The 55,902-nt window shown below is 72.1% G+C and carries 53 protein-coding genes (1 of these 53 only partly in view); 28 read left to right on the top strand and 25 right to left on the bottom strand.

Annotated features, from left to right (window positions below):
• Both WFK95_RS00265 and WFK95_RS00260 read left to right on the top strand, forming a co-directional pair.
• Nucleotides 1-40, top strand: the final stretch of a protein-coding gene (locus WFK95_RS00265; protein ID WP_336669538.1) for an MBL fold metallo-hydrolase. 761 nt of this gene lie to the left of the window's left edge; 40 of the gene's 801 nt are visible here — the last part of the coding sequence; its start codon lies off the left edge, out of view; its stop codon occupies nucleotides 38-40.
• A complete protein-coding gene (locus WFK95_RS00260; protein ID WP_336669537.1) occupies nucleotides 37-666 on the top strand; it encodes a TetR/AcrR family transcriptional regulator in 630 nt (209 codons plus the stop codon). Before WFK95_RS00265 ends, WFK95_RS00260 begins: the two co-directional genes overlap by 4 nt.
• Here WFK95_RS00260 and WFK95_RS00255 read toward each other — a convergent pair.
• From WFK95_RS00255 to WFK95_RS00245, 3 genes are read right to left on the bottom strand one after another with little or no spacing between them, the layout of a single operon-like run.
• On the bottom strand, nucleotides 663-1,406 hold the full coding sequence (locus WFK95_RS00255; RefSeq protein ID WP_336669536.1) for a sulfite exporter TauE/SafE family protein: 744 nt from the start codon (nucleotides 1,404-1,406) through the stop codon (nucleotides 663-665). The genes WFK95_RS00260 and WFK95_RS00255 overlap by 4 nt on opposite strands.
• A gap of 43 nt (nucleotides 1,407-1,449) precedes the next feature.
• The gene (locus WFK95_RS00250; protein WP_224644858.1) at nucleotides 1,450-2,469 is read right to left on the bottom strand and encodes an agmatine deiminase family protein; all 1,020 of its coding nucleotides are present in this window, start codon (nucleotides 2,467-2,469) and stop codon (nucleotides 1,450-1,452) included.
• Nucleotides 2,466-3,443: a nitrilase-related carbon-nitrogen hydrolase gene (locus tag WFK95_RS00245; protein ID WP_336669535.1), complete on the bottom strand. Its 978-nt coding sequence runs from the start codon at nucleotides 3,441-3,443 to the stop codon at nucleotides 2,466-2,468. Before WFK95_RS00245 ends, WFK95_RS00250 begins: the two co-directional genes overlap by 4 nt.
• A 120-nt stretch (nucleotides 3,444-3,563) precedes the next feature.
• Here WFK95_RS00245 and WFK95_RS00240 point away from each other — a divergent pair, with 120 nt between their 5' ends.
• Nucleotides 3,564-4,205, top strand: coding sequence for a TetR/AcrR family transcriptional regulator C-terminal domain-containing protein (locus WFK95_RS00240; protein ID WP_336669534.1), 642 nt, complete (start codon nucleotides 3,564-3,566; stop codon nucleotides 4,203-4,205).
• On the opposite strand, the gene WFK95_RS00235 is transcribed toward WFK95_RS00240, so the two are convergent.
• On the bottom strand, nucleotides 4,176-5,702 hold the full coding sequence (locus WFK95_RS00235; RefSeq protein ID WP_336669533.1) for a PucR family transcriptional regulator: 1,527 nt from the start codon (nucleotides 5,700-5,702) through the stop codon (nucleotides 4,176-4,178). The two genes, WFK95_RS00240 and WFK95_RS00235, sit on opposite strands and share 30 nt — an antisense overlap.
• A gap of 114 nt (nucleotides 5,703-5,816) precedes the next feature.
• Here WFK95_RS00235 and WFK95_RS00230 point away from each other — a divergent pair, with 114 nt between their 5' ends.
• From WFK95_RS00230 to WFK95_RS00185, 10 genes are all read left to right on the top strand, one after another.
• Nucleotides 5,817-7,244 carry an aminobutyraldehyde dehydrogenase gene (locus tag WFK95_RS00230; protein WP_336669532.1) on the top strand — a complete coding sequence of 476 codons (1,428 nt, stop codon included), beginning with the start codon at nucleotides 5,817-5,819 and terminating at the stop codon, nucleotides 7,242-7,244.
• Nucleotides 7,245-7,301: 57 nt separating this feature from the next.
• Nucleotides 7,302-9,290, top strand: a complete 1,989-nt coding sequence (locus WFK95_RS00225) for a primary-amine oxidase (RefSeq protein WP_336669531.1) — start codon at nucleotides 7,302-7,304, stop codon at nucleotides 9,288-9,290.
• The gene (locus WFK95_RS00220; protein ID WP_336669530.1) at nucleotides 9,287-10,153 is read left to right on the top strand and encodes a universal stress protein; all 867 of its coding nucleotides are present in this window, start codon (nucleotides 9,287-9,289) and stop codon (nucleotides 10,151-10,153) included. Before WFK95_RS00225 ends, WFK95_RS00220 begins: the two co-directional genes overlap by 4 nt.
• Entirely contained in the window at nucleotides 10,150-11,724 is a 1,575-nt protein-coding gene (locus WFK95_RS00215) for an APC family permease (RefSeq protein ID WP_336669529.1), read from the top strand. The genes WFK95_RS00220 and WFK95_RS00215 overlap by 4 nt, the downstream gene beginning before the upstream one ends.
• Nucleotides 11,721-13,085 (top strand): 4-aminobutyrate--2-oxoglutarate transaminase, encoded by a 1,365-nt coding sequence (gene gabT / locus WFK95_RS00210; RefSeq protein ID WP_336669528.1) that lies wholly within the window; start codon nucleotides 11,721-11,723, stop codon nucleotides 13,083-13,085. Before WFK95_RS00215 ends, gabT begins: the two co-directional genes overlap by 4 nt.
• 176 nt (nucleotides 13,086-13,261) lie before the next feature.
• Nucleotides 13,262-14,719: an NAD-dependent succinate-semialdehyde dehydrogenase gene (locus WFK95_RS00205; RefSeq protein ID WP_336669527.1), complete on the top strand. Its 1,458-nt coding sequence runs from the start codon at nucleotides 13,262-13,264 to the stop codon at nucleotides 14,717-14,719.
• A 52-nt stretch (nucleotides 14,720-14,771) separates the two neighbouring features.
• Entirely contained in the window at nucleotides 14,772-15,329 is a 558-nt protein-coding gene (locus WFK95_RS00200) for a YdcF family protein (RefSeq protein ID WP_336669526.1), read from the top strand.
• A 106-nt stretch (nucleotides 15,330-15,435) separates the two neighbouring features.
• Nucleotides 15,436-17,544: a DUF6421 family protein gene (locus tag WFK95_RS00195; RefSeq protein WP_336669525.1), complete on the top strand. Its 2,109-nt coding sequence runs from the start codon at nucleotides 15,436-15,438 to the stop codon at nucleotides 17,542-17,544.
• Nucleotides 17,541-18,245 carry an SDR family NAD(P)-dependent oxidoreductase gene (locus WFK95_RS00190; protein ID WP_336669524.1) on the top strand — a complete coding sequence of 235 codons (705 nt, stop codon included), beginning with the start codon at nucleotides 17,541-17,543 and terminating at the stop codon, nucleotides 18,243-18,245. The genes WFK95_RS00195 and WFK95_RS00190 overlap by 4 nt, the downstream gene beginning before the upstream one ends.
• Nucleotides 18,242-19,306, top strand: coding sequence for a threonine aldolase family protein (locus WFK95_RS00185; RefSeq protein ID WP_336669523.1), 1,065 nt, complete (start codon nucleotides 18,242-18,244; stop codon nucleotides 19,304-19,306). Before WFK95_RS00190 ends, WFK95_RS00185 begins: the two co-directional genes overlap by 4 nt.
• Here the strand turns inward: WFK95_RS00185 and WFK95_RS00180 are convergent.
• Genes WFK95_RS00180 through WFK95_RS00170 form a run of 3 tightly spaced genes read right to left on the bottom strand, consistent with a single transcriptional unit; the run spans nucleotide 19,284 to nucleotide 21,627 of the window.
• The gene (locus WFK95_RS00180; RefSeq protein ID WP_336669522.1) at nucleotides 19,284-19,643 is read right to left on the bottom strand and encodes a hypothetical protein; all 360 of its coding nucleotides are present in this window, start codon (nucleotides 19,641-19,643) and stop codon (nucleotides 19,284-19,286) included. The two genes, WFK95_RS00185 and WFK95_RS00180, sit on opposite strands and share 23 nt — an antisense overlap.
• Nucleotides 19,640-20,053 carry a hypothetical protein gene (locus WFK95_RS00175; protein ID WP_336669521.1) on the bottom strand — a complete coding sequence of 138 codons (414 nt, stop codon included), beginning with the start codon at nucleotides 20,051-20,053 and terminating at the stop codon, nucleotides 19,640-19,642. Before WFK95_RS00175 ends, WFK95_RS00180 begins: the two co-directional genes overlap by 4 nt.
• A 20-nt stretch (nucleotides 20,054-20,073) precedes the next feature.
• A complete protein-coding gene (locus WFK95_RS00170; protein WP_224644843.1) occupies nucleotides 20,074-21,627 on the bottom strand; it encodes a sugar transferase in 1,554 nt (517 codons plus the stop codon).
• 441 nt (nucleotides 21,628-22,068) lie between these two features.
• On the opposite strand from WFK95_RS00170, the gene WFK95_RS00165 reads away from it, so the two are divergent.
• The 4 genes from WFK95_RS00165 to WFK95_RS00150 are packed head-to-tail and all read left to right on the top strand — an operon-like array spanning nucleotide 22,069 to nucleotide 25,765.
• A complete protein-coding gene (locus WFK95_RS00165) occupies nucleotides 22,069-23,316 on the top strand; it encodes a class I SAM-dependent methyltransferase (RefSeq protein WP_224644842.1) in 1,248 nt (415 codons plus the stop codon).
• 3 nt (nucleotides 23,317-23,319) lie between these two features.
• Nucleotides 23,320-24,102 carry a glucose-1-phosphate cytidylyltransferase gene (locus WFK95_RS00160; RefSeq protein WP_336669520.1) on the top strand — a complete coding sequence of 261 codons (783 nt, stop codon included), beginning with the start codon at nucleotides 23,320-23,322 and terminating at the stop codon, nucleotides 24,100-24,102.
• Nucleotides 24,099-24,752 (top strand): PIG-L deacetylase family protein, encoded by a 654-nt coding sequence (locus WFK95_RS00155; protein ID WP_224644840.1) that lies wholly within the window; start codon nucleotides 24,099-24,101, stop codon nucleotides 24,750-24,752. The genes WFK95_RS00160 and WFK95_RS00155 overlap by 4 nt, the downstream gene beginning before the upstream one ends.
• Nucleotides 24,749-25,765, top strand: coding sequence for an NAD-dependent epimerase/dehydratase family protein (locus WFK95_RS00150; protein ID WP_224644839.1), 1,017 nt, complete (start codon nucleotides 24,749-24,751; stop codon nucleotides 25,763-25,765). The genes WFK95_RS00155 and WFK95_RS00150 overlap by 4 nt, the downstream gene beginning before the upstream one ends.
• Nucleotides 25,766-25,770: 5 nt before the next feature.
• Here the strand turns inward: WFK95_RS00150 and rfbC are convergent, their stop codons facing one another.
• A complete protein-coding gene (gene rfbC / locus WFK95_RS00145) occupies nucleotides 25,771-26,325 on the bottom strand; it encodes a dTDP-4-dehydrorhamnose 3,5-epimerase (protein ID WP_224644838.1) in 555 nt (184 codons plus the stop codon).
• A 14-nt stretch (nucleotides 26,326-26,339) separates the two neighbouring features.
• On the opposite strand from rfbC, the gene WFK95_RS00140 reads away from it, so the two are divergent.
• Nucleotides 26,340-27,443, top strand: coding sequence for a class I SAM-dependent methyltransferase (locus WFK95_RS00140; RefSeq protein ID WP_224644837.1), 1,104 nt, complete (start codon nucleotides 26,340-26,342; stop codon nucleotides 27,441-27,443).
• On the top strand, nucleotides 27,440-28,783 hold the full coding sequence (locus WFK95_RS00135; protein ID WP_224644836.1) for a glutamate-1-semialdehyde 2,1-aminomutase: 1,344 nt from the start codon (nucleotides 27,440-27,442) through the stop codon (nucleotides 28,781-28,783). Before WFK95_RS00140 ends, WFK95_RS00135 begins: the two co-directional genes overlap by 4 nt.
• 4 nt (nucleotides 28,784-28,787) lie before the next feature.
• On the opposite strand, the gene WFK95_RS00130 is transcribed toward WFK95_RS00135, so the two are convergent.
• Nucleotides 28,788-29,348 (bottom strand): hypothetical protein, encoded by a 561-nt coding sequence (locus WFK95_RS00130; RefSeq protein ID WP_224644835.1) that lies wholly within the window; start codon nucleotides 29,346-29,348, stop codon nucleotides 28,788-28,790.
• A gap of 11 nt (nucleotides 29,349-29,359) precedes the next feature.
• Between WFK95_RS00130 and WFK95_RS00125 the strand changes: the two genes are divergently transcribed.
• Nucleotides 29,360-30,457 (top strand): glycosyltransferase family 4 protein, encoded by a 1,098-nt coding sequence (locus WFK95_RS00125; RefSeq protein ID WP_374201257.1) that lies wholly within the window; start codon nucleotides 29,360-29,362, stop codon nucleotides 30,455-30,457.
• Between the two features lie 25 nt (nucleotides 30,458-30,482).
• Here the strand turns inward: WFK95_RS00125 and WFK95_RS00120 are convergent, their stop codons facing one another.
• Nucleotides 30,483-31,682, bottom strand: coding sequence for a glycoside hydrolase family 5 protein (locus tag WFK95_RS00120; protein ID WP_224644833.1), 1,200 nt, complete (start codon nucleotides 31,680-31,682; stop codon nucleotides 30,483-30,485).
• A 104-nt stretch (nucleotides 31,683-31,786) separates the two neighbouring features.
• Between WFK95_RS00120 and WFK95_RS00115 the strand changes: the two genes are divergently transcribed.
• Nucleotides 31,787-32,521: a WecB/TagA/CpsF family glycosyltransferase gene (locus tag WFK95_RS00115; protein ID WP_224644832.1), complete on the top strand. Its 735-nt coding sequence runs from the start codon at nucleotides 31,787-31,789 to the stop codon at nucleotides 32,519-32,521.
• A gap of 24 nt (nucleotides 32,522-32,545) precedes the next feature.
• Here the strand turns inward: WFK95_RS00115 and WFK95_RS00110 are convergent, their stop codons facing one another.
• The 4 genes from WFK95_RS00110 to WFK95_RS00095 form a co-directional block, all read right to left on the bottom strand.
• The gene (locus WFK95_RS00110) at nucleotides 32,546-33,199 is read right to left on the bottom strand and encodes a class I SAM-dependent methyltransferase (protein WP_224644831.1); all 654 of its coding nucleotides are present in this window, start codon (nucleotides 33,197-33,199) and stop codon (nucleotides 32,546-32,548) included.
• Nucleotides 33,180-34,274 carry a glycosyltransferase family 4 protein gene (locus WFK95_RS00105; protein ID WP_224644948.1) on the bottom strand — a complete coding sequence of 365 codons (1,095 nt, stop codon included), beginning with the start codon at nucleotides 34,272-34,274 and terminating at the stop codon, nucleotides 33,180-33,182. Before WFK95_RS00105 ends, WFK95_RS00110 begins: the two co-directional genes overlap by 20 nt.
• Before the next feature lie 8 nt (nucleotides 34,275-34,282).
• Complete coding sequence (locus WFK95_RS00100) at nucleotides 34,283-36,268, bottom strand: glycosyltransferase (RefSeq protein ID WP_224644830.1); 1,986 nt, start codon at nucleotides 36,266-36,268, stop codon at nucleotides 34,283-34,285.
• Nucleotides 36,269-36,408: 140 nt separating this feature from the next.
• A complete protein-coding gene (locus WFK95_RS00095; RefSeq protein WP_224644829.1) occupies nucleotides 36,409-37,347 on the bottom strand; it encodes a glycosyltransferase family 4 protein in 939 nt (312 codons plus the stop codon).
• 263 nt (nucleotides 37,348-37,610) lie between these two features.
• Between WFK95_RS00095 and WFK95_RS00090 the strand changes: the two genes are divergently transcribed.
• The 3 genes from WFK95_RS00090 (at nucleotide 37,611) to WFK95_RS00080 (ending at nucleotide 41,481) form a co-directional block, all read left to right on the top strand.
• Nucleotides 37,611-39,008 carry an oligosaccharide flippase family protein gene (locus WFK95_RS00090; protein ID WP_224644828.1) on the top strand — a complete coding sequence of 466 codons (1,398 nt, stop codon included), beginning with the start codon at nucleotides 37,611-37,613 and terminating at the stop codon, nucleotides 39,006-39,008.
• Nucleotides 39,009-39,100: 92 nt separating this feature from the next.
• The gene (locus WFK95_RS00085) at nucleotides 39,101-40,060 is read left to right on the top strand and encodes a hypothetical protein (RefSeq protein WP_224644827.1); all 960 of its coding nucleotides are present in this window, start codon (nucleotides 39,101-39,103) and stop codon (nucleotides 40,058-40,060) included.
• Nucleotides 40,060-41,481, top strand: coding sequence for an O-antigen ligase family protein (locus tag WFK95_RS00080; RefSeq protein WP_336669519.1), 1,422 nt, complete (start codon nucleotides 40,060-40,062; stop codon nucleotides 41,479-41,481). The genes WFK95_RS00085 and WFK95_RS00080 overlap by 1 nt, the downstream gene beginning before the upstream one ends.
• Before the next feature lie 46 nt (nucleotides 41,482-41,527).
• Here the strand turns inward: WFK95_RS00080 and WFK95_RS00075 are convergent, their stop codons facing one another.
• Nucleotides 41,528-42,178, bottom strand: coding sequence for a GNAT family N-acetyltransferase (locus WFK95_RS00075; RefSeq protein WP_336669518.1), 651 nt, complete (start codon nucleotides 42,176-42,178; stop codon nucleotides 41,528-41,530).
• A gap of 119 nt (nucleotides 42,179-42,297) precedes the next feature.
• On the opposite strand from WFK95_RS00075, the gene WFK95_RS00070 reads away from it, so the two are divergent.
• Nucleotides 42,298-43,386: a GGDEF domain-containing protein gene (locus tag WFK95_RS00070; RefSeq protein ID WP_336669517.1), complete on the top strand. Its 1,089-nt coding sequence runs from the start codon at nucleotides 42,298-42,300 to the stop codon at nucleotides 43,384-43,386.
• Nucleotides 43,387-43,421: 35 nt separating this feature from the next.
• Here the strand turns inward: WFK95_RS00070 and WFK95_RS00065 are convergent, their stop codons facing one another.
• The 3 genes from WFK95_RS00065 to WFK95_RS00055 all read right to left on the bottom strand — a co-directional run bounded on the left by WFK95_RS00065 (nucleotide 43,422) and on the right by WFK95_RS00055 (nucleotide 45,862).
• Entirely contained in the window at nucleotides 43,422-44,402 is a 981-nt protein-coding gene (locus WFK95_RS00065; protein ID WP_336669516.1) for an NAD(P)H-dependent flavin oxidoreductase, read from the bottom strand.
• Between the two features lie 146 nt (nucleotides 44,403-44,548).
• Nucleotides 44,549-45,460: a metal-dependent hydrolase gene (locus WFK95_RS00060; protein WP_224644822.1), complete on the bottom strand. Its 912-nt coding sequence runs from the start codon at nucleotides 45,458-45,460 to the stop codon at nucleotides 44,549-44,551.
• Nucleotides 45,461-45,556: 96 nt separating this feature from the next.
• A complete protein-coding gene (locus WFK95_RS00055) occupies nucleotides 45,557-45,862 on the bottom strand; it encodes a hypothetical protein (RefSeq protein WP_336669515.1) in 306 nt (101 codons plus the stop codon).
• A 403-nt stretch (nucleotides 45,863-46,265) separates the two neighbouring features.
• Here WFK95_RS00055 and WFK95_RS00050 point away from each other — a divergent pair, with 403 nt between their 5' ends.
• Nucleotides 46,266-47,492: a hypothetical protein gene (locus tag WFK95_RS00050; protein WP_336669514.1), complete on the top strand. Its 1,227-nt coding sequence runs from the start codon at nucleotides 46,266-46,268 to the stop codon at nucleotides 47,490-47,492.
• 83 nt (nucleotides 47,493-47,575) lie between these two features.
• Nucleotides 47,576-48,565, top strand: a complete 990-nt coding sequence (locus WFK95_RS00045; RefSeq protein WP_336669513.1) for an alpha/beta hydrolase — start codon at nucleotides 47,576-47,578, stop codon at nucleotides 48,563-48,565.
• Nucleotides 48,566-48,575: 10 nt separating this feature from the next.
• On the opposite strand, the gene WFK95_RS00040 is transcribed toward WFK95_RS00045, so the two are convergent.
• Nucleotides 48,576-49,871 (bottom strand): alcohol dehydrogenase catalytic domain-containing protein, encoded by a 1,296-nt coding sequence (locus WFK95_RS00040; RefSeq protein WP_336669512.1) that lies wholly within the window; start codon nucleotides 49,869-49,871, stop codon nucleotides 48,576-48,578.
• Nucleotides 49,868-50,344 (bottom strand): DUF2867 domain-containing protein, encoded by a 477-nt coding sequence (locus WFK95_RS00035; protein WP_224644817.1) that lies wholly within the window; start codon nucleotides 50,342-50,344, stop codon nucleotides 49,868-49,870. Before WFK95_RS00035 ends, WFK95_RS00040 begins: the two co-directional genes overlap by 4 nt.
• Before the next feature lie 118 nt (nucleotides 50,345-50,462).
• Here WFK95_RS00035 and WFK95_RS00030 point away from each other — a divergent pair, with 118 nt between their 5' ends.
• On the top strand, nucleotides 50,463-51,083 hold the full coding sequence (locus tag WFK95_RS00030; RefSeq protein WP_224644816.1) for a TetR/AcrR family transcriptional regulator: 621 nt from the start codon (nucleotides 50,463-50,465) through the stop codon (nucleotides 51,081-51,083).
• Between the two features lie 19 nt (nucleotides 51,084-51,102).
• On the opposite strand, the gene WFK95_RS00025 is transcribed toward WFK95_RS00030, so the two are convergent.
• From WFK95_RS00025 to WFK95_RS00005, 5 genes are all read right to left on the bottom strand, one after another.
• Complete coding sequence (locus WFK95_RS00025) at nucleotides 51,103-51,645, bottom strand: FAS1-like dehydratase domain-containing protein (protein ID WP_224644815.1); 543 nt, start codon at nucleotides 51,643-51,645, stop codon at nucleotides 51,103-51,105.
• Entirely contained in the window at nucleotides 51,642-52,208 is a 567-nt protein-coding gene (locus tag WFK95_RS00020) for a TetR/AcrR family transcriptional regulator (RefSeq protein WP_336669511.1), read from the bottom strand. Before WFK95_RS00020 ends, WFK95_RS00025 begins: the two co-directional genes overlap by 4 nt.
• Before the next feature lie 132 nt (nucleotides 52,209-52,340).
• Complete coding sequence (locus tag WFK95_RS00015) at nucleotides 52,341-52,787, bottom strand: DUF4253 domain-containing protein (protein ID WP_336669510.1); 447 nt, start codon at nucleotides 52,785-52,787, stop codon at nucleotides 52,341-52,343.
• 411 nt (nucleotides 52,788-53,198) lie between these two features.
• Nucleotides 53,199-55,031, bottom strand: coding sequence for a hypothetical protein (locus WFK95_RS00010; RefSeq protein WP_336669509.1), 1,833 nt, complete (start codon nucleotides 55,029-55,031; stop codon nucleotides 53,199-53,201).
• On the bottom strand, nucleotides 55,028-55,804 hold the full coding sequence (locus WFK95_RS00005; RefSeq protein ID WP_336669508.1) for a hypothetical protein: 777 nt from the start codon (nucleotides 55,802-55,804) through the stop codon (nucleotides 55,028-55,030). The genes WFK95_RS00010 and WFK95_RS00005 overlap by 4 nt, the downstream gene beginning before the upstream one ends.
• Between the last annotated feature and the right edge of the window lie 98 nt (nucleotides 55,805-55,902).

The following is a 55,902-nucleotide window of genomic DNA, read 5'->3' as shown; positions in this document are numbered from 1 at the left end:
GATGTACGCCGAGGCGGCGCGAGGCAGTATCGAGGGGTGAACAGGAGCAGGCCCGCCACGCAGTGGGGCGACCGCGACCAGCGCCGGATCGACATCCTCCGCGCCGGCGAGGAGCTCCTGCGCAGCGGCGGATACGCCGCCCTCCGCATGCGGGACGTCGCGGACGGCGCCGGGATCTCGCTCGGCACCGTCTACACCTATTTCGCGACCAAGGAGAACCTCTTCATCGGGGTCTTCGCCGAGCACGTGCTGCGGATGACGGAGCGGCTGCGCCCTCGGCTCGAGGAGGCGTCCGACTTCGTCGCGGTGTTCACGGCGGCGGCGAACGAGTACCGCGACGGCTATCCCGTCTTCGGCAGGCAGTTCGACGCGCTCGCGCTGGTCGAGACCGCGGACGCATTGCAGCCCGCCGTGGAGCAGGGCCTCCGGGACGCGACGGCCGGCCTCATCGGTGCGCTGGGCGAGGCCCTCGTCCGCGCGGGGTACGAGGGCGACCTGCGCCCCGCGATGGCCGTCCTGTGGTCGGAGGTCACCGGCCTCGCGAACCACTACACGACGGAGCGCCGGGAGTTCCTGGACGTGGGCTGGGACGAGGCCGTGGCGTTCGCCGCCCGGACCCTCGGGCGCGGCCTCGGCATCGTCGACCCCGCTGAGGGCCGCACCTAGAACCACACGCGGGCGAGCCAGGCCGCGAGGCCGAGGCCGCAGATCGCGACCGCGACGCGCAGCTTCCCGGCGTCGATCCGCGCCACGACGGGCGGGCCGCACCAGCCGCCGGCGAAGCCGCCGATCGCCATCGCGATCGCCGCGGGCCAGTGCACGGGCCCGAACACCGCGAAGCCGAGGGCCGCCGCGAGGTTCGCGAGACCGAGGGCGTAGCTCTTGAGCATCGCTGCGCGCCACAGGGGTTCGGACGTGGCCAGCAGCGTGAGCGCCAGGATCATCACGCCGGCGCCCGCGCCGAAGTAGCCGCCGTACACGGCGACCAGGAAGACGCCGACCGGGTAGAACCGCGCGAGCCGCTGCACCGCGGGGCGCTCGTGCAGGTGCGGCTGCAGCAGGATCGCGATCGCCGCGATCGCGATGAGCACCGGAACCACCCGCTCGAAGGTGCTCCCCGGCGCCAGAAGGAGCAGCGCGGATCCGGCGGTCCCGCCCGCGATCGCGAGCACGGCCAGCGTGCGCATCTGCAAGCGGTCCTTGGCGAGCTCCGAGGCCGAGGAGGCGATCGATCCGCCGCCCACCGCCACCATCGCGACGGTGTTGGTCACGTTGGCCGCGACCGGGGAGAGGCCGAAGGCGAGCAGCGCGGGGTAGGAGACGATCGAGGCGAGCCCGGTGATGTAGCCGATGAGCCCGGCCCCGAACCCGGCGACCACCAGCGCGGCCACCGTCAGCGCCGTCATCGGCTCCCCATCGTCCGCACTGTACTGCGCGAACGGCGTCGGTTCAGACCGCGGGCTGCTGCTGCGTAATGCAGTGGATGCCGCCGCCGCGTGCGAACAGGGGCCGCGCATCGACGGTGACGATCTCGCGGCCGGGGTAGGCGGCCGCCAGGACCTCCACCGCCACGGCGTCGTTCGGGTCGTCGAACGAACAGGCCACCACCGCGCCGTTGACCACGACGTGGTTGATGTAGCTGTAGTCGACGAAGCCATCGTCGTCGCGGAGCACCGTCGGGGCGGGGACCGAGAGCACCTCCCAGGCCCGGCCCGCGGCGTCGGTCGACCCCGCGAACGTCTCCCGCAGGGCGGCGCACCGCGCGTGGTCGGGGTGCGACGGGTCGCGCTGGTCGTGCAGCAGGACGGTGCCCGGCGACGGGATGGTCGCGACGATGTCGACGTGGCCGCGGGTGCCGAAGGTGTCGGAGTCGCGGGCGAGCCCGAAGGGCAGCCAGACGGCGTGCGTGGCGCCGATCGTGCGCACCATCTCGGTCTCGACCTGCGCCTTCGTCAGGCCCGGATTGCGGCCCGGATCCAGTTGGACGGTCTCGGTCAGCAGGACGGTCCCGGCACCGTCGACGTTGAGGCCCCCGCCCTCGTTCACCAGCTCCGACCCGAGGTACTCGGCGCCGGCGAGGTCGGCGACGAACCGCCCGATCCGGCTGTCCCGGTCCCAGGTCGCCCAGGACTGGCCGCCCCAGCCGTTGAAGATCCAGTCGACGGCGCCGAGCCGGCCGGCCTCGTCGACGACGAAGGTCGGGCCGATGTCGCGCATCCAGGCGTCGTTGAGCGGCGCCTCGACCACGTCGACGCGGCTCGACAGGTACCGGGCCGCGGCCGCGCGCTCGGCGGGATCGACCACGACGGTGACGGGCTGGAAGTCGACGACCGCGTTCGCGACCGCGGCCCACGTGGTGCGGGCGGAATGCTGCTCCTCGGCGGTGTCGCCGAGCGAGTAGCCGGCCGAGGGGTAGGCCATCCAGGTGCGGACCTGGGGCGCCGTCTCCGACGGCATGCGCCACGTCACTTCGCACCTCCCAGCGGGCCGTTCGCCTCGACGGGCTCGACGAGCGGGCCGTAGGTGTCGGGCCGGCGCGTGGCGAGGAAGGGGAACAGGGTCAGCCAGTCGCGCCGCTGGTCCAGGTCGAGGTCGGCCACGAGTACGGCCGAGGCGTCGCGGGGCGCCTCGACGAGGATGCGGCCGTACGGGTCGGAGATGAAGGAGCTGCCGTAGAACGTGATCGCGCCCTCGTTCCCCCACCGGTTGGGCACCACCATGAAGGTGCCGCTCGATATGCCGTTGCCGACGATCACCTGCCGCCACAGCGGGGCGGTGTCGAACGCGGGGTGATCGGGCTCGGAACCGATCGCCGTGGGGTAGGCGATGACCTCGGCGCCGCCCAGGGAGTACGCCCGCGCGACCTCCGGGAACCACTCGTCCCAGCAGGTGGGGAGGCCGAAGCGGGCGCCGCCGAGCTCGGCGGGCGCGTGCACGGGGTACGGGTCGGCACCGTCGGCCTGCGCCGGGCCGCGGAGGAAGTAGGTGTCCTCGTAGTAGCCGGCGGTGACCGGGATGTGCAGCTTGCGGGTGCGGGCCAGCAGCTCGCCGGACGGCGAGACCATGATCGCGGTGTTGTAGCCCAGCGGCTCCGCGTCCGGGTGCCGCTCGTAGAGGGAGGCGTGGACGACGACACCGTGCTCCTTCGCCGCGGCGGCCGCGAGGGCGAAGGTGGGACCGGTCAGCAGGTCCTCGGCGAGCACGCTCGGCCGGGCGCCGCCACGCTCGAAGGCCGGGTAGCGCAGCAGGGTGATCTCGGAGAGGAAGACGACCTTCGCCCCCGCCCCGGCCGCCTGCCCGATGGCATCGGTGAGCTCGGCCGCCAGCAGCGCGGCGTCGTCGTGCCAGCGGTGCTGCACGAGCGCGACGCGCAGCGGCTCCCGCTCGGGGGCGTCCACGCGGGCGGGCGACGCCGGGATCCCCGGCGCGACGATGAGCTCCATCTCGGTTCCTCCAGAATTTATCGATAGGCTTTCGATAAACGATAGCCCCGGGTGACCGCTGCCACAAGAGGCAAATCGAAAGCCTGTCGATTAATCGTCCCGTCGGGTAGGTTCGTGCAGGTGAGCAGACGCGTCGGCCGGCCGAGCACCCCGCAACTCGACCGGGCCTCGATCGGCGCGGCGGCCCTGGAGCTCGTCGACCGGGAGGGTGCGCTGAGCATGCCGGCGCTGGCCCGCCGGCTCGGCGTCCAGGTCTCGTCGATCTACCACCACGTCGACGGCCGCGCCGGCGTCATCGGCCTGGTCCGCGACCTCGTGACCGCCGACATCGACGCCGCCTGCTTCGCCGTGGAGCCCTGGGACCGCGCCCTCGACACGTGGGCCCGCACCTACCGCAACGCCTTCGCCGCGCACCCCGCCGCGGTCCGCCTGCTCGCCACCGAGACCATCGGGGGGCGGCAGAACCTCGCGATGTACGCGGCCGCGACCACCGGCCTGCTCCGCGCCGGATTCCCGGTCGAGCAGGTCATGGGCATCGTCGTCGGCGTCGAGAACTTCCTGCTGGGAGCGGCGCTCGACGTCTCGGCGCCCGAGGTCCCCATCGCGGTGGACGACGACGAGGCCGCGACCGACGACCTGCGCCGGGCCCTCGCCGCGGCACCGTCGGGCCCGGAGCGCTCGCTGCAGGCCTTCGACCTGGGGCTCGCGGCGCTGATCGAGGGCCTGCGGGCGCTACTCGTCGCCGAGCAACAGCGCCAGTAGCAGCTCGGCGCGCACCCGCGCCGACTTGAGGTCCACCCCGAGCAGCTCCTCCGCCCGCTCCACCCGCGCCCGCGCCGTGTGCCGGTGCACCCCCAGCGCCGCGGCCGTCCCCTCCCACTGGCCGTGGTGCTCGAGGTACGCCCGGAGCGCCTCGGCGAGGCCGTCGTGCGCGCGCAGCGGGTCCAGCAGCGCGCGGTCGAGCCGCGCGAGGGCATCGCGGGTGCCGGGGTCCGTGAACAGGGTCCGCCCGGCCAGCGCCGCGGCGTCGACGGTGCCGCCCCCCGGCCGCGCCGCGCGGGCCGCGAGTTCCGCCGCCGCGACCGCCTCGGCCACCGCGCCCGGCGCGTGCGGCGCCCCGAGCCCGAGCTGCAGCCGGCCGCGCTCGCCCGGCGCGAGGCCCGCGACCAGGGCGTCGGCGAAGGCGGGGCCGTCGTCGCCGCCGAGGAGCGCCACCACGCCGCCCGGGCCGGCCGCCTCGGAGACGAACACCGGGCGGCCCGCATCGTGCAGCGCCGCCCGGACCGCGGCGATCACCGCCTCCGGGTCGGCACCCCCGCGGATCATCAGCGCGCGGACCCCGGACGGATCCGCCGCCTCCGCGACCAAGGGCGCCGCCTCGTCGAGGTCCCCACCCGCGGACAGGACCAGGCGCAGGGCCGCGGCGTTCATCCGCCACTGCGCGAGCCGCAGCCGCAGCGGTCGCTCGAAGTCCAGTGCGAGCAGGGAGTTGGCGTGGCCGATGAGCACGTGGTCCGTCGCCGAGGGTTCGCGCGGCAGCACCACCCCGAGGTGGCCGTGGCCGCGGTCGCCCACGCGGATGGGCTGGGTGACGATGGTGCCGTGCCGGGCGGCCGGGTCGGTCGACGGCGCCGTCACGGGCCCGACCGCGGACGCCGCGACGTGCGCGCGCGCCTGCTCACCCACCTCGCGCGCGACCGCCGGATCGAGCTCGGCCGGATGCGCCTGGACGACCCGGCCGCCGCGGTCCAAGAGGAGCGCCGCGCCACCGGATCCCACCGACAGCTCGCGCAGCGTCGCCGAGGGCCCGCCCGCGACCGCCGCGCGAGTCATGCGCTGCTGGGCCCGGCCCGCCGCCGCCTGCGCCGCGTTCGCGCGTCGCGCGATCTCGTCGATGACGGTGCGCGCGACGGCCACGAAGGGCGTCGGCAGGGGCACGTCGACGAGTGCGAGCCCGAACTCGTCGGCCGCGTCGACCAGGGCCGACGGTGCGCTGGCGCGGGAGACGCCGACGCCGAAGCCCAGCCCGGAGACGCCGCGGTCGGTGAGGCGCCGCACGTACTCCCGACAGCCCTCATCGCCGGGCGGGATGCCGATGCCCGTGGTCAGGAGCATCTCGCCGCCGGTGAGCCAGGGTGTGGGGTCGGCGAGCTCGGTGGTGATGACGAAGGTGATCGGGACGTCCGTCGCCGCCGCGCCCGCGCGCAGCCCGAGGCCGAGGTCGCGCTGCCCCAGCAGCCAGCGCACCGTGACCGCCATGCCGCTCCAATCCGTCGAGTCGACGTCGTCGATTTCGCCATTCTGGCAGATGCGCGGCCCAGTGACCCAGCGCACAGTGAGAGGACTTCCCCGTCCCCCACCGAAAGGGCCGCGATGTCCGACCGCCTCCAGAACTTCATCGACGGAGCGTTCGTCGACTCGACGTCGTCCGCGTCGATCGACATCGTCGACCCGGCGACCGAGACCGTGGTCGCGGTCTCGCCGGTCTCGACCGACGAGGAGGTGGCCGCCGCGGTCGCCGCGGCCGAGCGCGCGTTCCTCACCTGGGGCCGCACCACGCCGAGCGCCCGCCAGGCGGCGCTGCTGAAGCTCGCGGACGCGATCGAGGAGCACGCCGACGAGATCGTCGCCGCCCAGGTCCGCAACACCGGCCAGCTCGCGGCCATGGTGAAGTCCGAGGAGGTCCTGGTCTGCGCCGACCAGGTGCGCTTCTTCGCCGGCGCCGCCCGCCTGCTCGAGGGCCGCGCGGCCGGCGAGTACATGGAGGGCTTCACCTCGTACGTGCGGCGCGAGCCGATCGGCGTCGTCGGCCAGGTGACGCCGTGGAACTACCCGTTCATGATGGCGATCTGGAAGATCGCGCCCGCCCTCGCCGCGGGGAACACCCTGGTGCTCAAGCCCTCCGACACCACGCCCGAGTCGACGCTGGTGCTGGCGCGGATCGCGCAGGACATCCTCCCCGACGGCGTCCTCAACGTCGTGCTCGGCGACGGTGCCGTCGGCGCCCGGCTGGTCGGCGACCCCGCGCTCGGGCTGGTCGCGATCACCGGCTCCGTCCGCGCCGGCATCGCCGTGGCCACCGCCGCCGCGACGGACCTCAAGCGCGCCCACCTGGAACTCGGCGGCAAGGCGCCCGCCGTGGTCTTCGGCGACGCCGACGTCGCCCGCGCCGCCGAGGGCATCGCGCAGGCCGCGTTCTTCAACGCCGGCCAGGACTGCACCGCCGCGACCCGCGCGCTGGTGCACGAGTCCGTGTACGACGCCTTCGTCGCGGCCCTGGTCGCCCAGGCGCAGACCCTGCGGCCCGGCGCCCCCGACGATCCGGACGCCTTCTACGGCGCCCTCAACAACGTGCACCACTTCGGCCGCGTCATGGAGAAGCTGGCCGCGCTGCCCGCGCACGCGACGGTGGCGACCGGCGGGAAGCGCGCGGGCGAGACGGGCTTCTACGTCGAGCCGACGGTGATCACGGGCGTGCGGCAGGACGATCCGATCGTGCAGGAGGAGACCTTCGGCCCGATCATCACGGTGCAGCCCTTCGCGACCGAGGACGAGGCCGTCGCGCTCGCGAACGGCGTGCAGTACGGCCTCGCGTCCAGCGTGTGGACCACCGATCACGCCACCGCGAACCGGATGAGCATCCGGATCGACGCGGGCGCGGTGTGGATCAACTGCCACATCCCGCTCGTCGCGGAGATGCCGCACGGCGGATTCAAGCACTCGGGTTACGGCAAAGACCTCTCGGCGTACGGCCTGGAGGACTACACCCGAATCAAGCACGTCATGAGCAGCAACGACTGACCCCGACCGCACCGCCGATCACCGCCCGCCGAAGCCGCCGAGAAAGGCACCCCCGCGATGCAGAACGCCTCCCCCGCCGCCCACCCGCTCGATCCCCTCTCCGCCGACGAGATCCGCGCCGTCACGGCGCTGCTCGCCCGCGAGCACGGCGTGAACGCCGACTGGCGCTACGCCTCGATCGAGATGTTCGAGCCGAGCAAGGCCGAGATCACCGCCTTCGACACCGACGGGACGCCCGCTGAGCGCGTCGCCGTCGCGGTGCTCTTCGACCGCACCGCGAACCGCACCTTCAAGGCCCGCGTCTCGCTGACCTCCGACACCGTGACCGCGTTCGACCACATCCCGGACGTGCAGGCGAACGTCACCGTCGACGAGTGGGACGAGGCCGATCAGGCCCTGCGCGCGCACCCCGACGTCATCGCGGCACTGGCCGCGCGGGGGCACACCGACATGTCGCTGGTCTTCATGGACACCTGGACCTACGGCGCGGTGCTGATCCCGGAGGAGTTCGCGGGGCGCCGGATCGGCTGGTCCGACACCTGGGTCCGGGCGTCCGACGGTGCCAACCCCTACGCCGGTCCCGTCAACGGCTTCCACTGCGTGATCGACCTGAACACCATGGAGCTGCTCCGCATCGAGGACACCTTCCGCGTGGACACCCCGGAGATCATGGGCGAGTACGTGCCGCGGATGCTGCCCAAGGAGCTCCGCGAGGCGAGCACCCGCCCCGAGCGCAAGCCCCTCGAGATCACCCAGCCCGAGGGCCCCGGCTTCACCCTCGAGGGCAACAAGCTGACCTGGCAGAACTGGTCGCTGCGAGTGGGCTTCAACTACCGCGAGGGCATGACCCTGCACGCGATCACCTACAACGACAACGGGAACGTGCGCAAGATCGCGCACCGGCTCTCCTTCGCCGAGATGATGGTCCCCTACCGCGACCACTGCGAGGACCACTACCGCCGCACCGCCTTCGACATCGGCGAGTGGGGCCTCGGCTTCATGACCACCTCGCTCGCGCTCGGCTGCGACTGCCTCGGCGAGATCCGGTACCTGGACGCCACGCTCCACGACAGCAAGGGCGAGCCCTACGACATCGCCAACGCGATCTGCATCCACGAGGAGGACAACGCCGTCCTCTGGAAGCACGTGGACCACCACGCCGGCGCCGAGGTCCGTCGCATGCGCCGCCTCACGGTGTCCTTCCACGTCACCGTCGCGAACTACGAGTACCTCACCTACTGGCGGTTCTACGAGGACGGCAACATCGAGTGCGAGGTGCGGGCCACCGGCATCATGGTGGTCAGCCACTTCCCCGAGGGCGGCTCGCACCCGCACGGCACCCTCGTCGACCAGCGCACCTACGCGCCCTTCCACCAGCACTTCATCGTCGCGCGCATGGACCTCGACGTGGACGGCGAGAACAACACCGTCTACCAGTCCGAGACGCGGATGGTGCCCACGGGGCCGGACAACCCGTACGGCCTGTCGCTGCAGCAGGTGAACACGCCGCTGCGCACCGAGTCCGAGGGCAAGCAGGACCCGCACTACCCGACGCAGCGGTCGTGGAAGGTGGTCAACGACAACGTGAAGACGGGCCTCGGCACGTCCCCGTCGTACAAGCTGGTGGCCTCCGCGAACGTCCCCGCGATGTTCGACCCGGCCTCCCCCATCCTCGACCGCTGCCGCGCCATCGAGCACACCCTGTGGGTCACCCCGAACGACCGCGAGGAGCGCTGGCCCGCCGGCGAATTCGTGAATCAGGGCGGCGGCGGCATGGGCCTGCCAGCGTGGACCGCGGCCGACCGGTCGATCGAGAACACCGACGTGGTGCTCTGGTACACGTTCGGCATCCACCACATCACCCGGCCCGAGGACTGGCCGATCATGCCGGCCGACACGGTGAGCTTCTGGCTCAAGCCCTTCGGCTTCTTCGACCGCAACCCGTCGATCGACGTGGCGCCCACCCCGGCGAAGTCCTCGTCCTGCTGTTCCACCGAATCCGACGGTGCCGCCGCCGGATCGGCCTGCTGTGAGGGAGAGAAATGAAGGTCTACGTCGCTTACCTCGCGACCGACGGCGGCCGCGATGCAGTCGCGCTCGGCGTGCAGCTCGCCCGCTCTCTGAACGCGGAACTCGCGCTCGGCATGGTGGTCCCGCCCGATCAGGCCGGCGCGTACGTCTCCGGCGACCTCGTGGACCAGGTCCTCACGGATCAGGCCGATGCCTGGCTGACGCAGGCGCGCGAGCTCGTGCCGGGCGACGTCGAGGCGTCCACCCACATCGGCGTGTACGACTCGATCGCGGAGGGCATCATCGCCGAGGCGCAGCGCCTCGACGCCGCGATCGTCGTCGTCGGCGCGACGGGCGGCGGCCTGCTGGGCCGGCATTCGCTCGGTCCCGTGGTCAACGACCTCATCCACTCCGCTCCGGTCGCCGTCGCGCTGGCCCCGCGCGGGCAGCGGCACAGCAAGGCCGAGCGGGTGCGGTCGGTGACCTGCGCCGTGGGCGCACGGCCGGGCGCGGAGGAGCTCCTCGACGCCGCCATCGCGGGCGCCGAGCGCGCGGGCGTGCCCCTGCGGCTCGTCTCGCTCATCGCGGTCGACCTCATGCCCGGCGTGCACCAGGCCGACCAGGAGGCCCTCGAGAAGGCCCGCGCGCACTCGGCCACCGTGCTCGACGAGGCCCGGAACCGCCTGCCCGCCACCGCCGACGTGGAGTCGGTCGTCGTCCTCGGCGACACCGTCGAGGACGCCGTCAACAGCCTCGACTGGCATGCCGGCGACCTGATCATGGTGGGCTCGAGCCGCCTCGCCGCGCCGAAGCGCCTGTTCCTCGGCTCGACGGCCGCCAAGATGCTCCGCGTCCTCGACGTGCCGATGGTCGTCGTCCCCCGGGCCGGCCTCGCATGACCACCGCCGGAACGGGCCGCGAGGACCCCGGAGACGCGGCCCCGGTACGGCCCGCGGGCGGGACGGAGATCGTCGACAAGGGCCTGGCGCAGGGCAGCATCGGCACCCTCGCGGGCGCGATCCTCGGGATCTCGACGGTGGCGCCCGGCTACACGCTCACCGCGAGCATCGGCCTGATCGTCGCGTCGGTGGGGCTGAAGATGCCCGCGATCTTCATCGCCGGCTTCATCCCGATGTTCCTCACCGCGTACGCCTACCGCGAGCTCAACTCGCGCGTGCCCGACTGCGGCGCGTCGTTCACCTGGTCCACCAAGGCGTTCGGGCCCTACATCGGCTGGATGTGCGGGTGGGGCATGGTCCTCGCCACGATCATCGTGCTCTCGAACCTGGCCGCCATCGCCGTGGACTACTTCTACCTGTTCCTGGCGCAGGTCACCGGAAAGGAGTCGCTCGCCGACCTCGCCGCGAACAAGCCGGTGAACATCGCGACCACCCTGCTGTTCCTGGTGATCGCGACGGTCATCGCGGGCCGCGGCATCACGACCAGCGCCAAGGTGCAGTACGCACTCGTCGGATTCCAGATGGTGGTGCTGGTGGCGTTCGCGGTCACCGCGATCGTGCGGTCCGGCGGCGTGCCGACCGGGCTCTCCTTCTCCCTCGACTGGTTCAACCCGTTCACCGGCATCACCATCGCGGCCTTCGTCGTCGGCCTCACCGGCTCGATCTTCGCCTTCTGGGGCTGGGACACGTGCCTCACCCTGGGTGAGGAGTCGAAGGACCCGAAGACGGTGCCCGGCCGCGCCGGCCTGCTCGCCGTGGTCTCGATCCTCATCACCTACCTGCTGGTGGCGGTCGCCGTGATGATGTACGCGGGCGTCGGGACGGAGGGCGTCGGGCTGGGCAATCCGGACAACTCCGAGAACGTCTTCCGCCCGTTGGCGAGCCCGGTGCTCGGCGAGTTCGGCGGCCTGATGCTCTTCCTCGCGATCTTCGCCTCGTCGATCGCCAGCCTGCAGACCACCTTCCTGCCCGCCGCGCGGACCATGCTCGCGATGGGCGCCTACGGCGCGTTCCCCAAGAAGCTCGCCGCGATCCACCCCCGGTACCTGGTGCCGACCTACGCGACCGTGGTCTCGGGCGTCATCACGGGCGTCTTCTACGCCGTGGTGAAGCTGCTCTCCGATCGCGCCCTGCTGGACACGATCGCCGCGCTCGGCATCATGATCTGCTGGTACTACGGGATCACCGCCTTCGCGTGCGTGTGGTTCTTCCGCCGCGAGCTCTTCACCGGCCCGCACAACATCGTCTACAAGTTCCTGTTCCCGCTGATCGGCGGGACGATCCTCGCGGTCGTCTTCGTGATCTCGGTGCAGGAGAGCCTGAATCCCGAGAACGGCAGCGGCTCCTCGCTGTTCGGCATCGGGCTCGTCTTCTACATCGGGTTCGGCCTGCTCCTGCTGGGCGCCGTCCTCATGCTGATCCGGCGGGCCACCCACCCCGCCTTCTTCCGCGGCGAGACCCTCCGCCGCACCATCGCCCCCGTCGACGTCGACAAGGAGACCCTCCCATGACCGCAACGACCCCCTCGATCACCTACCGCCTGCCCCAGGTCCGCAACCTCGTGACCGCCCTCCCGGGACCGGAGTCGGCCCGCCTCGCCGAGCGCCGACGGTCCGCCGTCGCCGGCGGTGTCGGCTCCTCGGTGCCCGTGTACGCCGCGGACGCCGACGGCGGCGTCATCGTGGACGTGGACGGCAACTCGCTCATCGACCTGGGCTCCGGCATCGCCGTGACCAGCGTCGGTGCCTCCGACCCGCGGGTGGCGGAAGCCGTTGCGACGCAGGCGCGGCACTTCACCCACACCTGCTTCATGGTGACCCCCTACGAGGGCTACGTCGCCGTGGCCGAGCGACTCAACGCACTCACGCCGGGCGACCACGACAAGCGCACCGTGCTGTTCAACTCCGGGGCCGAGGCCGTGGAGAACGCGATCAAGGTCGCGCGCCTGACCACCGGCCGCGACGCCGTTGTCGCCTTCGACCACGCCTACCACGGGCGCACCAACCTGACGATGGCGCTGACGGCGAAGACCATGCCGTACAAGAAGGACTTCGGGCCCTTCGCGCCCGAGGTGTACCGGATGCCGATGTCCTACCCGTACCGCGACGCGGCCGCCGGACTCGACGCCGACGGCAAGGCCGCAGCGGCCCGCGCCATCACGCAGATCGAGAAGCAGATCGGCGGCGACGCGGTGGCCGCGATCATCATCGAGCCGATTCAGGGCGAGGGCGGCTTCATCGTGCCCGCCCCCGGCTTCCTCCCCGCCCTCGCCGCGTGGGCGAAGGAGAACGGCGTGGTCTTCATCGCCGACGAGGTGCAGACCGGCTTCGCCCGCACCGGCGCCTGGTTCGCGTGCGAGGACGAGGGCGTGGTGCCGGACATCATCACCATGGCCAAGGGCATCGCGGGCGGCATGCCGCTGTCCGCGATCACCGGCCGCGCCGACCTGCTCGACGCCGTGCATGCGGGCGGCCTCGGCGGCACCTACGGCGGCAACCCCGTCGCGTGCGCCGCGGCGCTCGCCGCGCTGGACACGATGGAGGACCTCCAGCTGCCGGCGCGCGCCCGCGCCATCGGCGAGACGGCCGTGCGCCGGCTGCGGGCCCTGGCCGACGAGGTCGGCGTGATCGGCGACGTTCGCGGCCGCGGCGCGATGATCGCGATCGAACTGGTCCACCCCGGAACCTCGGAGCCCGATGCCGAGCTGACCAAGGCCATCGCGGCCAAGGCCCTCGCCGCCGGCGTCGTAATCCTCACCTGCGGTACCTACGGCAACGTCGTGCGTCTGCTGCCCCCGCTGGTGATCGGCGACGAGCTGCTCGACGACGCCCTCACCGTGCTGGAGACGGCGATCCGCGAGGCCTCCGCCTAGCGGCGCCGCGGGGGCGCTCGCCCGCCGCAGAGGCGCCCCCTCCGGTTGCGGCGCTCTCGGATTCTGTCCGTTCCGGACACGCTGTCCGTACCGGACAGAATTCGAGAGCCGTCCGCGCGCATCCCGTACCCGCTCCTCGTCACACCCGCCTGCCCCACTGCCTCGAAAGGCCCCTCGTGAACGTCCCCGACCTGATCAACTCCGTCCCGACCGGCCTGTGGCTGAACGGCCGCGCGACCCCGAGCGAGTCCGGCCGCACCTTCGACGTGATCAACCCCGCGACCGGCGAGGTCCTCGCGTCGGTCGCGAACGCGACGCCCGCCGACGCCACGGCCGCGCTGGACGCGGCGAGCGCGGTCGCCGACGAGTGGGCCGCCACCGCGCCCCGCGTGCGCGCCGAGATCCTGCGCGCCGCGTTCGAGGCCGTGACCGCCCGTGCCGACGACTTCGCGCTGCTCATGACGCTGGAGATGGGCAAGATCCTGCCCGAGAGCCGCGGCGAGGTGGCCTACGGCGCCGAGTTCCTGCGCTGGTTCTCCGAGGAGGCCGTGCGCATCGGCGGCCGCACCGCGACCGCGCCCGCCGGCACCGGCGAGATCGCCGTCGTCAAGGAACCCGTCGGGCCGTGCCTGGCGATCACGCCGTGGAACTTCCCCCTGGCCATGGGCACCCGCAAGATCGGGCCCGCCCTGGCCGCCGGCTGCACTGTGATCGTCAAGCCGGCCGAGGACACCCCGCTCACCATGCTGCTGCTCGCGCAGATCTTCGCCGACGTGGGCCTGCCGCCCGGCGTCCTGTCGGTGCTGCCCACGCTGGACGCTCCCACCGTCGTGGGCGGACTCATGGCGGACCCGCGGCTGCGGAAGGTCTCGTTCACGGGCTCCACCGGCGTCGGGAAGATCCTCCTCGCCCAGGCGGCGAACAACGTGCTGCGCACCTCGATGGAGCTGGGCGGCAGCGCCCCCTTCGTGGTGTTCGACGACGCCGATCTCGACAAGGCCGTCGACGGCGCCATGCTCGCCAAGATGCGCAACGGCGGCGAGGCCTGCACCGCAGCCAACCGCATCCTGGTGCAGAACGGCATCCGCGAGGCCTTCACCACCAAGCTCACCGAGCGCGTCGCGGCGATGCGGGTCGGTCCGGGCTGGGACGCCGAGTCCGCCATCGGCCCGATCATCAACGCCAAGCAGCGCGGCTCCATCGCCGCGCTCGTCGACGAGGCCGTCGCCGCCGGCGCCACCGTCCGCACGGGCGGCAAGCCCGTCGACGGTGCCGGGTTCTTCTACGAGCCCACCGTCATCGACGGCCTGCCCGACGACGCCCGCATCCGCCGCGACGAGATCTTCGGCCCCGTCGCCGCGATCGTCGGCTTCGACACCGAGGAGCAGGGCGTGGCGATGGCCAACGACACCGAGTACGGCCTCGCCGCGTACTTCTTCACGGAGAACGTCGGGCGGGCGCAGCGCGTCGCGCGGCGGCTGCAGGCCGGCATGGTCGGCGTCAACCGCGGCGTCATCTCCGATCCCGCGGCCCCGTTCGGCGGGATCAAGCAGTCCGGCCTCGGCTCCGAGGGCGGCAGCGAGGGCATCGAGGAGTACCTGAACACGAAGTACATCGCGCTCCCGCCCGTGTGACGGGGCCCGCACGCGTGCGGGTGGCGCTCCCGCGCGCCGGTAGGGTGGCGACGTGCGTCGATTGCAACAACTCCTGTGGGGCGCGACGCTCGTCGTGGTCCTGGCGCTCGCCGTGGTCGGGGGCGCCGGGTACCTGCTGTTCGGCGGCGACCAGCAGGATCCCCTCCGCAAGGTCGACGCGATCATCGTGCTCGGCGGCGAGCACGACGGCCGTGAGGAGTACGGCATCCGGCTCGCCCAGGAGGGCTGGTCGAAGAACGTCGTGCTCTCGAACCCCTACGACCACGACCGCACGATGCGGGAGCTGTGCGGTACCCGCGTGGGCGACATCAGCGTGACCTGCGAGGTACCCGTGCCGAGCACCACCCGCGGCGAGGCGATCTTCACCGAGCGGCTCGCGAAGCAGCACGGCTGGACCTCCGTGATCGTGATCAGCTGGGGCTATCACCTGACCCGCTCGCGCTACATCTACGGCAACTGCTTCTCCGGCGACACCGTCATGCGGGCGGTCCCCCGCGAGTACGACTACGGCCCCGCCGACTGGGAGCTGATCTACCTCTACCAGTTCGTGGGCACGGCGAAGGCCGTGGTCCAGGGCGGCTGCGGCTAGGGCCTTCGCGCCGGTTCCACTTCCTCCGAGAGCGCTCGGGCGTTAAGGTTGCGTCAAGATCGTGCGTAAGAGGTGAAAGGCCGGTACGGATATGTCAGACGATGCGGTGTTCCCTCGCGTGCAGGTGGAGCAGGCCCGCAGCTGTGCGTGGGCCACGTCGCTCGACCGGGCGCGCGAGATGGTTCCCCCGAACCCGGCCGACGCGAGCCTGGCCGAAGCGGTCGACACGCTCCGTCGCCGCGGCATGACGGTGACCGACGCCCTCGCCCCGCACATCGGCGCCGCGGAGCTGGCCGCGGCCGATGTCTACGTGATTCCGCACCTCGCGCGGCCGGGCGTCGAGCGCGTCACGGGTGACCTACCGCCCGTCTACGCCTCCGACGAGCTCGACGCGATCGAGCGCTACGTCCGGGACGGCGGCGGGCTCGTGGTGCTCGCCGAGTGCGACACCGCGACCTCGGGCAACAACCTCGACGAGCTGCTCGGCCGGTTCGGGGTGCACGTGGAGTCGGTGGTCGTGCAGGAGGCCGCGGGCGAGCGCAGGCACGGCGGCAACGCCACCTGGGTCCGCTCGGACATCGCGCCCGAGCTGGGCGGCCAGGGCATCGCCGCCGCCGTCGACGGCGCGTGCTTCTACCGCACCGGCGTCCTCGACCTCGCCGCCGCGCCCGACGCGACGATCCTGGCCCGCACCAGCGACACCGCCGCGCCCGCCGGTCGGCCCCTCGCCGCGGCACTGCAGGTCGATCGCGGCCGCGTCGTGGTCTTCGCGGACTCGGACCTCGTCGGCGACGACTCGATCGACGACCTCGACCAGCGCACCCTCTGGGCCAACGCGGTCACCTGGGCCGCCGGCGCCCACGAGGACGTGCCCGCCACCACCGACTCCGGCGCCGCGAGCACCCCCGACTGGGCCGCGCTCAAGGCCGCCGTGGAGGAGCTGCGCGGCCTGCAGGACGCGTCCGGCGCCGTCCCGGACGCCGCCGATCACGGCCGCGCCGGCGACCTGGTCGACGAGATCGTGACGCGGATCGCCGCGCTGGCCCCCCGCTTCCCCCACGACGCCGAGTACCTCGCCGCGCTGCCCTTCGACTTCCGGCGGTGGATCGAGGGTGGTTTCGAGCGCCCCGAGTTCGACGAGTCCCTCGCGGCGTTCCGCCCGGACCGGAACCGGGTCGACGGTGCCGAGCATCTCGTCGTCTTCCCCATGTACACGCAGAACGGCAACGCGGGCAAGGTCTTCGAGGCGGTGCTGCTGCGCGTCGTCTGGCCGCAGTGGCTGGCCGAGACCGAGCGCGTCTTCGACAACCGCCAGTTCCTGGCCGTGGCCTTCGAGGACTTCACCCCCGGCTACCACACCCACTCCGCGGTGCTCTTCCCCGAGACCGTGACCGTCGCGCAGACCCCGGAGTTCCACTGGGGCGCCATCTTCTGCGACCGCGAGGCGGCCCGGTTCCGCCGGGTGACGAGCGCGGCCGCCGAGATCCTCTCGCTGCGCCTGCCGCCAGACGGCGAGCGGCTCGTCGCCTCGCAGTCCCTCGCCCAGTCGACGTTCGCGCTGTGGGACCTGATCCACGACCGCACGCACAGCCGGGGGGACCTGCCCTTCGATCCGTTCATGATCAAGCAGCGGATGCCGTACTGGCAGTACTCGCTCGAGGAGCTGCGCTGCGACCTGACCACCTTCCGCGAGGCGTACCGCCTCCAGCAGGAGGGCCACCCGTACGGGCTGCCGGTGCAGCTGGCGATCCTCTGCGACCGCCTCTTCCGCTTCCCCATCACCGGGGACCGCGTACGCAACTACGACGGCCTCGGCGGGCAGCTCCTGTTCGCCTACCTGCACCGGCACGGCGCGCTGCGCTGGCGCGACAACCGCCTCTCCTTCGACTGGAAGGAGCTGCCGCTCCAGGTGATCCGGCTGACCGAGGAGATCGAGGAGCTCTACCGCACCGGCATCGACCGGTCGAAGGTGGGCCAGTGGCTCGCGAGCTACGAGTTCGTCTCCTCCTACGTCGCGCCCGGCCCCGGTTCGACCTGGGCGAAGGGCCCGTCGGCCCTGCCGCTCGACGGTCCGCCGAAGGCCCTGGTGGACCTCGTCCTCCCCGACGAGTTCCCCCTCAACATGTTCTACGAGGCGCTGCGGCGCAAGATGGGTCCTGTGATCGAGAGCGCGAAGGGCATCACGGCGGCGACGGCGACGGAGGTACCGGCATGAGCGGGGTGACGGGGCGCACCGTCGTGGTGACGGGCGCGAACGGGGCACTGGGCCAGGAGGTGGTGCGGCGGCTCGTCGCCGCCGGGGCGAAGCCCGCGGTGATCACGCGCGGCGCCCCGGCGGAGGCGATCGCCTCCCTCGACGGCGTCAGCGCCTACCGCGCGGACCTGTCCGACCGGGAGGCCACCGCGGAGGCGGTGCGCCGCATCGTCGCCGAGCACGGCGGCGCCGACGGCCTGCTGCACCTGGTGGGCGGCTGGCGCGGCGGCACGCCGATCGACGAGGCCGACCCCGCCGACTGGGACTTCCTCGAGGCGGGCCTGATCCGCAGCCTGCAGAACGTCTCGCAGCCGCTGTACCCGGCGCTCGCCGCCAGCGAGGACGCGCGCGTCGCCGTCATCTCCTCGGTCTCCGTGGCGAAGCCGACCGCGAAGAACGCTATGTACGCCTCCGCCAAGGCCGCGGCCGAGGCGTGGACCCTCGCCCTGGCCGACGGCTTCGCCGGGACCGGCGCGGCCGCGGCGGTCCTGCGGGTCATGGCGCTGCTCACTCCGCAGATGCGGGCCGACGCCCCGGAGCGGAAGTTCCCGCGCTACACGCCCATCGGCGACGTGGCCGACCGCCTCGTCGCACTGTGGGACGCCCCCGCGGCCGAGGTCAACGGCATCGTCGACACCCTGGTACCGGAGGTGACCGCATGACCCGCCTGCACGATCCCGCCAAGCGCGGATTCGCGAGCGACAACTACGCCGGCGTGCTGCCGGAGGTGCTCGAGGCGATCGCCGAGGCCAACCTCGGGCACCAGGGCGCGTACGGCGCCGACGACTACACCGCCGCGCTCGGCGAGCGGATCGCCGAGATCTTCGGCGCCGGGGCGAAGGCCTTCCCCGTCTTCAACGGCACCGGCGCGAACGTCGTCGCCCTGTCGGCGGTCTCCGACCGCTGGTCCGCGGTGGTCTGCGCCGATACCGGCCACATCCACGTCGACGAGGGCGGCGCCCCGGAGAAGCTCGCCGGGCTCAAGCTCTTCGTCGTGCCCACCACCGAGGGCAAGCTGACCCCCGAGGCCATCACCGCCGCCGTGCCCGACCGCGCGGGCGACGTGCACTGGGCGCAGCCGCGGGTGCTCTCGGTGGCGCAGTCCACCGAACTCGGCACGGTCTACAGCCCGGACGAGCTGCGGTCCCTCGCCGCGTACGCCCACGAGCGCGGCTGGCTGCTGCACATCGACGGCTCGCGCCTGGCGAACGCGGCCGCGAGCCTCGGCACGGACCTGCGGGCGATCACCACCGACGTCGGCGCCGACATCGTGAGCGTCGGCGGCACCAAGAGCGGCCTGCTCGGCGCGGAGCTGGTGGTCGTGCTCGACGCGGCCTCCGCGCCCGGGATCGAGTACGTGCGCAAGCTGTCGATGCAGCTGGCCTCGAAGCAGCGCTTCCTGGCCGCGCAGTTCCTCGCGCTGTTCTCGGACGACCGGTACCTGCGGGTCGCCGGGCACGCGAACGCGATGGCGCGGCTCCTCGCCGAGCTCACCGGCGGGATCGACGGGGTGACGATCACCCAGCCGGTGCAGTCCAACGCCGTCTTCGCCGAGCTCCCGCACGCCGCCGCCGAGGCGCTCATGGAGCGGGTGCCGTTCTACTTCTGGGACGAGATCCGCGGCGAGGTCCGCTGGATGTGCGCCTGGGACACCACCGAGGACGACGTCCGCGGCTTCGCCGCCCTCGTCGCCGAGGAGCTCAGCCGAACCGTGGGAATTTGACGTAGGCCAGGCCCATGAGGTCGATCGAGAGGTAGCCGAGGATCGCCGCGGCGACGCCGCCGCCCACCACGAGGGCGGCCCGCCAGGCGTCGCGGCGCGGCGCCTCGGTGAGCCACCAGCCGATCCCCAGGAAGGTGACGATCGGCCCGAGCAGGGCGACGGGGAGGGCGGCGAAACCCGTGTCGCCCACGATGCGCACCAGCCGGGCAGTGCCGCCCAACACGGCCGAGACCGCGATGGTGACGCACAGCATCCGGGTCCAGCGGGGCCCGCCCGCGAGGAGCCGGTAGCCGAGCACCGAACCGGCCGCCCCGGCGAGCGCGACGAGCAGCGTCATCGCCGCGCCCTCCGCACGATCGCCCGGCCCGCGGCCATCCCCAGGGCCGCGACGGCGGGGGCCGCGAACAGGAAGCGCACACCCGCCGACGGGGGCATCGCGAGCAGGGACACCAGGCCGTAGACGCCCACCGAGCCGAATCCCGCCAGGACCCCGAAGACGAGGAAGGCGAACCAGCGGTCGCCGATCACGTCGCGGAGGGCGAAGAGCGCCCCGGTCAGGAGCGAGAGCACGGCGAGGCCCGCGATCCGGACGTCGAACTCCAGGGCCCGCCACGCCGGCGCGGAGGAGAGCCGGCTCGCGGCGACGGCGGCCAGAGCGCCGCCGAGCGCGACGCACGCCAGCGTGCGGCGGTCGGTGGGCAGCCGCGGGCCGTCGGACACCGTCGGAGGGGGTGGGATCTCCTGCACTCCGACGACGATACGTCCCGTCAGTACGCGCCGTCGGAGGCGAGCACCGTGCGCACGGTCCGCGCGATGATGCCCACGTCCCGGCCGAGCGACCAGTTCTCGACGTAGCCCACGTCGAGCCGGATCGACTCGTCCCAGCTGAGATTCGACCGGCCGTTGACCTGCCAAGCGCCGGTGACGCCGGGCTTGACCAGCATCCGGCGGAGCATGACCGGCGGATACTGCTCGACCTCGTGCGCGAGCGCCGGGCGCGGTCCGACCACCGACATCGACCCGCCGAGCACGTTGAAGAACTGCGGCAGCTCGTCCAGGCTGTACCGGCGGATGAACCGGCCCACCCGGGTGACCCGAGGATCGTTCTTGACCTTGAACAGCGGTCCGGCGCCCATGTTCTCGTCCGCCAGCACGTCGCGCCGGACATCGGAGTCGACGTGCATGCTGCGGAACTTGATCATGTCGAAGAGCTCGCCGCCCGCGCCGACGCGCTGGGCGCGGTAGAAGACGGGGCCGCGGCTGTCCGCCTTGACCGCGGCGGCGATCACGAGCATCACGGGAGCCGTCACGAGCACGCCGGTGCCGGCGACCGCGAGGTCGAGCAGGCGCTTACCGAGCCCGTAGGAGCGCGCGGGCTGCGGCGCGGCGACGTGCGTCATCGGGGTGCGCCCGACGGAGCCGGTGACCATGCGGGCGCGGGCGACGTCGGGCAGGCCGGCCGTGACCACGAGTTCGATGCCCTCCGCGGCGAGCTGCCACATAAGCTCACGGACGTCGTCGGGGCCGAGCGAGTCCGTGGCGGTGAGCACCACGATCCCGGCGCCGGTCTCGCGCGCCGACTCGATCACCGTGCGGTCGGTGCCCACGACGGGGATCCGCGTGCCGGAGAGCTCGATCGCGTCGACCACGACGGCGTCGTTCGCGGGGAGGCAGACGCCGACGACCTGCGCGCCCGCGGTGTCGGCCTGGAGCAGGCTCCGGGCGGACGCGGTGGCCGAGGCGAAGCCGCCGACCACGAGCGTGGGCACCGGGGCCACGGCGGCGGCGCTGTGCCGGAACCGGAGACGCACGAGGAGCGCGCCGGCCACGGCGACGGGCGCCGAGGCGACGAACAGCGCGTGCGGGAGCATCCAGGGGAAGAGCAGCTCGATCAGCGCCAGCGGCCCGTAGACGAGCTGAGCCGTGACGAGCACGCGGCGCAGCTCGGGCGAGCCGAGCTGGAGGAGGGGCAGGGCCATCGGCCGGGAGCGCCAGAGGCGGAGGAACCAGAACAGGTTCGCTCCGATGACGATGGCCGCCAGTTCGGGGACGCTCTCGCCTTCGGCGTAGCCGACCGTGAGTCCCGCGGCGGAGGCCGCGACGGCGACGGCCGCGTCCGCGGCGACGATCCGACGGCTCAGGCGGGTCCGGTGGGCATCTGCCACCGCGCGGGCCGAAGGAACCCGCGGCACGGCGATCATGGGGGTCGACGAAGCCGAGTGGTCGGGCGCGGCGGTCGAGGTCTTCTCGGGCGTGATGACGGCGACGGGCAAGGGCTCCGCCGGGGCGACAGGTGCCGCTGCCCAGGTGTCGATCGACAAGTCCCGCTCCTCACATTCGTCCGTCGCTGCGGGCCCGAAACAATGCGCCGTCCCCACTAGGCCAGAATCGACAATCTACATATTGCAGTTGCGAATAGCTAATCCAGTGAGCTTCGTCTCATGTCTTCATGGTCCGGTGCGCGCATCGCCCCGCCCGGTGGCGTGACGGTGCTCACGGCCACCCCCGGGTCCGGTGCGAATCACTCGCCGAGAACATCGTTCGCGCTGTTCACAAGCCATCCTCACCGCATCCGGGCCTCGGTCCTTCCGCGACGGCACCCCTCGACTCTCCGGGCGCCGCGCGGCGGATCGAATGGCCGCCGGTTGCTACCGTAGACCGTCAGCGTTGCAATCGCAAGATGATTAACCGTTTGCAACCAGAAAAGCTGTGAAGGTCTATGCTCAACGATCGAAGCCCCGCGAAGAGTTACGGAATACATCATGAAATGCCGTCTATGCGGCTCGCCCCGGCTGCGCAGCGTGGTCGATCTGGGCGCCACACCACCTTGTGAAATGTTCCTCACGGCAGCGGAACTGGACGGCCCCGAGCCCACCTACCCCCTGCACCTCCGGATCTGCGAGGAGTGCCTGCTCCTCCAGATCCCCGCGCTGATCCTCCCCGAGGAGACCTTCTCGGAGTACGCGTACTTCTCCTCGTTCTCGGCGAGCTGGGTCGACCACGCGCGCCGATTCGTCGACGACTCGATCCGACGCCTCGAACTCGACGGCGACAGCCTCATCATCGAGGTCGCGAGCAACGACGGATACCTGTTGCAGCACGCGGTCGCCGCCGGCGTGCCCTGCCTCGGCATCGAGCCCTCGGTCAACGTCGGGCAGGCCGCCCGCGACAAGGGTGTCCCGACGGTGACCGCCTTCCTCGGCCCGGAGACCGCCGCGCAAGTCCGCGCCGAGCACGGCCCCGCCGATCTCGTGGTCGCGAACAACGTCTACGCGCACATCCCCGACCTCCTGGGCTTCACCCAGGGCCTGCGGGGCCTGCTCGCGGACGACGGCTGGCTGAGCATCGAGGTGCACCACGCGCTCGCCCTCGTCGCCGAGGGCCAGTTCGACACGATCTACCACGAGCACTTCCAGTACTACACGGTGCTCAGCGCCCAGCGCGCGCTCGCGACCGCGGGCCTCGCGGTCGTCGACGTCGAGACCATCCCCACCCACGGCGGCTCGATCCGCGTCTGGGCGCGCCCCGACGGGGTCGCGCAGGCACCGTCGGACCGGGTGCGCGAGGTGCTGCGGATCGAGGAGGAGGCCGGGCTGCACGCGCTCTCCGGCTACACCGGCATGCAGGCGCAGGCCGACCGCGCCCGGCAGGACCTGCTCCGTTTCCTGCTCGAGTGCCGCGCCGCCGGCAAGCGGGTGGCCGGCTACGGCGCCCCGGGCAAGGGCAACACGCTGCTCAACTACTGCGGCATCCGGCCCGACCTGCTCGAGTACACCGTGGACCGCAATCCCTACAAGCACGGCCGGTTCACCCCCGGCACACGCATCCCCATCCACGAGCCCGAGCGGCTCGACGCCGACCGCCCCGACGTGATCGTCGTGCTGCCGTGGAACCTCGAGACCGAGATCACCGAGCAGCTGCGTCCCCTGATCGACCAGGGCACCGAGGTGGTCTACCCCATGCCCCAGTTGCACACCGCGCGGCCGGCCGCCGCCACCACGGAGGTCTGAGCGATGAAGGTTGTCCTGTTCTGCGGCGGCTACGGCATGCGCATGCGCAACACCGCGGACGACATGGTGCCCAAGCCCATGCAGCTGGTGGGCCCGCGGCCGCTGATCTGGCACGTCATGCGGTACTACGCGCACTTCGGGCACACCGAGTTCGTGCTGTGCCTGGGCTACGGCGCGCAGCACATCAAGAACTACTTCCTCAACTACCGCGAGACCGAGTCGAACGACTTCGTGATCCGCGGCGGCGAGGTGGAGCTGCTCGGCGCAGACATGCGCGACTGGACGATCACCTTCGTCGACACCGGCCTCGAATCCGCTATCGGCGAACGCCTCCGGCGCGCGCGGCCCTACCTGGACGGCGACGAGTACTTCCTCGCCAATTACGCCGACGTGCTCAGCGACGCCCCGATGAACACCATCATCGACCAGGTCAAGGAGACCGGTTCCGCCGCGTCGATGCTGCTGGTGCCGCCGCAGTCCTCGTTCCACTGCGTGGACGTGGACGGCGAGTCGAAGGTCACCGGCATCACTCCCGTCTCCGAGTTCCCGATCTGGGAGAACGGCGGCTACTTCGTGCTGACCCAGGAGGTGTTCGATCACCTGCCGCCCGGCGGCGACCTGGTGGCGGACTCGTGCACGGCGCTGGCCAAGGAGGGGAAGCTGTTGGGCTACAAGCACCGCGGCTTCTGGAAGCCGGCCGACACCTTCAAGGAGCGGGCCGACCTCGACGCCGGCTACGCCCGCGGCGACCGCCCCTGGATGGTGTGGAAGGACCCGGTCGGATGATCGGGCTCTCCGCCGGCCGGATCTCCGAGATCGCGGTCCTCGGCGCGCACTGCGACGACATCGCGATCGGCATGGGCGGAACCCTGCTCCAGCTCGCGGAGGCCAATCCCGGTCTGCGCGTGCGGGCCTTCGTGGGCAGCGGCGCAGGCACCCCGCGGGAGGCGGAGGAGCGGGCGGCTCTCGCCGCGTTCGCGCCGGAGGCGGAACTGCACATCACGGTGCTGGACCTGCCCGACGGGCGGGCCCCCGCGCACTGGCAGCGGGAGAAATCCCTGCTGGCGCAGTTCAAGCGGTCGGCATCGCCCGACATCGTCTTCGCGCCCCACCGGGGCGACGCGCACCAGGACCACCGCCAGCTCGCGGAGCTGGTGCCGCAGGAGTTCCGGGACCACCTGATCCTCGGCTACGAGATCCTCAAGTGGGAGACCGACACCCCGCGGCCCACCGTCTTCAACCCGCTCTCGGCGTACGCCGCGATGGCGAAGACGCGGCTGCTCACGGAGCACTACCCCTCGCAGGTCGACCACGACTGGTTCGACGACGAGTCCTTCCTCGGCCTGGCGCGGCTGCGCGGCATCCAGTGCCGCTCCACCTACGCCGAGGGCTTCATGCTGGAAAAAGCGATCGTAGATCTCGGAGGAAATCGATGAAGGTCCTGCTCACGGGCAGCCAGGGATACCTGGGAACGGTGATGGCACCGATCCTGCGCGCGGAGGGACACGAGGTCACCGGCCTCGACTCCGGGCTCTTCGCCGACCGCGTCCTCGGGCCGGCGGTGGCCGACCCGCCCACGATCACCACCGACCTGCGCGACGTGACCGTCGACGAGCTGCAGGGCTTCGACGCGGTGATCCACCTCGCGGCCCTGTCCAACGACCCCCTCGGCTCGCTGGCACCGGAGATCACCTACGACATCAACCACGCCGCGTCGAGCCGGCTCGCGCGGCTGGCGAAGGAGGCGGGCGTGTCCCGGTTCCTGTACGCCTCCACGTGTTCCGTCTACGGCGCCGCGGGCGACGGCCTCGTGACCGAGGACGCCCCGCTCAACCCGATCACGCCGTACGCGATCAGCAAGGTGCGGGTCGAGGACGACGCCGCGGCCCTCGCGGACGCCGACTTCACGCCCGTCTTCCTGCGCAACGCCACGGCCTTCGGCTTCTCGCCGCGGCTGCGCGCGGACATCGTGCTCAACAACCTGATGGGCTACGCGGTGCTCACCGGCGAGGTGCTGGTGCTCTCCGACGGGACGCCGTGGCGCCCGCTGGTGCACGCACAGGACATCGCCCGCGCCTTCGCCACCTGCCTCACCGCGCCGAAGGACACGATCTCGGCGCGCGCCTACAACGTCGGCACCGAGCGCAACAACGTGACCGTCGCCGAGATCGCGCAGGCCGTGGTCGACGTGGTCCCCGACGCCGCGGTCCGGATCACCGGCGAGGCGGGCAACGACCCGCGCTCCTACCGGGTCGACTTCTCCCGCGCCCGCGACGAACTCGGCTTCGAGGCGCAGTGGACGGTGGCGGACGGCGCGGCCGAGCTGCACCGGGCCTACACCGAGTACGGGCTCACCGAACGCTCCTTCCACGACGACTTCACCCGGCTCGCCGTGCTCAAGGAGCTGCAGGGCGAGGGCGCGATCGACGCGTCGATGCGCCGGCGATGACCGGCTCAGCCCAGGCGCGCGCGCAGGTCGGCCCACGTGCCGGCCGCGCGGTCCCGCGGCGAGACGATCGACGCGGCCAGCGGCCACTGCAGGGCCAGTTCCGGATCGGCGTGGTGCACCGCGAGATCCTCGGCGGGGTCGTGCGGGCGGTCGATCCGGTAGCAGACGTCCGCCACGTCGGTCAGCGCCTGGAAGCCGTGCAGGAAGCCCGGCGGCACGTACAGCGTGCGGAAGGCCTCGTCGTCCAGGCGGAAGGCCTGCGACCGGCCGAAGGTGGGCGAGTACGGTCGCGCGTCCACCAGGACGTCGTGCACCGCGCCGTGCGCGCAGCGCACCAGCTTGGCCTCTCCCCGGCCGGAGCGGCCGTGCATCCCGCGGAGCACGCCCCGCACCGAGCGGGACTGCGAGTCCTGCACGAATCGCGCTGCGGCGCCCGGCTCCCCGAGGTACTCGTCGAAGATCTCCGCATCGAAGGTGCGGGTGAACAGGCCCCGGTCGTCGGCGTGCGGAGTGGGAACCAGCAGCAGGACGTCGGCCAGGTCGGTCTGCTCGATGCGCATGAGGACATGCTGCCATGAGACACGCCCGTGCGTGCCGCGCGTGCGGCTCTCCCAAGCTCACCCGGGTGCTGGACCTCGGCCGCGTCCCCGCGGCGGACCACTTCCCGGCCGCCGGATCCCCGGTGGACCCCGGCGAATCCGCGCATCCGCTCGCGATGGACCTGTGCGCGGCGTGCGGACTCGCGCAACTCGCCGACGACGACACCGTGACGGACGAGCCGCGCGGCGTGGAGCCGCGCGCCCTGCGCGAGCAGGCCGCCGACGCGGTGGGCCGGGTCGCCGACGCCGGCCTCCTCCCCGGTACGACGGTGCGCGAGTTCGGCAGCCCGCACGGCGGCACCTGGGTGCCGCTGCTCGCGGACCGCGGCTTCCACGAGACCGACGGCCCCGCCGACGTGGTGCTCGACAGCTTCGGGATCATGCACGAGCCGGACCAGCGGGCCGCCTTCGCCGCGCGCGCCGCGGCCGTCGCGCCCGGCGGCGTGCTGCTCCTGCAGTACCAGCCGCTCGGCGGCATCGTCGATCAGCAGCAGTGGACCGCCCTGCGGCACGGCCACTTCGGCTACTACACGCTGACGGCCCTGCTGCGGTTGCTCGCCGCCGCCGGCCTGGAGCCGGTGCGCGCCTTCGAGTTCGACCTGTACGGCGGCACCGTGCTGCTCGCGGTGCGGCACGCCGGCACGGCCGATGTCGTTCCCGGCGCGGGCGCCGCCGACCCCGTCGTGCGCCGGATCCTCGCGACCGAGGCCGAAGCCGGCCTCGGCACCCCCGCGGGCCTGCGCACCCTCAGCGCCGCGCCCGCCGACCAGGCCCGGGCGCTCCGGGAGTGGGCGCAGGGGCACGCCGCAGCGGGCCGCACCGTCGCGGCCTACGGCGCCGCATCGCGGGCCGTGGCCCTGTTCGCGCTCGCCGGGCTCGACGCGGGCCTCGTGACCTGCGTGGCCGACGCGTCACCGTCGAAGCAGGGACGCCGCATGCCCGGCACCGACATCCCGATCGTCGCGCCCGAGCACCTGATCACCCTCGACGGCCCCGTCGTGCTGACGCTGCCCGACCTGTACGACGAGGTGCTCGACGCCTGGCCCGCCCTCCGTGGAAGATTGGTGAACCAACCATGACCGAACCCGGATTCGCCCGTTCCCGCGCGCTGCAGGACCGCCTGCACCACCTGGTGCCCGGCGGCGCGCACACCTACGCCCGCGGCGCCGACCAGTACCCCGAGTTCATGCCGCCCGTGCTGACCCGCGGCCGCGGCGCGCGGGTCTGGGACGCGGACGGCAACGAATACGTCGAGTACGGCATGGGACTGCGCGCCGTGACCCTGGGGCACGCCTACCCGCCCGTCGTGGAGGCCGTGCGCGCCTGCCTCGACGACGGCCTGAGCTTCAGCCGGCCCACGACGACCGAGCTCGACGCCGCCGAGGACTTCCTCGAGCTGGTGCCGACCGCGGACATGGTGAAGTTCGGCAAGAACGGCTCCGACGCCACCACCGCCGCCGTCCGGCTGGCCCGCGCCGTGACCGGCCGCGAGCTGGTGGCGATCTGCGATCAGCCCTTCTTCTCCGTGGATGACTGGTTCATCGGCGTCACGGACATGAACGCCGGAATCCCCGCGGCGGCGCGGGATGCCACCGTGCGCTTCCGCTACAACGACGCCGATTCCCTGCGCACGCTGTTCGCCGAGTACCCGGGCGCCATCGCGGCGGTCTTCCTCGAGGCGGCCACCGCGCTCGCCGAGCCGGAGCCCGGCTTCCTGGAGACCGTCCGGGCCCTGTGCGACGAGCACGGCGCCCTTCTGGTCTTCGACGAGATGATCACCGGCTTCCGCTGGTCGCCGCACGGCGCGCAGTCGGTGTACGGCGTGACGCCCGACCTCTCCTGCTGGGGCAAGGCCATGGGCAACGGCTTCCCGATCGCCGCGCTCGCCGGCAAGCGCGAGTTCATGGAACTGGGCGGCCTGAACACCGACGCCGAGCGCGTCTTCCTGCTGTCCACGACGCACGGTCCGGAGTCGGTCTCGCTCACCGCCTTCCGCGCCGTCGCCCGGGCCTACCGGGAGGGCGATCCGGTGGGCGCGATGGAGCGGGCCGGGCGCCGCCTGGCCGACGGGGTGAACGCCGCCGCCGAGGCCGCGGGCGTCGGCGACGCGGTGCGGGCGATCGGCCGGCCCTCGTGCCTCGTCTTCACCACCCGCGATGCCGACGGCGCACCGTCGCAGGCGTATCGCACGCTGTTCCTGCAGGAGCTGCTGCGCCGCGGTGTGCTCGGGCAGTCCTTCGTGATCTCCGCCGCGCACACCGACGCCGACGTCGATCACACCGTCGACGCCGTCGCGCAGGCGCTCGTGCCCTACCGGAAGGCGTTGGAGGCGGGCACCGTCGACGGGCTGCTGCAGGGCCGTCCCGTGGCGCCCGCGCTGCGGCGGACCGCCGCGCCGCGGCGGCTGCGCGGCGCCTGACCCGTCAGCGCAGGTGGGTGAGCAGGCGGGCGTCGGTCCAGCCGCCCACAGGAGGCGCCCAGCCCTCGTCGACGAAACCGGCCGCGACCAGCCGCTCCACGACGGGGTGACCGGCGGGCACGGTGACCGAGACCCGGCGCAGATGCTCGTCCTCGCTCAGCCGGTGGCGGGCGTAGGCGGCGAGCGGCTCCGCGGCCCGGGGGTCCGGCGGCGTGCCGAGGGGCGTGACGTGCACGTCGATCGTCCCGGTGCCCAGGTCGACCCGGCCGATCGCGCGATCCACCCGCCCGTCCGGATGCGTCACGACGATCCCCGTCAGGCCGCCCGAGAGCAGGGCACGCCGGGCGTCGGCGCGCGGCACGCCGGCGAGAACGGCCGCCGCGAGCGTCTCGTCCGGGCCGGCCGGGGTGATCTCCGAGCCCTCCGCGGCGATCCGGAACTCCTTACCGGGCACGGCATCCGGACGCCGGATCGCGTCGCGGAGGGCGGCGCGGCCGCGCCGCGCGGCGAGGTGCAGCACGGCGAGGGACAGGGGCAGCAGGGAGCGGTTCTCGGGGCTGGTCACGCCGATAGACTATGTCTGTGATCGCACAAACGCACGTGCTCGTCGTCGGCCCCGCCGCGCCCGGGCCGTCCAGCCGCGGCGGCATCGCCACGGTGGTCGGCCACATGGCGGCGCAACCGGACCCGTCGATCGACGTGCGGCTGGTGACCACGTACATCGACGGCACCGTCGGACGGCGGCTGCGGGCGGGGCTGGCCGGCATGGCGCGGGGCGTGCTCGCGGTGCTGCGCGGCCGCGTCGACGTCGTGCACGTGCACCTCTCGCACGGCGGCAGCGTGGTCCGGAAGGCGCCGGTGCTCTGGGCCGCGCGCGTGCGCGGCGTACCCGCCGTGGTGCACGGGCACAGCTTCGACTTCGGCGGCTGGGTCGCGGGGCTGCCCGCCCCCGCCCGTCCGCTCGTGCGGGCCGCGCTGCCCGCCGATCGGTGGCTCGTGCTCGGCACCGGGCTGGCCGAGGAGTACGCGGCCGCGATGGCGCTGCCGCGCGGCGCGGTGGAGGTGCTCTACAACCCCGTGCCCCCGGTCCCGGATCACGGGGACGACGGTGCCCCGGTCGACGGCGTCGTCCGGGCGGTCGCGCTCGGCCGCCTCGGCGTCCGGAAGGGCAGCTACGACCTCGTCGCGGCGGTGGCCGCGCTGCCGCCCGCGGTGCGCGCTCGGCTGCACCTGACCCTCGCGGGCGACGGCGAGGTGGACGAGGTGCGCGCCGCCGTCGCGGCCGCCGACGTCGGCGACGCGGTGACGGTGAGCGGCTGGGTCGACCCCGCGGGGCGCGATGCGCTGCTCGCCACCGCACAGGTCTTCGCGCTGCCGAGCTACGACGAGGGCCTGCCCATGGCCCTCCTGGAGGCGATGGCCGCGGGCCTCGCGCCGCTGACCACCCCCGTCGGCGCCATCCCCGACGCGATCACCGACGGCGTGGACGGCGTCCTGGTACCGCCGGGCGACGTGCCCGCGCTCGCCGGTGCGCTCGCGCGATTGGTCGAGGATCCCGCACTGCGGGAGACGATCTCGACCGGGGCCCGCCGGCGTGCCGGGGATTTCGCGATCGCCCCCTGGCACGCGCGGCTCGCGACGTTGTGGACGGAACTCGCGCGACCGCGTCCGTAACCCGCACCGACCGGTGAGCCGCGGGCTATCCGCGCGAGAGGTGCTCGGGCTTCTCGATGATCGCCGACTGGGACTGCTTGCGGGACAGTCCCGGCGCGGGGAACCAGACGTCCGGGCCCGGGGCGTCGTAGGCCCACAGCGGCCCGTGGAAGGCCGAGGACGTGCCGAAGTAGGTGACCGACAAGCCGTAGGTGTCGGCGAGCGAGTACCAGCGGTCACCGAGCAGGTTCCACTGCTCCGCGTTCGCCGCGGACTGGCCGGGGCCGTACCAGCCGACCTCGCCGACGGAGCAGCTCACCGCGCTGCGCCGGCACCATTCGCCGAAATCCCGCAGCCGGCCGATGAATCCCCGCTCGTAGCCCCGGTCGACCCAGGGCTTGCCCGCGTCGCGGACGTAGTCCTCGTCGAGCTTCGCGGCGTCGAAGACCTCGCCCTCGCTGCTGTTGCGCGCCGGGTACATGTGCTGCGAGTAGACGATGCGCCACAGCGGATCGTCCACCCAGCCGCCGGACGGATCCGTGTAGAGGAAGTCCGTGTACGGCGAGCAGCACAGCCCCTCCACCCAGATCGTCTTCCGATCGCCGTTCTCGCGGAGCGCCCGGACGACCGAATTCACGTGCCGCTGGTAGACGGAGTACGCCGGCTTGTCCGGCGCCTGCAGGTCCCGGCGGGTGGGATGGCTGAACCGCGTGGGCTCGTTGAACAGGTCGTAAGCGATCACCGCGGGATCGTCCCGGAACGCGTCCGAGAAGGTCCGCCACACCCGGTCCGTCTGATCCGTGCTCAGCCCCGCGCCGCAGACGAGCGGCGCCGATGTCGTCTTCGGCTTGCGCCATTCGCACCCGGAGTGCAGCGTGAGCACCACGCGCAGGCCCGCCGCTTTGATCTTGCCCACCTCCGAGCGCACTGCGTTCCAGTACGCCGGGTGGAAGTCCTCCTCGCCCGTGTCCAGATCCGGTTGCAGGAAGTTCCAGTCGACGGGGAGGCGGATCAGGCGGTGGCCGAGCTGCTGCAACCGCACGTAGGTCGAGAGCGGCTCCCCGGTCCCCGTGACCGTCGGGTGGTCGTAGATCGTGACCGCCTGCGTCAGGAGGGTGGCGATGTTGATGCCCCGCAGGCCGTCCGTCGACTGCTCGGGCGCCGCCGACCGCGGCACGGCGACGGTCGCGGCCAGGAGGGCGCAGACGAGGAGGACGACGACGGCGGTACGGCGGATCGCACTCATTCCTTCACCCCCGCAACACCACCCGGCCGGGCGCACAACGTACTGGGCCGTCCGGCCACCATGCAGTCTACTGCAGTCGCAAAGGACGGTGGTAGCCTGCCTTCGTGTCGCAAGAAGTGCGCATCCTCGGCGTCGAATTCGACGATCTCCCGCTCGAGTCCGCGGTGTCCCGCCTGCAGGCGGCCGCGCGTGGACCTGCGGGCAGCACCGTCGTCTTCCCCAACGCCGCGACGCTCAACGTGGCCGCGCGATCGGACGAGTACCGGGACGTCCTCAACGCGTCGACCTTCGTCTTCGGTGACGGCACGGGCGTGCGTTGGGCGGCACGCATGCGCGGAGTCCAGCTGCGCGCCAACCTCAACGGCACCGACGTGATCCCCGCCCTGCTGGAGGCGAGCCCCGGCCTGCGGGTGTACCTGCTGGGCGGGACCGAGGACGTCAACGCCGCCGCCGCGGCCGCCGCCGAGCGGCGCTTTCCCGTCGAGGTCGCGGGTCGGCACCACGGCTACTTCGACCTGTCGGACGGCGCGGAGGTCCTGGCCGCGATCGACGCCGCCGCGCCCGACGTGCTGTTGGTCGGCTTCGGGAACCCGCTGCAGGAGGAGTGGATCGAGCGGAACCGCTCCGCGCTGCGCGTCCCGCTCACCGCCGGCGTGGGCGGTCTCTTCGGCTTCTGGGCGGGCACCCGCACCCGGGCGCCCGGACTGGCCCGGCGGCTGGGCGTCGAATGGGTGGACATCCTGGTGCGGGAGCCCCACAAGGCCGGGCGGTACCTGCTGGGCAACCCCGCGTTCCTGCTCCGCGCGGTGCGTGCCCGCGCGGCCGATCGCCGGCACTGACCGGCCCGGAACCGGGGACACGGCTCACGCGCGGATCGCGACGAGGGACTTCACCAGGCCCGCGAACCGCTCGAACCAGACCTCCGAGTCGGGGAAGTACCGCCGCATCTGTGAGATGCCAACTAGATCGATCTCGTCGACCTGGTCCTGCGCCTCGGCGCGGGTGTGGGTGCGGACGTGGCCGCGGTTCCAGCGCAACGAGATCTGCGTCCGGGCCTCGTAGGGCAGCCACTGCATGCCGGGGAACAGCCAGTGCGGCTCGACCGGGAAGTACCGGTAGGGCGTCTGCACCCAGTGCCGGTCCGCGAGCGCGTGCACGTTGTCGGCCAGGCGCTGCCGCTGGACGTGCCCGCCGACGTGCTCCAGCAGCGAGTTCGAGAAGACCAGGTCGAACCGGTCCGCCGCGATCGCCGCCGGGAGCGTGCAGGCGTCGCCCTGCACGGCCACGATGTCGGGCGACCACGACTGAAGGTCCATCAGGTTCACGGTGGTCACCGAGGCGGGTCGTTCCGGGGCGAGCCGCCACGAGTCGGGGGTGCCGCCCAGGTCGAGCACCCGCATCTCCGCGAAGTCCGGGAACCGCCGCAGCAGCTCGTCCCACCGCCGGGCCCGGGCCCGCCCCGAGAGCGACCGCTCCGAGTCCACCCCGGTCACCGAGTCACGAAGCCAATCCGCCATGTCCGTCTCCTTCGAGCTCACCCGCACCGCGGGTCCGATGAGTGGTCCTGTGCGGGGGCGCGTTCCGCTCCCCCGCCGCACGCGACAACTCCGCGCCGAGCGCGTCCGTCGAGACCGCCGCCGTGTGTGCGCGCAGGTAGTGCGCGTGCGCGGCCCGGCCGCGGCGCTCGGCCTCCGCGGGATCCGCGAGGCGGTCGAAGGCGCGAGCCAGGCCCGCCACGTCGTCCACGCCGATCGGGTCCTCGCCGGACGGCTGGAACTCGGGAAGCGCGCCCTCGGGGGAGACGATCGGCGTCACCCCGAGCTGCATCGCGAGCACCTGGACTCCGCTCTGCGTCGCGCGCCGGTAGTGCACCACCGAGCCCTTGGCCCGGGCCATCGGCTCGAGCACGTCGGCGTACGAGTACGTGCCCCGCCGCCAGCGCACGGCCGGGGGCAGATCCGGGGAGAGGTCACCGTCGCCGATGAGGACCAGCTCGTCGCCGCGCCACCCCGGCCCGGCGACGTGCCGCTCCCACGCCGCGAGAGTGACGCCGAGGTTCTTGTACTCCGAGAGGCGCCCGAACACCACGAAGTCGCGGCGTCCCCCGGCTCCGACGAACGGCGGCACCCGCGCCTCGTCGAGGTCGCTGGCGAGCGGCGCCACCGCGGACGCGCCGATCCGGCAGCCGACGTACTCGCTGAACGCGACCGTTCCCGCCGCTGATTCCGCCCACCGGCCGAAGAGCCGACGCTCCCACGCGGGAAAGACCTCGTCGGCGCCGTGCGGCCGGTCGTCGTGGATGAGGTTCACGCGCGGCGCGCCGCCGGTGAGCAGCATCCACCGCGGGTCGCGCACCAGTTCGGTCACCACCACGTCGGGCGCGAAGGACCGCGCAGCCCGCAGCTCCCGCGCGAAGCCGGGCCACGTCGAGGCGGTGCGGGGCCGCGCGTCGAGCACCCGCTCGTAGGACCGCGCACCGTCGGACTCCGGGTGCTGGTCCGTGGTCACCAGGACCACCTCCCACCCGGCGTCCTGGAGCTGTTCGCAGTACACCCGGGCCAGGGGGCGCATCCAGGGCGAGAGCCAGAGCACGCGCCCCGTCACCGGAGGACTCCGGCGAAGGCGGCCTCGTAGCCGTCGGCCATGGCCTCGATCGAGTAGTTCGCCCGCATCCGCTCGAAGCCCCGATCGCCCAGGGCCGGCCACGCCTCGGGGTGCGCGAGCAAGTCGGTCATCGCGGCGCGCCAACCGTCGACGGTGACGTCCTCGACGAGGCGCCCGGCCTCGCCGTGGGCGAGCATCTCCGGGACCGCGCCGGTACCGGACGCGACCACCGGGACACCCCGGGCCATGGCCTCGAGGATCACCAGCGGGAAGGCCTCGTCGCGACTCGGCACGCACAGCAGGTCCGCGTCGGCGAGCGCGGTGTCGGGGCCCGGGACCCAGCCTCGCCAGTGCACCCGATCCCGTACCGCGGGGGGCGTGAGCGGTTCGAGCCGCTCACGGTCCGGGCCGTCGCCGTAGATCGACAGCTCCCACGGCACGTCGATCCCCGCCAGGGCCTCCACCAGCAGCTGCGGGTTCTTCCACTCGACGATGCGGCTGAGCATCACGAGGTGCGGCGGTCGGCCCGCGGCGCGGACGGGCCGGGAGGGCGGCGCGGAGTCGAGCTCGGTCGCCGAGACGATGCCGTTCGGCGCGGTGAAGACCGGTTTACCCAGGTCCTGGAACTGGGAACCCACATCCCAGTGGCCGGGGGCGAGTCCGACGAAGCCGTCGGCACGGCGCATCGCGCGGGCCAGCGGCGCCGAGAACGTCGTGCCGTTCGGTCCGAACCACGAATGCGCGGCCACCAGCCACCGTCGGTCCTTCGAGCCCGCTCGCCACAGCGACGCGAACCCCGTCTCGGTGTTCGTCGTGGCGCTGATCAGGATCTGCGGACCGTCCACCGGGTCCAGCGCCGGAGCCCACCAGGGCTGGCGGACCACACGCACCGAGTGCGGGATCTCGGCCACGATGGGGCCGAAGCGCTGCATGCAGGCGATGGTCACGGGATAACCGCGACGATCCAGCTCCGCCGCGAGCAGCGCGTGCTGCCGCTCCGCGCCGCCGTACACCAGCCGGTTGGTCGTGATCACGATCGCCGGCTTCGCCGTCCGCCGTGCGGTCGCCTTCGCACGGCGCGTCGACCGCTGCAGTCGGTCGAGCAGAGCAGTGCCCGCCAGGTACGTATCGGCGGCACGAACGCCGCGGTCGTGCTCGAGGTTCAGGGCGATGTTCGCGCGCAGCAGGTCGGTCGAGCGGCGCCCGGCCTTCGCGTCATCGGCGACGGTGCCGTGGCCGGCGTGCTCGACTCCCGCATCGTCGGTCAGCACCAACCGCCAGCCCGCGCGCCGGGCGCGCCACTGCCAGTCGGACTCCTCGCCGTAGAGGAAGAACTCCTCGTCGAACGGCCCGAGCGCCTCCCACGCGTCGCGCTGGATCGCGAGGCAGGCGCCCGTCAGGTAGCCCTCCACCTCGCCGGGCGCCTCCCCGTACAGGTCCGACAACGGAGTCCCCCGCAACCGTGCGGCGTAGCCCGCGTAGGAGGTCAGCGCGCGGACCGTGCCCCGCCGACGGTGCGCGACGTCCCAATCGCGTCCGTCGCTCGCGGAAAGTGCTGAATCCTGAATTCTTGGAGCAGCGGCGGCGACGCCCGGCGAGCGCAACGCCGCTCGCGTCACGGCCAGATCCCCGAGCAGCAGCGCATCGGGATTGAGCAGCAGCAGGTCGGCCTCCGGCGCGAGCGCGGCGAGCCGGTTGACCCCCGCGGCGAAGCCCCTGTTCGTTCCGTCGGTGTACCACTCGACGTCCGGGAACGCGGCGTGGAGCTCGGCGATCCCCGGCCAGTCCGGTCCGGAATTATCCCAGATCAGGGTGCGGATACCCGGGAGGTGCAGTGCCACCGACTCGAGGCACGCCCGCAGATCCACCGGATTCCGGTAGGCGACGACGAGGACGACGAGCGGGTGCTCCCCCGCTTCGGCGGGCGGCGGCGCCGATCCCAGACCGCCGCGCAGGTACGCACGATCCAGTTCGCTCGGCACGAACATCTCCTCACGCGTCATCGGGCGCTATCAGCTTCGTCATACTATACGCAATGACAACGCATGACGTTTCGTCATCGCATCATCGCGGCCACATCGCTCCGCGGGACGAGAGGACGGCCATGGAGGCACCGGGGGGATCACATCGACGACAGCATCCTCGCCAAGTGCCCGGCCATGACGTCGGTCGTGAACCGCTCCCGCGCTCGGGCCGCGGCCGCGCGGCCCATCTCGGTCCGCGCGGCCTCGTCAGTGAGCAACTCCCCGACGGCCGCGGCGAGCGCCTCGGGATCCTCCGGGGGCACGAGCAGGCCGGTCACGCCGTGCTCGACGTAGTCCGCGACGCCGGGATTGTCGGTGACCACGACGGGTCGGCCGCTGGCCATCGCCTCCAGCACCACCGTGAGCCCGGAGCCGGTGACGGTAGGATGGAGCGCAATCGCAACAACGGACGCCCGGGCGTAGAGGTCGCGGATCCGTCCGTCCAACCGCTCGGTGTGCACCGTGACCAGGCCCTCCGGAGCGTCGAAGGGCAGACCGGAGGCCAGCTCGAGATGGGTGTCCGGACGCTGCGCACGCACCTTCGCCAGTGCACGGATCAGCGTCGCGTGGTCCCGGAACCGGTCCTCCCCGGCGCTCACCACGAGCCCCGGAGTACCCGGACCCGGTTGTCGGACGTAGAAATCGGTATCGATTCCCAGGGGGATGAACTGCGTACGGGAAGCGGCAAGCCCCCACTCCCGCTGGAGCACGGGCAGCACGGCCGAGCACTGGGCCCACACCGCACCGGCACGCGGCAGCGCCCGCGCCGCGAGCTCGCCGTGCACACGGCCCGCGTTCGCGCGGGTCGTCAGCCAGCCGATCCCGGCGGCGACCGGCGTCCGGCCGGTGAGCAGCGCCGGGACTCCGGTGCGCTCGTCGTAGGACAGGATCGCGTCGGCGCCGTGCGCGCCCACGCCGAGCACCCGCTCGACGAATTCGTAGCCGTCGGTGCGGTGCCGTACCGAACGGGCGACCCGGTCCTCGATCCTGCCCCGGAGCCCGCACGCGGGTTGCGCCGAAGCGAACGTGACGCGCATGCCGTGGTCCTCGAGTCGATGGAGCCCGTACGGTGACCGATCCGGAACGTCGCCCTCGGCGTGCCGACGAGCCCACTCCGTCGCCGTCAATCCCCCAGCAAGAGGCACCGTCACCCGCACCGAACAGTCCTTTCGATTCGGCGGCTCCCCGGTCCGAGTCCCATGTCTCGACACCGCCCGATGATGAGACTATCGAGTCGCAAACAGATAATCACCGCGGACGGGCATCCCCGCGGCTCATCGCCCGAGCCTTCGGCCTCCAGTTGGCGGCGCGGATCGTCGGCCTCGTCGCCTCGCTCGCGACGATGGCGATCACCACGACCCACCTCGGCCTGATCTCGTACGGCCACCTGACCGCCGCCATCGTCTTCATCGGCCTGTGGACCAGCCTCACCGAACTCGGCATCGGGGCGGTCGTGGTCCGGCGCGTCACCTCCGGTGCCGGTGACCTGCGGCAACTCATCCGCGTCAACGTCGGCCTGTCGCTCGCGTACTGCGTGCCGCTCTCAGCGGCGGCGGTGATCACCGGCGCGCTGATCTACCGCGACACCGCCGAGGTACCGATGATGATCGCGATCATCGCCGGCGGCCTTGCGCTGACCACCCTGGCGTCCTGCTTCCAACCGCTGTTCATGACCAATGTGCGGTTCGGTGCGGTCGCCGTGTCGGACGTCGGCGGGCGCGCGCTCTCCCTCGTGGGCACGATCGTGCTGGTCCGGATCGACGCCGACCTGGTGTGGTTCGCCGCGGTCCAGCTGGTCCCGCCGCTGGTCATGCTGATCATCCAGGGCTTCGTGGCGCACCGCGCCGTCGGCATCCGGCCCGTCTTCTCGGCGCGGCAGAGCTGGGACCTGGTCCGGGAGAGCCTGCCGCAGACCGGCGTGCTGATCATCGCGGCTCTGTACTGGCGGGCCGACGCCTTCCTCCTCAGCGTGCTGAGCACGCCGCAGCAGACCGGCGCCTACGGCCTCGCGTATCAGATCACGTCGAACGCGACCGTGATCTCCGCCGTCTTCCTCGCCTCCTCGCTGTCCACGATGACGAATCTGTTCGCGACCGATAAGGAGCGCTTCGCCGCATTCGTGCAACGCAGCGCGGAGGCCCTGATCTTCGTCGGTGCGCCGATCGCGCTCGTCGGCGGCGTCCTCTCGCCGAGCATCATCGGCCTGCTCAGCACGGCGGAGTTCGTCGAGGTCGGCGGCCGGACGCTGAGCCTGCTGTTCATCGCAGTCTCGGTCACCTTCGTCACGGCCGTCCTCAGTCAGGGCCTGTTCGCGGCGCACGACCAGGTCTTCCTGCTGCGCCTCAACGTGGTGAACCTGATCGGCAACATCGCCCTGAACGTGATCCTGATCCCGTTCTACGGCGCGATCGGGGCCGCCGCCGCGCTCATCATCAGCGAGGTCATCGGCATGGTGGTCGCCGGATGGCGGCTGCGCTCCCGCGCGCCGTTCCGTCCGCCGTGGCAGTACCTGTTCCGGCTCGCGGTGCCGCTGGGCGTGGCGGTGATCGTCGCGATCGTGCTGCGCCATCAGTTCGTCCTGATCCCGCTCCTCGCATCCGCCGGCGCCTATCTCCTCACCAGCGCGATCGCGGGTCCGATCCGACTGTCGGCCCTGATCGGCATGGCCTCGCGCTCGCCCGAGCGGGAGTCGGAGTGATCCAGACCGCAGAAGTACACTCCAGCGAACCTGCGTAGTACAGTCAATGCTCGGAACACTGCAATTGCAACTGCGCTAGGGAGTCCCCGTAAATGAACGTCGCTGGTTTCCTGCGCTGGGCGCTCACCAAACCCGCCATCATCGTGCTGGTGCTGCTGGCCGGCATCACGGGCGGAGTCATCGGGTGGAAGTCGACCACGACCCACTTCGAGACCTCCGCGGCCGTGCTCGTGATCGGGCCTGGTGCGGGTAGCCGCAACGCGATGGACAACCCGTTCACCGGTCTCAACAGCGGTGCCGCCCAGATGGCGCACGTGCTGACGACCGTCGCGCAGTCCGCCGGGGGCCGCGCGGCCCTCGAGAAGAGCGGCTCCTCCCCCGACGTGGTGATGCTCGCGAGCGCCGGCGACGGCAACTCGACGCAGATCTCCCCGCTCATCACTTTCACCGTGAGCGCCCCCGAGGCCTGGCGATCCGAGGCCGGCGCCAACGCCCTCATCGAGTTCTGGCGCACCGAGCTCCGGAAGATGCAGGTCGAGGCCGGCGTCGTCGGCGACTCCTACGCGGACCTGCGGGTTCCCGTCGCGCCGACGCCGGGCGAGGAGGTCGGCGGCAACCCCCTGCGCGCCGCCATGGGCCTGGCCATGGGAGCGGCGCTCGCCACCCTGACCCTCTGCCTCATCGCCGCGGCCGCCTGGGAGGCGTTCCGGGCGCGCCGCCGCAAGGGCTCGGGTGACGCCTCCCGCACCGTCCCGATCCCCGTGCAGACGCAGACGACGCCCGCGACGCCCGAGGAGCTCACCGCCGAGTCGGCCGCGCTGGCCGGGATCGTGCCCGCGGCGCCCGAGTTCGGCGCCGAACCGGACGGCGGCGCACCGTCGCGCACCGTGCCCGCGGCGATCCCGATCCGCCCGCCGGGCGACGCGGCCCGCCGCGCGATGACCCGCTGGCGCGACCGCGTGGAGGAGGTCCCGGAGGAGTCCGAGATCCCGCTCCCGGACCTCGACGACACCGCAGCCGGCGACACCGGCGACCGGGTTCAGAACGCCTGATGGCCACCGTCACCGACCGCGGCGCGCCATCGACGCGGGCCTGGTCGGTGCTGCGGACCCCCGGCCGCTCGACCACGAGCCCTCCCGACCTGCCGTTCGCCCTGTTCGTCGGCACCGCGTGCTTCTTCCTCCTCGGGATGCAGCAGACCTTCACCGTTCCCGGGACCTTCGGACTGAGCGTGGGCCAGACGCTGTTCGCCGGCGCCGGGATCACCTGGGTGTGCCTGAACATCACCGGCTTCTCCGGCCCGGTCCGGGACCGGGTCACCCTGTTCGCGGTGCTCGGCTACGTGACCACGTCGTTCCTCTCCTTCGGGGCCAGCCAGATGCGCGGCGTGCCCTACGTCGCCCAGGTGGCACTCGACCGGTACATCCTCGGCGACCTGTACCTCCTCGGCGCAGTGCTCTTCCTGCTCACGGTGCTGCGCTCGGTCGGCAGCCTGCGGATCGTGATCGGCGGGCTCGTGATCGGCGCCACCCTGTCCGCCTGGTTCGGCCTGGTCAAGGTGGCCACCGGCATCGACCTCGCCGCCTACTTCACGCTGCCGGGCCTCAACTTCCGGGACTACCAGATCGTCACCAACCTGATGCGTGAGGGCGTCGCGCGCCCGCAGGGCAGCGCCGGCCATCCGCTCGAGCTGAGCGCCATCCTCACCGTGATGACCCCGCTCGGGGTGGCGCTCGCGCTCGAGGCCAAGGCCCGCCGCGTGAACACCTACTGGCTGTGGACGGGATGCACGGTGATCCTCGTCGGCGGCGCCCTCGTCACGCTGTCGCGGTCCGCAGTCGTCGGCACGGCGGCGGCCGTCGCCGTCATGTGCTGGCGCTGGCCGATCACCCGCGTCGCAGCCGTCCTCATCGCCGGCGGGACCGCGATCGGCCTGGGCCTGCTGTTCCAGCTGAAGTTCATCTCCGCGATGTTCGCGGTGTTCGCCGGCGCCTTCGGCGACGACTCGCTCCACTCCCGGGGCCGCGGGCTCGCCTACGCGAGCGAACACTTCTGGGAGCATCCGTGGCTGGGGCAGGGCGTGGGCGCCTACCCGGCGCTCAAGCAACCGGTGCTCGACAACCAGTACGTCTCCCGCCTGATGGAGGCCGGTGTCATCGGCTTCGCGACCTTCGTCGCGGCGCTCGTGGTGGGCCTGCTCCTGGCACTGCGCTCGTCGCGGTCGAAGAACCCGTCCATCGCCGAGCTCAGCGGCGGGATCGCGGGAGCCCTCGCCGCGGTGGCCGTGATCTCACTGATCCTGGACACGGCCGGATTCGTCCAGATCTGGTTCCTCACCTGGATCCTCATCGCCCTGGCCGGGGTGGCGAACAGCCTGCGCAAGGACGACGAGGCGGCGCGCGGCGCCGCGCCCGCACCGGCCGACGCGCCCGCGCGGGGCGACCTGCCCGCGCCGCGCCCCGCCGGCGTCTAGCGCGGGTCCACCGCCCCGTCGTCGCGGCCCGTGCGTTCCCGCCCCGTCAGCGCGGCCCGGCGGCGAGGGCGCGCATCGACGCGCGGACCTCGGGGGTGTTCTCCAGGACGCACATCATGTGGTCGGTCGGCTCCCCGTTGAAGATCCGGAAGTCGCGCCGCGTGCCGATGCGCTCCATCCCGAGCGCGGCGACGAGGTGCGCCGGACGCCCCTTGGTCTCCACACCGGGCGCGACGATGCGCTCGAGCCCGTACTCCGGGGCGAAGACCCGGTCGATCACGTTGGCGAGCCCCCAGGGAACGAGCGTTCCGGGCGAATCGGAGACCCACGCGGACAGCTCCCCGGCCCGGGTAACGGGGTCCACCCCGCAGAGACCGACCTCGCCGACCACGCGCGCCGGCTTTCCCGCGGCGTGCTCGACGATGACCAACGCGTACCGCGTCCGCCGCAGCGATCCGACGGCGGTATCGGCGAACCACTCCACCCACGCCATCGGGGAGTGGCACTCCTCCCAGGTGCGGTCCGGGCGCTTGAACGCCGGCGCCAGCCGGCGTTCGTTGGCCAGCCGGATGGTGCGCCACGACGCGTAGTCGGTGAGCCGCACCCGGCGCAGCTCGAACTCGCGGCCGTCGAAGACACCGCGTGCTCCGGCCCCGGACTTCCTTCTGGCCAGCACCGACGCGATCGGATTTTGCATTGCCGAATCCTATCCCGACACCGCGGCACGTAACGCCCGAACCCGACGTCACCCGCGCCCACCGGAACATCGAGGGACGGCGGAGGAAGCCCGTGCGCAGCGGATAATCTGACCGCATCATGACCACCCGCGCGTCGCTCCGCACCACGCTGACCGAGCTCGTCTCCGCGTGGTGGTTCGGCGGCCCCACGTACGACGAGCGGATCACCTACCTCCGCAACCGCTCGCTGCTGGGGCTCATCCGCGCCGCCGTGAGCATCTGCGCGTTCCTGCTCGGGCTGATGTCCATCGGGCTCCTGATCAACATCGCGCCGCTCTCGACCCCGGTGCAGGTGCGGCTGGTGGTGTGCGCCTTCGTCGCCGCGTTCTGGGCCGTCCGGTGGCAGGTCGGCCCGCTGCCGGGGGCGCGGGAGGCGGCGGTCTTCGTCGCCACCTCGATCATCGCGATCTACGGCGCGTCCTCGGCGCAGCACGACCCGGTGGGCGTCGCCCTCGGCGTCGCGAGCCTCGCGATGATCGCCACGTTCGGCGCGCTGATCCTCACGACCCGGTGGTTCGTCGTGAGCATGGTGCTGGTCGCGGCGGCGATCGCCGCGACCGCGCCGCCCATCGCCGCCGTGCACGGCATGTTCAACGCCGGGCTCGCCTCGGCGATCCTGGCCGGCGCGACCATCGGCGTGCCCGGGACGATGCAGTTCGGCATGACCTTCTCCTGGCTGGACACCGCCGAGGCCGGCACCGACCCGCTGACCGGCATCCCCAACCGCCGGGGCCTCCGCACGCGCTGGACCACGTGGGCGATGCGACGGTCCCCGTCGGCGGAGCACGTCGGCGTCCTCGTCCTGGACCTCGACCACTTCAAGGAGATCAACGACGGGCGGGGCCACGCCGCCGGCGACGAGGTCCTGGTGCACGTGGCCCGCGTGCTGCGCGTCGAGGGCGCCGCGGACGACGCCGTCATCGCCCGGCTCGGCGGCGACGAGTTCGCGCTGCTCGTGATGGGCCGCAGCACGCAGGAGTGCCTCGACCTGGGCGACCGGATCCGCCGGGCCGTGGCCGGCGACGCCGGCGTGATCACCAGCATCGGGGTCGCCGTGGACGAGCATCCCGACGTCGACGCCTCCCTGCTCACGGCGCTGCTCGAGGACGCCGACCGGGGGATGTACGAGGCGAAGCGGACCCGGGACGCGGTGGTCCTGGCCTCCTGACCCGACGGTGCGGCACCGTCGGGCCCGGCGGTCCGTCAGTCGCGGACGAGGCCCGGCAGGCGCCGGGTCATGATCTCCTCGGCGTCGGCGACGACCTTGTCGACGACGGCGGCGACGGTGTCGACCTCCTCGACGAGGCCCTGCGTCTGGCCGGCCCACCACATCCCATCCTCCATGCGGCCCTCGGTGAGGACGTTGGCGCGGCCCCGCGCGCCGGAGGCGAGCTCGGCGACGTCGTCGAAGCTCGCGCCGGGACGCTCGCCGATCTCGACGATCTGCTCGGAGATCGTGTTCCGCACGACGCGGGCGGTGTTGTGGAAGTTGCGGAAGACGAGCACGGTGTCGCGCTCGGAGTTGGCGACGATCTGATCCTTGACGTTCTGGTGGATCGGCGCCTCGACGGTCGCCATGAAGCGGGTGCCCATGTTCACCGCGTCGGCGCCGAGGGCGAGCGCCGCGGCGAGTCCGCTGCCGGTGGCGATGCCGCCCGAGGCGATGACGGGGATGCTCAGCTCGCGCACCGCGGCGGGGATCAGGATGAGGCCGGGCACGTCGTCCTCGCCCGGGTGACCGGCGCATTCGAAGCCGTCGATGCTGATCACGTCGACGCCCTTGCGCTCGGCGGAGAGGGCGTGGCGCACGCTGGTGGCCTTGTGGATGACCTTGACGCCGGCGGCCTGGAAGTCGGGCAGGTGCGGCGCGGGGCTCGACCCCGCGGTCTCGACGATCTTGATGCCGGACTCGACGATCACCGCGCGGTACTCGTCGTAGGGGACGGGGTTGATCGTGGGCAGGATCGTCAGGTTCACGCCGAAGGGCTTGTCCGTGAGGTCCTGGGTGCGCTTGATCTCCGCGGCCAGGGCCTCGGGGCTCGGCTGGGTCAGCGCGGTGAGGAAGCCCAGCGCGCCGGCGTTGGCGACGGCCGAGATGAGCGGGGCGGTGCCCAGGCCCGTCATGCCGCCGCAGACCACCGGGTGGTCGATGCCGAACATCTCCGTGATGCGTGTGCTGATCATGCTCGGTCGTGGTCCTCTCGATGGGGGCGGTGAACCCTCACAGTCTGGACGAAACGGGCGGCGCGCGCCATGGTTCGGCGTCCCCCTCCCGCGCGGGTCCGACGGTGCGCGGGCACAACGGATCCGACGGTGTCGTCGGGCGCGGGTCAGGACTCGGCGGCGCGGGCGGCCGGCGACGTGGCGAGGTACGCGACGGCCTGCGCGGTCGACCCGATCGACGCCGGGTCGAAGCTCGGCTTGAAGTAGACGAGCGTGAACTTGATGACGCTGCGGATCTTGGGCAGCAGGCCCTTGTGCGAGGCCTTGAGGTACTCCCACCACAGGCGCGGGTAGGAGTAGCTGAAGTGCGGGTCCTTGCGCAGCATGTAGCCCGACGAGCGGTGCAGGGTGAGCCCCAGGAAGAAGACGATGGTGAGCATCGCCCGCACGCGGTGCAGGTAGCCGGGGTCGAAATAGTTCGCCACGTCGTGTGCGACGGACCGGTGCTCGACCTCCTCGGCGCCGTGCCAGCGACAGATGTCGGCCATCACGGGGTTCACGTCGTACTCGTCCCAGGTGTTGTTCAGCGCGAACACCCCGAGGATGGCGGTGTAGTGCTCGATCCCGGCGATGAGCCAGAGCCGCTGCACCATGTCGTTGTACTGCGCGCGGTCCGACCGGTAGCGGCGCGGGGCGAGGATCTTGCGGAAGGTGTACTCCATCTGCCGCGCGAGCGGCTCGGTCTCGATGCCGCAGCGCCCGAGGTACTCCGACAGAGCCCGATCGTGGGACTCGGCGTGCATCGCCTCCTGGCCGATGAAGCCGCGCATGGTGCGGGCGAGGTTCTCGTCCTTCACGTACGGCAGCGCCTCGGTGTAGACCTCGCAGAACCACCGCTCGCCCTCGGGGAGGATCACGTGCAGGATGCTGCTGACGATGTCGCTGGCCACCGGCTGCCCGGGGATCCATTCCAGCGGGACGTCGTCCCAGTCGAATTCGACGTTGCGGGCGTGGATCTCCACGCCGACCGGTTCGACCGACGCCGCGTTCTTGCCGGCCTTGTTGCTGAGGGACACCATGCTCGACTCCAGCCTGTCGGAGAGATTCGTACAACGATGTAGGAACTGATCCGAAGTCTGGTGCGCCCTCAGTGATATGTCAAGCGTCGATTTCTATCACTTCGTCGGGGGCCCCGAGGTGAGGTCCGCCGAGTCGGCGAAGAGCAGGTCACCGGCGGTCGTGAGGACGGCCCACCGTCGGGCGGGCTCGGCGATGCGCTCCCCGTCGTACTCGGTGGCGACGGGGGTGAAGTCGCCGAAGTCGTCGACGATGCGGCCCGCGGACTCGCGGTCCGAGCCGGCGAACGCGACGACCTCCGTGCCGACCTCGAGCGCGGGATCGACGGTCGCCGCGGTGCTCGCGGCCGCGTCCGTCGTGGCCTCGGGGTCGGGGGTGACGGTCTCGGTCTTCGACCTACGCATGGCGTTCGTGCCTTCCCTGGGGGCTGCTCGGCCCGGGTGCGGAACCCGGGTCCGACGGTCCGCGGTGCTCCCCGCCGGCTGCTCGACGGAATATCGATCGTGCAGCTATCAGTCGCTGATGGCGATCTTGTGCGCGATCTTCGAGGAGAAGATAAGCACACTCCACGCGTTGGTGGAACCTCGTGCACCAGCGGTCACGCGAAATCCCCCGAAATTCGTCCGAATTCGGACACTACCGCCCACCGGCGTTCCGCACACGCTGCGATTGCGCAGGTCAGGGCGCCGGGGCCTTGCGTTCGCGACGGGACCGTGATTGCCTGGCCCCAGCGCCGCATGCCGGCGCCGCGGTTCCTGTCCCGTCCGGGGATCGCCTCCACTCCCGTCAGGGCGGCCACGAGGCCGCATGTTCCGACGCATCCCCCTCCGCCCGCGCCGTCCACATCCCGTCGTGGGGCTGTGGCTCGTCTTCTTCGTCAACGGCGCCGTGCTGTCCAGCTGGGCGCCGCGGATCCCCGAGGTCAAGGACCGGCTCGCCCTCTCCGACGCCGCGCTCGGTGCCGCGCTGTTCGGCGTCGCCGCGGGCTCCCTGCCCGCGCTGCTCCTGACCGACCGGCTCCTGCGCCGCGTCGACGGCCGCCTCGTCTGCCTGGCCTCCGGGGCCGCCTTCGCCGCGGGGCTCCCGGCGATCGCCGTGACGACGGGGCCGGTCGGCCTGGGCCTGGTGCTCGCTGCGCTCGGCGCGGCGTCCGGCGTCCTCGACGTCGCGATGAACACCGCCGGCATCGAGTACCAGCGGCGACGCGCGGGCGTGCCCGTCATCGCGCGCCTGCACGGGGGCTACAGCCTCGGCGTGCTGTGCGGCGCGGCGGGCGGCGCCGCGGCCGCGGCCGCCGGGGTCACCGTGGCCGGGCAGTTCACCGCCGTCGCCGGCGTCCTCCTCGTACTGCTCGCCGCCGCCGGCCGGCACGTCCCGCGGTCCGCCGCGCGCGGCACCGTCGGGACGGCCAGCGTCGGGACGGGCAACGTCGGGACGGACACCGGCGGTCCCGGCGCAGCGCCGCGCACGCCCCTGGTGCGGGCGATCACGCCGGCCGTCGCGGCGGTGGCGGTCGCGGGGCTGCTGCTCGAGGGCATGCTCGCGGACTGGTCGGCGCTGCTCGTCGCGCGGGATCACGGCGCGGGGAACGCCATCGGGGCGACGGTCGTCGTCGCGTTCAGCCTGGCCATGTTCGTCTCCCGCTCGGCGGGCGACCGGATCGTCCCGCTGCTCGGGGCCCGGCGCTGTCTCCTGCTCGCGGCGCTCGGCGGGAGCGCGGGCACCGCCGTCGGGCTGGTCGCTCCGGGGTGGATCGCGACGTACGCCGGCGTGGTGGTCGTCGGCCTGTTCCTCGGGCCGGTGTTCCCGCTCGCGATCGACGCCGCGGCGGCGCGGTCGCCGGGCTCCGCGGCGCGCGCCACGGCCGCGGTGAGCGCCGTCGGCTACCTCGCCCACCTGGGCGGGCCGCCCCTCGTCGGGGTCCTCGCGCGGCCCCTCGGGCTGCCCGGGGCCGTCGCTCTGCTGGGGGCCGCCGCGGGCGCGGCGCTCGCCGCCGGGGCCTTCCGCCCCGCCCATCCCGCCGACTCCCCGTGAGCGGCGCCGGAATGCGCGATGATCGACGGGGCTGTCCGGCTTGTGCGCACGCAACCGGGCCCGCGTGGACGACGGAGGCGACGATGAAGGCTCGATGGATGCTCCTGCCCGTGCTGGGCGCTGCGGGCACCGGCGCGGGATCGGCCGCGGGACGCATCCGCGCCCTGCGCGGCGTGGCGCCCGGGCTGCGGCACCCCGCCGCCGCGATGATCCCCTCGATCGGGCCCGTCTCGCTCAAGGCGGTCCGGGCGGCGCGCGGACCGTCGGGCATGCCGACGCGGGGCGGCGTCACCGTCACGCGGCACGACGTCGACAGTGGGCAGGATGTGTACGTCTACACGCCCGCGGCGCCGAACGGCGGTGCGCTGCTGTGGATCCACGGCGGCGGCACGATCATCGGCGCGCCCGAGATCGACCACCAGCGGTGCGTGCGGATGGCGCGGGACACCGGCGCGATCGTGGTGAGCACGCGGTACCGGCTGGCGCCCGAGCACCCGTTCCCCGCCGGGCACGACGACTGCTTCGCGGCGCTGCGGTGGCTGCACGACGGTGCCGCCGAGCGCGGGATCGATGCCGCACGGATCGGCGTCGGCGGGGCCAGCGCGGGCGGCGGACTCGCGGCGGGTGTGGTGCAGCGCGCCGTCGACGAGGGCCTGCCCGTCGCCTTCCAGCTGCTGGTCTACCCGATGCTCGACGACCGCACCCCGACTCGCCCGGCCGATCGCCGCGGCGCGCTCGTGTGGACGCGGCGCTCCAACGCCTTCGCCTGGGACGCCTATCTCGGCGCCGGGCACGCCGAACGGGAGGTGCCCGCCTACGCCGCGCCGGCGCGCCGCACCGACCTCGCCGGCCTGCCACCCGCGTGGATCGGCGTCGGCGACCTGGACCTCTTCCACGACGAGGACGTCGACTACGCGCGCCGGCTGGAGGCCGCCGGGGTTCCCGTCGAACTCCTCGTGGAGCCGGGGATGTACCACGCCGCGGACATCCTGGCCGCCCGCGCGACGTCGATGCGGGCCTTCACCCGCGCCGCGATCGGCTCCGCCGGAACGCATCTCGCGCCGCGCGGGTAGGCCCTTCGCGCTACTCGTGCACGACGGTCTTCGTCGCCTCGCCGTGGACGTGCTCGGCGACGATGCGATCCGCCCGGTCCAGGGGCCCGGTGTGCGTGATGACGTCCTGCGGGCGCAGAGCGCCGGTGCGCAGCAGCTCGAGGACCGCGGGGATGTGGGCCCGCGCGTGCGAGCGGCCCAGCTCGTAGCGGACGTTGCGGCCGTACATCAGCGCGGTCGGGATCGGACTCGACCGGCTCAGGCTCGACAGGGAGACGCAGGTGCCGTCGGGCGCGGTGCGCCGGATCGCGAGCCCGGCGCCCCGGCGGTCGCCGGTGCTGTCCACCACCAGGTCCGCCGGCGGGAGCGAGCGCACCGCGGAGGGTTCGTGGGCGAGCAGGCCCAGGCCGGCGGCGTGCCGGCGGACGTGCGCGCGGCGATCGATGAGGTGCACCCGGCGGGCGCCGAGCGCGAGGGCGGTGAGGCCGGCGTACAGCGCGACGCTGGCGCTGATCGGCGGCCGCCGCCCGATCTCGCTGAGGATCAGGACGTCGGCGTCGGGATCGCGGGCGAGCAGGCCCGGCAGGTGCGGCGCGACACCGCGGTAGCAGTCGACGACGTTGTCCGCCACGGAGGCCGCGGCGACCGGGTCGACACCGTCGGGCAGCGGGACCAGCATGCCGTCCGCGAACGGGACCGTCAGCAGGTCCGAGAGCGCGCCGCCCCAGTGGCCGCCGACGACGCCGAAGCCGTACATCGAGATCGGCGGGACGCGAAGGCAGTTCGCCGTGAGGCCCGCCGCGCAGGACCGGCAGGCGCCGCAGCTGATCTGGAAGGGCACGACGACGCGGTCGCCGGGCCGCACCGTCGTGACGCCCTCGCCGACGTCGACGACCTCCGCGACGCATTCGTGGCCGAAGTGGAAGGGCAGCGGGAAGGGCGTGCGCCCCAGCGCCATCGCCCGATCGAGGTCGCAGCTGGCGACCGCGATGGGACGGACGACCGCAGCGCCGGGCCCGGGCGGGGGTGGCGCCGGGACGTCGCGCCACCGCATGCGCCCGCCGGGCGAGGCGACGAGGGCCCGCATCGTCGGTCCTCCGCCCCGACGGTGCCGGATTCGGTCCGCAGCGGCGGACCGCAACCTCGTGAGGCGTTCCGCGGCACCGCGTTCCAGTGCCACGCGCGCGGCGGGGATCGCGGTCCCGGCGGTCGCGACCCCGGCGAGATGGCGCGCCGCGCCGCGCGGACGGTGCCGCGGGCCGGCGGGATAGAGGTAGGCGTGCGCCGCCGCGGCGGGGACCGCGGCCGACGGGGCCCGCTCGCTCACGCCCGTCCCCCGCGCCGCGCGGCACGCGCCAACAGGCGGGGGATGGTGACCAGGTGGAACGGGAGCACGACGGCCCAGACGAGTCGCGCCGCCGGTTTCGCGAACTCGACCGTCGTGGACCACGAGACCAGCTCGCCGTCGACCTGCACCACGTTCCGCGCGGCGATCAGGCCCGAGTCCTGCTCCAAGACCAGGAGGTCGCCCTCGTCGGCGCGGATGCGCCAGCCGAGGACGTGCCCGGGTCCGGTCCGCGGGCGCGACCGGAGCCGCAGGACGGTGCGCCAGCCGAGGAGCAGCACCGTCGGCATCGGGGCGGGGGCGTCCTCGAAGACGGAGCGCGCCCACTGCTGCGCCGTGCGATCGTCGCCGGGGCGTCGCGCGACGGCGAACGTGTAGGTCGCATCGGCGCCGGCGACCCCGGCCGACCGGGTTCGCGCGGGCGGTTCCGCGCGTCGTGCCACCGTGTCTGCCATCGCGCACTTCCTTCGTCGCGGCGAGCCGGATACCGGAGTCTCGATACGTCTCGTAACATACTGACGCGACGGTATGTGGTCAAGGTCACCGTCGGGGCGAGAGCTGGGAGGCGGGCGCGTGGACGGTAAGGCATCGGAGCCGGCCGCGTCGAGGCCGGAACGGCGGACGCAGGCGCAGCGACGGGAGGCGACCCGCGCCGCCCTGATCGACGCCGCCCTCGACGTCTTCGCGCGGAGCGGCTTCCACGCGGCCTCGCTCGACGAGATCGCCGCCGCGGCCGGGATGTCCAAGGGCGCGCTCTATTACAACTTCGCGTCGAAGGAGGAGCTGTTCCTGGCGCTGCTGGAGGACCGGTTCCAGCGCATCCTCGACACCGTCCGCGCGAACGCCGACGGTGCGCAATCGGCGGCGCACCTCTTCGTCTCCGCGATCGAGGACATCCCCGGCTGGCTGCCGCTCTACCTCGAGTTCCTCGCCTACGCCGCGCGCACGCCGCGCGTCGCCGAGGAGTACGCGCGACGGTTCCTCCGCGACTCCCGGCGACAGGTGGCCGAGACCCTCGAGCAGTTCTCCGCCGACCTCGCCGTCGACCTCCCGCGCCCCGCCGCCGAGCTCGCGGTGACCGTCGACGCGATCATGCTCGGTTTCACCATCGGCCGGCACTTCGACCCGGACACCCTCCCGGACGCCGTGCTCGACGACGCCCTGCTCCGCACCGTCCTCGGCCGGATCGGTTAGCCGGGACGGGCCCCTGCCCTCACTCCCGCGTCGCGGTGTAGGCGTCGCTGTCGGACGGCCCCGTTCCGGTGAGCATGATCAGGTCCGCCACCGCGTCGAGATCGACCTCGGGTGCCGCCGATCCCGAGTGCGCGAGCGTGATCACCGCGGCGAGGTGCGGCGATCCGTCGGCGTACGCGGTCACGTCGATGACGAGGATGTCGACGCCCGCCTTGACGACGTGCGACGTCAGGCGCGCCCCGAAGCCGACGCGCTGCCCGATCCGCAGCGGCCGGACCACCGTGAACTGCTGCGCCGCGTGCACGATCCGGGAGAGGTTGCAGTTCGGGATCGCGCGACTGACCAGCGCGGACGCGGCGTCGAACATCGGCGCGGCGAGGAGGGCGACGGGAACCGGGGTGTCAGCGGGCAGTACTCCCCGGGCGCCGAAGGGCACGTGGGGGTCGCGCACGGCCCGGGCGAACCCGCGCACCGCCTCCGCGCCGATCTCGTAGGCGTCGTCGAACCGGAGATCCCACTCCTCCGGGCGCGGGCCGTCCGGGAGGCTCGCCGGGGCGGTCATGAGCCGCTCCGCACGGAGTCGTCGATCCGGTCGGAGAGCCGCACGCGGCTGAGCCTTCCCACCAGGTAGCTCTCGATCGTCTCCGCACACGGGGCGTGCGAGCGCGCCGGCCTCGTCGACGCCGCGCCGACCACGGCCTCGCCGATCGCGATCCGCCAGATCCCACGCACCGTCTCCGCCGCGTCCTCCTCGTCGAAACCGAGGGCGCGCACGCCGTCGGCCAGGTCCCGAAGGTGGACCCGAGTGAACTCCTCCACCCCGATGTACCCGTCCAGGATCCCCGCGAGCGCCCAGGGCCGGGCCTCGAGGAAGCGCACCACCGCCACCGACGACTGCACGGCCCGGTCGAAGGGATCGTCCGACGGGCGCTCGCGCCGGTGGTCGGCCACGCCGCCGTGCCGGTTGAACAGGAAGTCGAGAAGCTCGTCCTTCGAGTCGAAGTAGTAGTAGATCCCCATGGGGCTCGCGCCGAGCCGGGCCGCGAGCCGGCGCATGGAGAAGTTCGCGTACCCGTCGTGCGTGAGGATCTCGATCGCCGTCGCGACGATCTTGTCCCGGCTCATGCGGGGTGGTCTGCCTTGGCGGGCCGTCGTGTCCATACGGTGGGCGCCTCCTGATCGGAAACATGGTCACCGATCATTCGGAGCCGATGTCCCCGCGGATGGGAGCGACCGACGGATCGGCGACCCGCATCGTCAGTCCCACCAGAACGACCAGCGATCCGAGCGGTCCAGGGCCCGGCCGTAGTCCTCGAGCGTGAAGCCCTCGAAGTTGTCCACGCAGAACGCGAAGTGCTCCGCCGCGAGAACCGTCCGTCGCTCCGCGCCCGTCGGGCGTCGCGCGACCTGGAGAACCATGGTGTCGACCCCGAGGGACACCAGCGACGCGCCGAAGCGGTCCTCCCACGACCGCAGGACGGCGGTGACATCCCCGCCCGTGAGCTGCGCGTTCGTCGCGCCCCACCAGCCGAGTGCCGCGGGCACGTCGGCCGTCCGCGCGACCGGGACCAGGAGAAGGCTGCCGCGCTCGGCGACGGTGAGCCGATCCGGCGTCGGGTCCGGCCCCCGGCGCCCGGACATCGCGCGGGATCGCCGCCCGTGCGGTTCGGGGCGCGCCGGCGGCGCGCCGGTCGAAAGAGGCATTCGCCGATCGTGCCGACTCGTGCCTGCCGCGGGCTGAAGGGACGCTTGCCCGGCGATCGCACGCGGCATTCTCGGACCGGCGGCACCGTCGACCGACTGTCGCGCAACGAAAGAACCCCGGGCCACGTACTCGTGACCCGGGGTTCTTCTCGTGTGGTGAGCGGTTCTCGAATGCACGTGAATCGCACATTCCGGGATGGATTTCCAACGATTAAGTGCCGAAATTCCAACGATTACTTCGCGGCCGGACTCCGACCTGGAGTACCTGTAGCGGGAGCTGTGGGGCATCTTGGGGGCCGCGAGTTCGACCCGCGGTCGCGGTGGTGCGGTTGGCCCTTCGCGCGGGAGCGGGCGAGCTGGCTCCTTGCCTTCTGGTGGGGGTCAGATTTCCCACGATTACTTTGTCTACGGTCATACGACGAGTGGCCGGCCCCACAGGGGTGGGGCGGCCCCACCAGTGAAAATAAACGTGCGCGGTGGTGTTCTGGTCGGTGGGTATCCGAGGTCTGCCTGGAGTTGTCGCATCCGGCGGTTGATGGACTCGCCGCGCGGTCGTCTCTCAGCGTGGCTTCGCTGCGCCGAGAGGTTGGCCACTACGACTGCGAGTGCGAGTGTGATCGCGATCATCGGTTGTCGTCGCGGCCCCGACGTCAGGTCTGAGAGTCCGGTTACCGATCTCGACTTGAGGATGCTGAACCTTTGCTCGGTGAGCGCTCGAGCGGCTTCGAAGTAGACCATGTGCTCCCACGAACCTGGTGTTAGCCCGAACTGGGCCATCCTGAGCTGATCCGGAGACAGCCCGACGGTTATTGCTGGGCTGTCGCAGCACGAGTACTGGTCCGCTGTCCACGTTGGTTCGAGCGTGGGGACATCTCCGTGGATATCCATCGACTCCGGTCGGAGCGGACAACGAACGCGGCCGAACGCCGCCGGGCAAACGAGCTGCGTCTTGACGAGCTCGGGCGCTTTCGGGCGAATGTCGGACGGCTGGCCCCGCTGCATCACACCGTGAACTGGCCGCGAGTTCCTTCCCATGAGAAGCGGGAGAGTCCGTTGCAGGCGGCGGTCGTGGTCTGCGAATCCGGGCGGCTTCGACGCCAACATCTCTCGCCCTGGCGGCACCGTGACCTTCTCTGCAATGTCGGTTATCGCAGGGCAGTAAAAGTCCCCTGCGACCATGATTGGCCCGGGTTTCCGGCCGCCTTCAGTGGCGGGCAGGCTGTCATGAATCATGATCCAGTGCTTTGGGTACCGCCCCACGTATGCGTACTGTTCGCGCACCATCGAGTCGGCGAAGCCTCGCTTGGAGTTGTATCCCATGTCGACGGTGAGATAGGGCCAGCGCGTTCGGGTGCCGTCCTTGCGCGCAGTCAGTCCGTTCTCCTTCGCATGTGCCAGCGCCCGGAGGACCGCGCCAGCGTCCCCGGATGTCGGGGGGTGTACGTCGATGCCGATGATGACGGGAGCTACGCCGTGCATACGGTTGGGTTCACCGATCCGCGTGAGCGCTGTGAGGCCAATACCTACTCCGCTCTTCGTGAGAGCAGCCTTCTGACCGTCGGTGCGGACCTTGTTACTGCGGTCACGCCCATACGGCTTGGCGAAAGGAGTGGCACCACGCCGCTTATCGCTCGCGACGCCCAGGCCGGTCATGTTCGTGGCGAGGTCGAAGATCGACTCGTCCACGACGAGATCGCCTGCGCATCCCTCGGGTGCGCGGTCCAGGACTGAGCCAGCCACCAGGCTGTTGGCCACCTTCGAGAGCAGCTCGGCTGCGTGATGCGATGCCTGTTTCTGTTCGCGACTCCGCCTGCGGACGATCTGCTGATGCTCTTCGTTGGTGATGCGCCGTGCTGGCAAGTCCGGGTCGGGGTCGATCGGCGCCAGCCTCCTGGCGAGGAATGCATGGAGCCGGGCGTACTCGGTACGCGAACTGGTCCGAACAGGATCGAGATCCTGCCCGTCCATGCCGACTTCAGCCAGCTGCTTCGGGGTGAAGTCACTGATCAATTGGAGAATGCCAGCAACCGTGGGAGGACGTTTGAGCATCACGCATAGCAGTGCCGATACCAGCACTGCTCGAATCGTGTACCGGACTCCGGCAGCTCGTCGACCTCCGGGCCCAACCGACTGCTGATGGATCTCATCGATCAGACGGTCAGCGCCGGATCGATCGATCACTCCGACCGCCTCGGCGAACAGCGACTCCGACACCGTGAGCGTAGGACGGAAGGTGCTGATCACGCTGGCACCCCCCGTCCATCGAGAGCGACCAACGTGGCGCGGATACCGTAGATCGGAAACGACGGCCGGTGGTCCTTGATCGATGCGAACGTGCTCACGTCGGCGAGTTGGACCATGAGGCACGCTGGGACCGTCTTCGCGAGGTCGTGTATCCATCGCTCCCGTGCAGCGAGCAAGTCGATCGACGTGTGCCCGTGCCTGCGAAGGTACTCGTTGAGACGATTGCCGAAGTTGCGGTCCGTGGGACCGATGCCGGGAGTCATCATGCTCGCGTCACCCACCTCTTTGGCACGCTGCAAGATTCGTTCCGAACGCGCGACGTCAACCACAGGTACATGGCGCACTCCGCCCGCACGGTTGGGAAGGGTCACCACAGCATGCTCACGGCCGAAGTAGGTCGTCGACGAAATCGACGTGCCCCGAACTCGCGACAGCTCACCCTGACGAACCCCCGCACCAAGGGCCAGATCCAGGCTCACGTACGCGCGCCGCTGTTGTTCGCCCGACAGGGATGCGGCGGTGCGATACCAGTCCGCGATCAACGTGTCGCTCGCCGGTGCCGCAGTACGGCGTTTCGGCTTCTTGCTCGCCGCCCTTGACAACGGGTACTCACGGGGATGGACCAGCCGGCCGACTGCGTAGTAGAGATACTGGTTCTGCCGGGCGCCCCGCTCGCGTCCCGTTGCGATCAGGTGATTGATATATCCGTCCACCACTGACCGACGGAACACTGACTGGACGTCGATCGGCAGAGGCGGCTGGGACTGCTGCACGATCGGGTGACAGTGTCGGTGTCATGCCGCTGAGGCGGCTGTGTTGATGATCGTCTCGTATTCGACGGGCGTCAACCGGCCGAGGCGGACCTGACGGC

The sequence above is a fragment of the Tsukamurella sp. USMM236 genome (assembly GCF_037148755.1).
GTDB lineage: Bacteria > Actinomycetota > Actinomycetes > Mycobacteriales > Mycobacteriaceae > Tsukamurella.
The sequence above is the reverse complement of the archived record's forward strand: the minus strand, read 5'-3'. Positions and strand labels throughout refer to the sequence as shown.

Excerpts from the sequence above, each read along its gene's own strand:
- WFK95_RS00230 (WP_336669532.1), top strand. The coding sequence starts at position 5,817 with ATGTCCGACCGCCTCCAGAACTTCATCGACGGAGCGTTCGTCGACTCG.
- WFK95_RS00025 (WP_224644815.1), bottom strand. The coding sequence starts at position 51,645 with ATGACCGCCCCGGCGAGCCTCCCGGACGGCCCGCGCCCGGAGGAGTGG.
- WFK95_RS00220 (WP_336669530.1), top strand. The coding sequence starts at position 9,287 with ATGAAGGTCTACGTCGCTTACCTCGCGACCGACGGCGGCCGCGATGCA.
- WFK95_RS00015 (WP_336669510.1), bottom strand. The coding sequence starts at position 52,787 with ATGCCTCTTTCGACCGGCGCGCCGCCGGCGCGCCCCGAACCGCACGGG.
- WFK95_RS00185 (WP_336669523.1), top strand. The coding sequence starts at position 18,242 with ATGACCCGCCTGCACGATCCCGCCAAGCGCGGATTCGCGAGCGACAAC.
- WFK95_RS00095 (WP_224644829.1), bottom strand. The coding sequence starts at position 37,347 with ATGCGCGTCACGTTCGCTTCGGCGCAACCCGCGTGCGGGCTCCGGGGC.
- WFK95_RS00215 (WP_336669529.1), top strand. The coding sequence starts at position 10,150 with ATGACCACCGCCGGAACGGGCCGCGAGGACCCCGGAGACGCGGCCCCG.
- rfbC (WP_224644838.1), bottom strand. The coding sequence starts at position 26,325 with ATGCGCATCGAGCAGACCGACCTGGCCGACGTCCTGCTGCTGGTTCCC.
- WFK95_RS00235 (WP_336669533.1), bottom strand. The coding sequence starts at position 5,702 with ATGGCGGTCACGGTGCGCTGGCTGCTGGGGCAGCGCGACCTCGGCCTC.
- WFK95_RS00160 (WP_336669520.1), top strand. The coding sequence starts at position 23,320 with ATGAAGGTTGTCCTGTTCTGCGGCGGCTACGGCATGCGCATGCGCAAC.
- WFK95_RS00180 (WP_336669522.1), bottom strand. The coding sequence starts at position 19,643 with ATGACGCTGCTCGTCGCGCTCGCCGGGGCGGCCGGTTCGGTGCTCGGC.
- WFK95_RS00060 (WP_224644822.1), bottom strand. The coding sequence starts at position 45,460 with ATGGTGTCCCTCAGCAACAAGGCCGGCAAGAACGCGGCGTCGGTCGAA.
- WFK95_RS00135 (WP_224644836.1), top strand. The coding sequence starts at position 27,440 with ATGACCGAACCCGGATTCGCCCGTTCCCGCGCGCTGCAGGACCGCCTG.
- WFK95_RS00190 (WP_336669524.1), top strand. The coding sequence starts at position 17,541 with ATGAGCGGGGTGACGGGGCGCACCGTCGTGGTGACGGGCGCGAACGGG.
- WFK95_RS00165 (WP_224644842.1), top strand. The coding sequence starts at position 22,069 with ATGAAATGCCGTCTATGCGGCTCGCCCCGGCTGCGCAGCGTGGTCGAT.
- WFK95_RS00070 (WP_336669517.1), top strand. The coding sequence starts at position 42,298 with ATGACCACCCGCGCGTCGCTCCGCACCACGCTGACCGAGCTCGTCTCC.
- WFK95_RS00075 (WP_336669518.1), bottom strand. The coding sequence starts at position 42,178 with ATGCAAAATCCGATCGCGTCGGTGCTGGCCAGAAGGAAGTCCGGGGCC.
- WFK95_RS00150 (WP_224644839.1), top strand. The coding sequence starts at position 24,749 with ATGAAGGTCCTGCTCACGGGCAGCCAGGGATACCTGGGAACGGTGATG.
- WFK95_RS00225 (WP_336669531.1), top strand. The coding sequence starts at position 7,302 with ATGCAGAACGCCTCCCCCGCCGCCCACCCGCTCGATCCCCTCTCCGCC.
- WFK95_RS00020 (WP_336669511.1), bottom strand. The coding sequence starts at position 52,208 with ATGAGCCGGGACAAGATCGTCGCGACGGCGATCGAGATCCTCACGCAC.
- WFK95_RS00055 (WP_336669515.1), bottom strand. The coding sequence starts at position 45,862 with ATGCGTAGGTCGAAGACCGAGACCGTCACCCCCGACCCCGAGGCCACG.
- WFK95_RS00125 (WP_374201257.1), top strand. The coding sequence starts at position 29,360 with ATGTCTGTGATCGCACAAACGCACGTGCTCGTCGTCGGCCCCGCCGCG.
- gabT (WP_336669528.1), top strand. The coding sequence starts at position 11,721 with ATGACCGCAACGACCCCCTCGATCACCTACCGCCTGCCCCAGGTCCGC.
- WFK95_RS00035 (WP_224644817.1), bottom strand. The coding sequence starts at position 50,344 with ATGGCAGACACGGTGGCACGACGCGCGGAACCGCCCGCGCGAACCCGG.
- WFK95_RS00140 (WP_224644837.1), top strand. The coding sequence starts at position 26,340 with ATGAGACACGCCCGTGCGTGCCGCGCGTGCGGCTCTCCCAAGCTCACC.
- WFK95_RS00155 (WP_224644840.1), top strand. The coding sequence starts at position 24,099 with ATGATCGGGCTCTCCGCCGGCCGGATCTCCGAGATCGCGGTCCTCGGC.
- WFK95_RS00110 (WP_224644831.1), bottom strand. The coding sequence starts at position 33,199 with ATGGCGGATTGGCTTCGTGACTCGGTGACCGGGGTGGACTCGGAGCGG.
- WFK95_RS00085 (WP_224644827.1), top strand. The coding sequence starts at position 39,101 with ATGAACGTCGCTGGTTTCCTGCGCTGGGCGCTCACCAAACCCGCCATC.
- WFK95_RS00065 (WP_336669516.1), bottom strand. The coding sequence starts at position 44,402 with ATGATCAGCACACGCATCACGGAGATGTTCGGCATCGACCACCCGGTG.
- WFK95_RS00255 (WP_336669536.1), bottom strand. The coding sequence starts at position 1,406 with ATGACGGCGCTGACGGTGGCCGCGCTGGTGGTCGCCGGGTTCGGGGCC.
- WFK95_RS00245 (WP_336669535.1), bottom strand. The coding sequence starts at position 3,443 with ATGGAGCTCATCGTCGCGCCGGGGATCCCGGCGTCGCCCGCCCGCGTG.
- WFK95_RS00080 (WP_336669519.1), top strand. The coding sequence starts at position 40,060 with ATGGCCACCGTCACCGACCGCGGCGCGCCATCGACGCGGGCCTGGTCG.
- WFK95_RS00050 (WP_336669514.1), top strand. The coding sequence starts at position 46,266 with ATGTTCCGACGCATCCCCCTCCGCCCGCGCCGTCCACATCCCGTCGTG.
- WFK95_RS00045 (WP_336669513.1), top strand. The coding sequence starts at position 47,576 with ATGAAGGCTCGATGGATGCTCCTGCCCGTGCTGGGCGCTGCGGGCACC.
- WFK95_RS00120 (WP_224644833.1), bottom strand. The coding sequence starts at position 31,682 with ATGAGTGCGATCCGCCGTACCGCCGTCGTCGTCCTCCTCGTCTGCGCC.